Source organism: Solitalea canadensis DSM 3403 (assembly GCF_000242635.2).
GTDB classification, from domain to species: domain Bacteria; phylum Bacteroidota; class Bacteroidia; order Sphingobacteriales; family Sphingobacteriaceae; genus Solitalea; species Solitalea canadensis.
Genome location: NC_017770.1, coordinates 692,060 through 749,730 on the forward strand (window position 1 = coordinate 692,060; position 57,671 = coordinate 749,730).

34 protein-coding genes, 2 tRNA genes, 3 rRNA genes and 1 riboswitch (2 of these 40 running past the window's edge) are annotated in these 57,671 nt (G+C 38.7%); of the genes, 32 read left to right on the forward strand and 7 right to left on the reverse strand.

The genetic code is table 11. From position 1 onward, the window contains the following. From SOLCA_RS02845 to SOLCA_RS02895, 11 genes are all read left to right on the forward strand, one after another. Positions 1 to 599, forward strand: the 3' portion of a protein-coding gene (locus tag SOLCA_RS02845; RefSeq protein ID WP_014678940.1) for a FecR family protein. The gene continues 433 nt to the left of window position 1, outside the view; the window shows 599 of its 1,032 coding nt (coding positions 434-1,032); the start codon falls outside the window, past its left edge; the stop codon is at positions 597 to 599. 35 nt (positions 600 to 634) lie between these two features. Beyond that, positions 635 to 4,252, forward strand: coding sequence for a SusC/RagA family TonB-linked outer membrane protein (locus SOLCA_RS02850; RefSeq protein WP_081479963.1), 3,618 nt, complete (start codon positions 635 to 637; stop codon positions 4,250 to 4,252). Between the two features lie 30 nt (positions 4,253 to 4,282). After that, complete coding sequence (locus SOLCA_RS02855; RefSeq protein WP_014678942.1) at positions 4,283 to 5,683, forward strand: RagB/SusD family nutrient uptake outer membrane protein; 1,401 nt, start codon at positions 4,283 to 4,285, stop codon at positions 5,681 to 5,683. Positions 5,684 to 5,827: 144 nt separating this feature from the next. Next, on the forward strand, positions 5,828 to 6,496 hold the full coding sequence (locus SOLCA_RS22090) for a thioredoxin family protein (RefSeq protein WP_157604502.1): 669 nt from the start codon (positions 5,828 to 5,830) through the stop codon (positions 6,494 to 6,496). Next, positions 6,426 to 7,193: a hypothetical protein gene (locus SOLCA_RS02865; protein ID WP_042479193.1), complete on the forward strand. Its 768-nt coding sequence runs from the start codon at positions 6,426 to 6,428 to the stop codon at positions 7,191 to 7,193. The genes SOLCA_RS22090 and SOLCA_RS02865 overlap by 71 nt, the downstream gene beginning before the upstream one ends. A 112-nt stretch (positions 7,194 to 7,305) precedes the next feature. Continuing rightward, on the forward strand, positions 7,306 to 9,087 hold the full coding sequence (locus tag SOLCA_RS02870; protein ID WP_014678945.1) for an aminopeptidase P family protein: 1,782 nt from the start codon (positions 7,306 to 7,308) through the stop codon (positions 9,085 to 9,087). Between the two features lie 933 nt (positions 9,088 to 10,020). Then, on the forward strand, positions 10,021 to 10,704 hold the full coding sequence (locus SOLCA_RS02875) for a DUF1349 domain-containing protein (RefSeq protein WP_014678946.1): 684 nt from the start codon (positions 10,021 to 10,023) through the stop codon (positions 10,702 to 10,704). Positions 10,705 to 10,764: 60 nt separating this feature from the next. Then, positions 10,765 to 11,085, forward strand: coding sequence for a hypothetical protein (locus SOLCA_RS02880; protein ID WP_014678947.1), 321 nt, complete (start codon positions 10,765 to 10,767; stop codon positions 11,083 to 11,085). Between the two features lie 6 nt (positions 11,086 to 11,091). Continuing rightward, complete coding sequence (locus SOLCA_RS02885; RefSeq protein WP_014678948.1) at positions 11,092 to 11,460, forward strand: hypothetical protein; 369 nt, start codon at positions 11,092 to 11,094, stop codon at positions 11,458 to 11,460. A gap of 70 nt (positions 11,461 to 11,530) precedes the next feature. Then, positions 11,531 to 12,046: a hypothetical protein gene (locus SOLCA_RS02890; RefSeq protein ID WP_014678949.1), complete on the forward strand. Its 516-nt coding sequence runs from the start codon at positions 11,531 to 11,533 to the stop codon at positions 12,044 to 12,046. Further along, positions 12,039 to 12,566, forward strand: a complete 528-nt coding sequence (locus SOLCA_RS02895; RefSeq protein ID WP_014678950.1) for a DinB family protein — start codon at positions 12,039 to 12,041, stop codon at positions 12,564 to 12,566. Before SOLCA_RS02890 ends, SOLCA_RS02895 begins: the two co-directional genes overlap by 8 nt. On the opposite strand, the gene SOLCA_RS02900 is transcribed toward SOLCA_RS02895, so the two are convergent. Next, complete coding sequence (locus tag SOLCA_RS02900) at positions 12,563 to 13,297, reverse strand: LytR/AlgR family response regulator transcription factor (RefSeq protein WP_014678951.1); 735 nt, start codon at positions 13,295 to 13,297, stop codon at positions 12,563 to 12,565. The genes SOLCA_RS02895 and SOLCA_RS02900 overlap by 4 nt on opposite strands. 1 nt (position 13,298) lies before the next feature. Then, complete coding sequence (locus SOLCA_RS22095) at positions 13,299 to 14,837, reverse strand: sensor histidine kinase (RefSeq protein WP_014678952.1); 1,539 nt, start codon at positions 14,835 to 14,837, stop codon at positions 13,299 to 13,301. Positions 14,838 to 14,997: 160 nt separating this feature from the next. Here SOLCA_RS22095 and SOLCA_RS02910 point away from each other — a divergent pair, with 160 nt between their 5' ends. The 4 genes from SOLCA_RS02910 (at position 14,998) to SOLCA_RS02925 (ending at position 20,797) form a co-directional block, all read left to right on the forward strand. Continuing rightward, on the forward strand, positions 14,998 to 15,897 hold the full coding sequence (locus SOLCA_RS02910) for an ABC transporter ATP-binding protein (RefSeq protein WP_042480582.1): 900 nt from the start codon (positions 14,998 to 15,000) through the stop codon (positions 15,895 to 15,897). Next, positions 15,891 to 19,418 carry a M1 family aminopeptidase gene (locus SOLCA_RS02915; RefSeq protein ID WP_014678954.1) on the forward strand — a complete coding sequence of 1,176 codons (3,528 nt, stop codon included), beginning with the start codon at positions 15,891 to 15,893 and terminating at the stop codon, positions 19,416 to 19,418. Before SOLCA_RS02910 ends, SOLCA_RS02915 begins: the two co-directional genes overlap by 7 nt. A gap of 74 nt (positions 19,419 to 19,492) precedes the next feature. Further along, positions 19,493 to 19,975, forward strand: coding sequence for a GNAT family N-acetyltransferase (locus tag SOLCA_RS02920; protein WP_014678955.1), 483 nt, complete (start codon positions 19,493 to 19,495; stop codon positions 19,973 to 19,975). 3 nt (positions 19,976 to 19,978) lie between these two features. Beyond that, complete coding sequence (locus SOLCA_RS02925; RefSeq protein ID WP_014678956.1) at positions 19,979 to 20,797, forward strand: helix-turn-helix transcriptional regulator; 819 nt, start codon at positions 19,979 to 19,981, stop codon at positions 20,795 to 20,797. Positions 20,798 to 21,002: 205 nt separating this feature from the next. On the opposite strand, the gene SOLCA_RS02930 is transcribed toward SOLCA_RS02925, so the two are convergent. Further along, positions 21,003 to 21,626, reverse strand: coding sequence for a hypothetical protein (locus SOLCA_RS02930; RefSeq protein ID WP_014678957.1), 624 nt, complete (start codon positions 21,624 to 21,626; stop codon positions 21,003 to 21,005). 330 nt (positions 21,627 to 21,956) lie between these two features. Between SOLCA_RS02930 and SOLCA_RS02935 the strand changes: the two genes are divergently transcribed. From SOLCA_RS02935 to SOLCA_RS02945, 3 genes are all read left to right on the forward strand, one after another. Continuing rightward, positions 21,957 to 22,337 carry a VOC family protein gene (locus tag SOLCA_RS02935; protein WP_014678958.1) on the forward strand — a complete coding sequence of 127 codons (381 nt, stop codon included), beginning with the start codon at positions 21,957 to 21,959 and terminating at the stop codon, positions 22,335 to 22,337. A gap of 272 nt (positions 22,338 to 22,609) precedes the next feature. Further along, on the forward strand, positions 22,610 to 38,986 hold the full coding sequence (locus SOLCA_RS02940; RefSeq protein WP_014678959.1) for a T9SS C-terminal target domain-containing protein: 16,377 nt from the start codon (positions 22,610 to 22,612) through the stop codon (positions 38,984 to 38,986). Positions 38,987 to 39,057: 71 nt separating this feature from the next. Next, positions 39,058 to 39,528, forward strand: a complete 471-nt coding sequence (locus SOLCA_RS02945) for a GNAT family N-acetyltransferase (protein ID WP_014678960.1) — start codon at positions 39,058 to 39,060, stop codon at positions 39,526 to 39,528. Here SOLCA_RS02945 and SOLCA_RS02950 read toward each other — a convergent pair. Further along, positions 39,525 to 40,415, reverse strand: coding sequence for a ChbG/HpnK family deacetylase (locus SOLCA_RS02950; RefSeq protein ID WP_014678961.1), 891 nt, complete (start codon positions 40,413 to 40,415; stop codon positions 39,525 to 39,527). The two genes, SOLCA_RS02945 and SOLCA_RS02950, sit on opposite strands and share 4 nt — an antisense overlap. 150 nt (positions 40,416 to 40,565) lie before the next feature. Between SOLCA_RS02950 and SOLCA_RS02955 the strand changes: the two genes are divergently transcribed. The 8 genes from SOLCA_RS02955 to rrf all read left to right on the forward strand — a co-directional run bounded on the left by SOLCA_RS02955 (position 40,566) and on the right by rrf (position 49,543). Further along, complete coding sequence (locus tag SOLCA_RS02955) at positions 40,566 to 41,681, forward strand: glycoside hydrolase family 18 protein (protein WP_014678962.1); 1,116 nt, start codon at positions 40,566 to 40,568, stop codon at positions 41,679 to 41,681. Positions 41,682 to 42,100: 419 nt separating this feature from the next. After that, positions 42,101 to 43,093: an alpha/beta fold hydrolase gene (locus SOLCA_RS02960; protein WP_014678963.1), complete on the forward strand. Its 993-nt coding sequence runs from the start codon at positions 42,101 to 42,103 to the stop codon at positions 43,091 to 43,093. 7 nt (positions 43,094 to 43,100) lie between these two features. Then, positions 43,101 to 43,724, forward strand: coding sequence for an FMN-binding negative transcriptional regulator (locus SOLCA_RS02965; protein WP_014678964.1), 624 nt, complete (start codon positions 43,101 to 43,103; stop codon positions 43,722 to 43,724). 804 nt (positions 43,725 to 44,528) lie between these two features. Further along, positions 44,529 to 46,048: ribosomal RNA gene (locus SOLCA_RS02970) — 16S ribosomal RNA — on the forward strand. Between the two features lie 140 nt (positions 46,049 to 46,188). Continuing rightward, a tRNA-Ile gene (locus tag SOLCA_RS02975) sits at positions 46,189 to 46,263 on the forward strand. A 12-nt stretch (positions 46,264 to 46,275) separates the two neighbouring features. After that, a tRNA-Ala gene (locus SOLCA_RS02980) sits at positions 46,276 to 46,352 on the forward strand. Between the two features lie 133 nt (positions 46,353 to 46,485). Beyond that, positions 46,486 to 49,359 (forward strand): 23S ribosomal RNA (locus SOLCA_RS02985). A 72-nt stretch (positions 49,360 to 49,431) separates the two neighbouring features. Then, positions 49,432 to 49,543 (forward strand): 5S ribosomal RNA (rrf, locus tag SOLCA_RS02990). Together the 16S, 23S and 5S rRNA genes with 2 tRNA genes alongside form the textbook arrangement of a ribosomal RNA operon. A 280-nt stretch (positions 49,544 to 49,823) precedes the next feature. On the opposite strand, the gene SOLCA_RS23020 is transcribed toward rrf, so the two are convergent. Next, on the reverse strand, positions 49,824 to 49,961 hold the full coding sequence (locus tag SOLCA_RS23020) for a hypothetical protein (protein ID WP_157604503.1): 138 nt from the start codon (positions 49,959 to 49,961) through the stop codon (positions 49,824 to 49,826). Between the two features lie 157 nt (positions 49,962 to 50,118). On the opposite strand from SOLCA_RS23020, the gene SOLCA_RS23705 reads away from it, so the two are divergent. Then, a complete protein-coding gene (locus SOLCA_RS23705) occupies positions 50,119 to 50,250 on the forward strand; it encodes a hypothetical protein (protein ID WP_281048047.1) in 132 nt (43 codons plus the stop codon). Between the two features lie 462 nt (positions 50,251 to 50,712). Here the strand turns inward: SOLCA_RS23705 and SOLCA_RS02995 are convergent, their stop codons facing one another. Then, on the reverse strand, positions 50,713 to 51,699 hold the full coding sequence (locus SOLCA_RS02995; protein ID WP_014678965.1) for an NAD-dependent epimerase/dehydratase family protein: 987 nt from the start codon (positions 51,697 to 51,699) through the stop codon (positions 50,713 to 50,715). Between the two features lie 74 nt (positions 51,700 to 51,773). Further along, the gene (locus SOLCA_RS03000) at positions 51,774 to 52,346 is read right to left on the reverse strand and encodes a Crp/Fnr family transcriptional regulator (RefSeq protein ID WP_014678966.1); all 573 of its coding nucleotides are present in this window, start codon (positions 52,344 to 52,346) and stop codon (positions 51,774 to 51,776) included. A gap of 249 nt (positions 52,347 to 52,595) precedes the next feature. On the opposite strand from SOLCA_RS03000, the gene SOLCA_RS03005 reads away from it, so the two are divergent. From SOLCA_RS03005 to SOLCA_RS03025, 5 genes are all read left to right on the forward strand, one after another. After that, the gene (locus SOLCA_RS03005) at positions 52,596 to 52,901 is read left to right on the forward strand and encodes an antibiotic biosynthesis monooxygenase family protein (RefSeq protein ID WP_014678967.1); all 306 of its coding nucleotides are present in this window, start codon (positions 52,596 to 52,598) and stop codon (positions 52,899 to 52,901) included. A 47-nt stretch (positions 52,902 to 52,948) separates the two neighbouring features. Further along, positions 52,949 to 53,156: riboswitch (cobalamin riboswitch) on the forward strand. Between the two features lie 112 nt (positions 53,157 to 53,268). Continuing rightward, positions 53,269 to 54,342: a DUF5074 domain-containing protein gene (locus tag SOLCA_RS03010; protein WP_014678968.1), complete on the forward strand. Its 1,074-nt coding sequence runs from the start codon at positions 53,269 to 53,271 to the stop codon at positions 54,340 to 54,342. Between the two features lie 15 nt (positions 54,343 to 54,357). Further along, positions 54,358 to 55,260, forward strand: coding sequence for a hypothetical protein (locus tag SOLCA_RS03015; RefSeq protein WP_014678969.1), 903 nt, complete (start codon positions 54,358 to 54,360; stop codon positions 55,258 to 55,260). 7 nt (positions 55,261 to 55,267) lie between these two features. Further along, positions 55,268 to 57,304: a TonB-dependent receptor plug domain-containing protein gene (locus SOLCA_RS03020; protein WP_014678970.1), complete on the forward strand. Its 2,037-nt coding sequence runs from the start codon at positions 55,268 to 55,270 to the stop codon at positions 57,302 to 57,304. Between the two features lies 1 nt (position 57,305). Next, positions 57,306 to 57,671, forward strand: the start of a protein-coding gene (locus SOLCA_RS03025) for a DUF5074 domain-containing protein (protein ID WP_014678971.1). Its footprint extends 726 nt past the window's final position; only the first 366 of its 1,092 coding nucleotides appear in the window; the start codon lies at positions 57,306 to 57,308; its stop codon lies beyond the right edge, outside the window.

Sequence of the window (57,671 nt, forward strand, 5' to 3'; positions counted from 1 at the left end):
TGAATGCTAACTCTTCAATCAAATACAAAAAGACATGGAATTCCAATGAAATCCGTGAAGTATGGGTAGAGGGAGAAGCGTATTTCGATGTAAAACACTTAAACAAAAACGAAGCCCTTATCAAAGATGCTGAACGCTTCGTTGTGCATACAGACGATCTTGATGTACAAGTTTTAGGAACTTCATTTAACGTAAATAACCGTCGTCATATAACCAAGGTTGTACTTTCTAGCGGTAAAATCAGTGTAGCCATTAAGGAAAAAAACAAAAGCATCTTCCTAACTCCAGGAACAGCACTTGAATACAATCCGCATGAAAACCTGATTGTGAAGAAAACAATAAAAGCGGAAGATGAATCCGCTTGGAAACAGTCGAAGCTGGTGTTTAATAAACTTTCATTAACTGAAGTAGCCAAGATTATCGAAGATAACTATGGTTATAAAGTGTCTATAGAGGGAGAAGAACTGAAAAATAGAAAACTTACCGGAACGCTTTCTATCCAGTCGGAAGAAATTCTATTCGCCGCTATTCAATCCATCCTGAAGGTTGAAATTATAAAAGATAAAGAATCCAAAACTCTCATCATAAGAGATAAATAACCCCTATCCAATAACCTATCCAAAATTAGAAGAAAATGAGAAAACGGCTACTTAAGCTTTTTATGGGATCATTTCCGTTGGCACTAATGCCTTTTGGTGTGTATTCGCAAGCCTATGCAAATACATTTGTTCAGTCGCCTTCAGAAGGGATCCAGGCAATCAGCACACAGCAAAAAAGTTCTGTTGAAGAGGCATTGGCAACGATTAAGAACGTCTACCACGTAAATTTTATTTATGAGGAAGGCGTTTTGAATGATCTTTACACAACAATTGATGCAACCTCTTTTAAAGGCAAAAAGCTGGAATCTGTACTAAGTAATTTGTTATTACCGCTTGGATTAAAGTATAATAAGCTTGATCAGAGTAATTATACCATTATTACCGGTTCTGAGAAATCAGCTCAAAGTGCGGAAAAACGATTTGGAGTTACATCAATTAATTCCATTGCTTCTGCATCAATCAATAATGAAATCGTTGTTAAACAAGTAATCCGTACAATAACCGGTAAAGTTGTTGATGCGAATGACGGTTTACCAATTCCTGGAGTAAGCATCATGATCAAAGGAACTTCACTAGCTGTCCAAACAAATGAAATTGGAGAGTTTGCTTTACAAGTTCCGGAAGGTTCCAAAACCATCGTCTTTAAGTTTATCGGTTATGTTACCAAAGAAATAACACTTTCTTCGACAAATCAATACCTGATTAAGCTTGAAAGTGATACCAAATTACTGCAGGAAGTTGTTGTTACCGGTTACCAAACATTTTCAAAAGAACATGCTACCGGTTCATTCTCAACAATCTCAGCTGATAAATTAGAAACTCGTCGCATGGTTGACCTTAAGCAACTGTTAGAAGGTCAGGCACCCGGATTAGTAAATTATAAAGGTGATGTAAGCGTACGCGGTACAAGTACTTTCAACGCTATTAAAAATCCGTTGTACGTAATAGATGGTTTCCCGGTAGAGAAAACAACAATAGACGGATTTGGTAGAATTGAAGACGGAGTGCCAGATATTAACCCTGAAGATATTGAAAGTATTACAGTATTGAAAGATGCTGCTGCTGCTTCTATTTATGGCGCAAGAGCTGCAAACGGTGTAATTGTAATTACCACTAAAAGAGCAAAAGCAGGTGAAACTAAGGTTAATTTCTCTAGTAGCATTTCAATGAGAGCAAAACCTGATTTATCCTATATGAATACTTCATCGGCAAATACTATGATTGGCCTTGAAGAGGAGTATATCAACAACAACCCTGAACTTAAAACAAATCCTTTAAAAGAGGTGGCTCGTATTCGCGATGCAGGTATTTCTAGTCCGGTGATCAATATTTTATTGAGTAAATATGCTGGTGAAATTTCACCTGATGAGGCAGTACAGCAAATCAATGCATTGAGAAGTAACGGTAATGTTTATCAGGAAGAATTGTCGAAGTATGCAATGCAAAATGTTGTTCAGCAACAATATAACTTATCACTTGCAAAAGCAACGGATAAAAACAGCTTTAACCTTTCAGCAACGTATTGGAACAATCAGAATACCTCTTTAAATGATAAAAATGACCGCTTAGGTATTAACATTACGAATAGTGTGAACATTGCAAAATGGTTAAAAGCTGATGTTGGCGCATACGTAGGTTATGGAAAAGAGGATAACCCGGGATTATATTCTACTTCTTTGTATAATTCATCTTACCCTTATGAACACCTTGTAGATGAGAACGGCAATCCTATCATAAAGCGTAACTCATTATCAAGGCAAATTACGGATAACGTAGCAAAGTATAATCTATATAATATTGATTCTTATACACTTGACGAGCTAAATTATAACATTGGTCATGTAAAAAACTTCACCAATCGTTTGTTCGGTAAATTAAATGCAACAGTTACACCGTGGTTGAAATATGATTTAATGTTTCAATACGAAACGAGCAATACAAACACCAAAACCGTTAATGAGTGGGAAGCATATGATACTCGTTATTTAGTTAACTCATTTGCAGTATTTGATGCTGTTCAAAATAAGGTAGTTTATAAGTTACCGGCAGGAAATATTTTAAACGAGGAGTCTCAGATTTCTAATTCCTATACATTAAGAAATCAATTAAACTTCACAAAAAAATTAGGAACACAACATAATTTGAGCGTTGTTGCTGGTTCTGAAATCCGTCAGGCTAAAAATGAGCGCACTGGAACGAAAGGTTATGGATATAATCCTGAATTGTTGACCACCATGCCAATCAATTTAGAGGAACTATCTAAAACATATGCAGGTTTAATGATCAAAGCGGTTTCACTTGGTCAGAGTTCCTTGTATAATCATCAGGAAGTATTGAACAGATTTGCATCGTTCTACGGAAACGCAACTTATACATTTTCAGACAAGTACAGTGTAACTGGTAGTGCGCGTATGGATCTTTCCAACCTTTTTGGAACAAATCCTAGTTACCAATATCGCCCATTATGGTCGGCTGGTGCAAGCTGGTTAATCAACCGTGAAAAATTCTTCAATGTTTCATGGGTTAATTACTTGAAATTAAGAGCTTCTTACGGTTTAAGTGGTAACATTGCTAAAAACGTTGGTCCGTACTTAGTGGCTTCTTATGGAATAAGTAATTATACAAAAGATACATACGGAACAGTGGTAACTCCTCCAAACCCTAATTTGCGCTGGGAAAAAACTCATACCATTAACATGGGATTGGATTTTGTATTGTTCCACGATGTATTACAAGGTTCAATTGATGTTTACCGCAAAAGAAGTATCGATCTGTTAGCGAATCTTTCACTTGATCCATCATTAGGTTATGATGCAGCTTTGGTTAATAATGGTGAGTTATTAAATCAAGGTATTGAATTAACACTTTCAAGTGATGTAGTTAAGAACAGAAATTTCAGATGGAATTTAAGTGTTAATGCTGGTTACAATCATAATGAAATTGTAAGAGTTGATTATACTCCTAAATCAGCATCAGAATTATTATCAGAAGGATCTTATTTACAAGGAAATCCGCTTCAAGGGTTATATGCGTATAAATATGCAGGCTTAAATGCTGAAGGAAATCCATTGATCTACAATGAAAAAGGAGAAGTGGTTTATGCTCAGGTAACTAATCCAAATGCTGTTTATTACATGGGTTCATTAATTCCATTAGTAAGTGGTTCATTTACCAATAATCTTAACTACAAAGGTTTTGAATTATCAGCAATGTTGATCTACAACATTGGTCAGAAAATGCGAAATGATGTACCAACAATCACCAACTCTTACGGAGGTTTAACCAATGAGCAAATTGCTAATAGATGGCAGAATCCCGGAGATGAGTTAATTACTGATATTCCCCGATACACTTTCCACTACGAAAAAGTTGGAAACAACTTCAGAAATAATAACTATAGATATGGAGATGCACAAATACTGGATGCTTCATACATTAAACTTAGAAACGTTTCTTTAAGCTACAATCTTCCCAAAGCTATGATTAATAAATATGGCTTAAACGCAGCTAAATTACGTTTCATGGTTGAAAATCCTGTTGGCATTGGCTTTAATGGAAACGGAATCGATGTTGAAGCTTATAATCAAGCATCAGGCTCAAGAAGTATTAAACCACAGCCAACATTTGTTGTAGGCCTTAATGTTGGTTTTTAAGAAGTGTTAGTTCTCTTTAATTGAAAAGAAATGAAAAAGATTAATCCAATAATAGTACTTATCCTGTTATCCGGCATTTTGCTTTCATCGTGCGAAAAGTACCTTGATGTAATCCCCAAAGGAAAGAAAATACCTCAAAACATAGCCGACTTTGAAGCTTTTATTCAAAATCCGGATATGCATTTCAACGATATGACAACTCCTGTTCAACTGACCAACGAGTTTTATACCAATAGTGCTGCAATAAATGCTGTTAACCTAACTTCGATTAATTTTAACTGGATCGAGGATAAAAGTCGTGTTGATTTTCTTGAATCTGATGAGGCCTATAACAATGCTTATAAAGGTATTTACTATAGTAATTTAATTATAGATGGAGTGCCTGATGCTATTGACGGAACACCCGAACAAAAAGATGCACTAATTGCACAAGCTAAAACGTTGAGAGCCATGAGTTACTTCTTCCTTGTAAATCGTTATGCAAAGCATTATAACGCTGCAAGTGCTTCAACAGATTTAGCAGTACCATTAAACTTAAAGCCCGACTTTGAACAAGTGCCTCCTCAGGTAACTGTTAAAGAAATTTATGATCTTATTTTAAGTGACTTAAACTCTTCTGTTGCTGCATTACCTGCTAAAAGCAAAAATTCCTATTGTCCAAACAAAGCTACAGGCTATGGAATGTTAGCCAGAACGTATTTGTTTATGAAGGATTTTGACAAAGCATTAATCAATGCAAATCTCGCATTAGGCCAAAGCGATGTATTGTTTGATATGGTAAAATATTATACAGATAATAAGAAAACCATTGATGCAACTGCAAATCCAACGCTTCCGAAGTTTGATTTCCTGAACCCAGAAAATTACATTTTCCGATTTGGTTCTACTTCAAATAAGTTGCAAGGACTTTATATCACAGGTTCTATCCCTGCTAAAGATTCTGTAAGATTTGAACCTGGTGACACTCGTTATCGTATCAATTTTAAACCACGTAAAGTTGGAGCCGATACAATTTGCAATTTTTTCAGAATGGATGATTTCAATGGCGGTGGCATGAGAAGCCCTGAAATGTACCTAACCAAAGCTGAGTGTTTAGCTCGTAAAGGGCAGTTTACTGAGGCAATGACGTTAGTGAATACACTTCGTAAAAAAAGAATTATTCCGGAGTTATATGCTGATCTGAGCGCTACTACAGAAGAGCAGGCGATAACCTACATCAGAAGGGAAAGAAACAATGAGTTTTTTGGAACCGGTATGAATTATTGGGATTTAAGAAGGTTTAACACCGAACCTAAATATGCCAAAACGCTTACTAAGATTTATAATGGTCAAACATTATCATTATCACCAACATCTCATTTGTGGATCATGCCTTTTTCGAGAAAAGCAGTTCAGAATAATGCAACACTAAAACAAATAACAGAGTTGTAGTAAAGTATAAGCCAAACCCCCTTAAGCCTCTGAGAGTAATCTTAGGGGCTTTTTTGCGTCACATTTATTTTACCAGGTTGTTGGGGTAAAAAGGTGCTTATTACTGTATTAATTAAAATGTTAATTAAATTACAATCCATCCAAATGAAGAAAGTAATAGTAAGCTTATTGTTGCTATTGAGTGTAGGCTCTGTAATGGCGCAAGGAATTAATTTTGAGCATACATCATGGAATGAAACACTTAAAAAAGCTCGTGAGTTAAATAAGCCCATTTTTATTGATGTGTACACAACCTGGTGTGGCCCCTGTAAGGCAATGTCAAATCAAATATTTCCAAGGGAAGATGTTGGTGCATTCTTCAATAAAAACTTTATCAATCTTAAAATAGATGCAGAAAAAGGGGAGTGGATTGAATTTTCTAAGAAATATGGGGTAAAAGCATATCCAACATTTTTGTTTATTAACTCACAAAATGAGGAGTTGATTGGAAATGCGGTCGGAGCATATCCGGCAGCAGAATTTCTGGATGTTGGAAATGATATGCTGAAAAAATTAAATGGAGTAAAGGAAGTGAGTTTGGCCGATTTGGAAGCTCAATTCAAAAACGGAGACAGATCTGACGAATTTATCCAACAATATGTTAAGCGGTTAAAAGTTGAAAATCAGCCTGTTGGAGCTGTTTTAGAGGCTTACACTGCGCAGTTTTCAAGTAAAACACCAACTACTGAGCAACTCTTCTTTATTGCAACTAACTTTTTCGGGCGAACCAAGAAAGGTCTACGATTTCCTTATTACCAATTACAAGGCGGTTGAAGTAGCACTAAAGTCTGATGGCTTAGCAGGAGCAGGAGTTGATGGTATACTCGAAAGAAGTAGTAAATCTTTTGGTAATCAGATAATAAAATCGAAGGAGCTTTCTGTTCAGGAAAAACAATCGGCATTAAACGACCTATATGGGACAATGAGAGCATTCTTAAATCAACGTGCCGATAAGAAAATTACTGATTTGCAATTACTGTTCTATAAATCGGTAAATGACTCGGTCAGCTACAAAAAGACCGAACAAAAATATGTAAAGGATTATCTTTTGTCGGAAGATAAAACTTCAACTATCGGTCGGGAGCCAATTATTTTGGATAAAAATGCTCCATATCCGGTACTGACTATTGATTCGTCAACAGTTAATAGCTGGTGCATGTACTATGCAGTAAAGTTAACTCAAAAATCACCTGACAAAAACGATAAACAACTGGCAAAGGAGTTAGTGAAAAAAGCCGAGCGCTATGAGCAATCTAATTATACGGAAAGCATGAAAAATATAATGCAGTATAATTTGGGTGAGGAGAAAAAGGCTACTAAAGCCCAGGAATTACTGGTGAAAATAATGCAGGAAAAAACACCTGCTGATAAATTACTGGCTTCAGTTGAAAAGGCTTTACAACAAATGCAGGATGGTAAAAAGAACATTAATGGGTTTTCAAAACCAATGATTCCTGCTAAAAAGCATTAAGGCTAATTGAATTGGTGATACCTTTCGGTGTCACCAAATTGTTAATGCACATTGGTTTCAAATACCAAATGAGATAAGCTATATTTACAACCTCATTTTATTCCTATCAATAATGACTTATAAAGAGAAATTGAGTGCCATTCGTTCACAAATGGAGCAAAATGGCGTTGATGCTTATATCATTCCTTCTTCTGATCCACATATTAGTGAATATTTACCTGACCATTACAAATGCATGGAATGGACCTCAGGATTTAGCGGTTCTGCCGGTACATTGGTAATCACTGCTGACTTTGCTGGCTTGTGGACAGACGCCCGTTATTTTGTTCAGGCTGTGGATCAATTAAAGGATACAGGTTTTGAGCTGGTTAAATTGAAAATTCAACACACTCCTGAGTATATTGAGTGGCTTGCTGAAAAGTTACAAAAAGGTGCAACAGTTGCTTTTGACGGTAAATTAATCTCAGCTGAATTGGTAAAAATCATGAAGGTCGGTTTTAACCGTTTCGGATTTAACTTAAACACCAAAGCAGATTTTATTACGCCAATTTGGGAAAATCGGCCTGCATTTTTAAATAATCCAGTATTTCTGCTTCCCGAAGATATTACAGGAGAATCTACCGAAAGCAAGATTGCGCGTTTACGTGCTGATATGAAAAAGCAGCAAGTTGATTTTCACCTGATTTCATCAATGGATGATATTGCATGGTTATTAAATGTTCGCGGTAGTGACGTTGATTGTAATCCATTGGTATTAAGTCATGTGTTAGTTTCTCAGAATGAGCTGGTTTGGTTTGTAAATGATACACGAATTACGCCTGCTGATAAAGCTGCTTTAGCAAAATCGGGAGTAGATATTAATTGTTACATGCAGTTTGCTACCTCTGTAAGTGCATTGCCTGCTGGAAATTCAGTGTTGATAGATCCTAAAAAACTTTGTCAAGAGGTAATGGAAGCTATTCCTTCCGGAGTTAGCATAGTTGAAGGAATGAATCCAACAACCATGTTTAAATCTATCAAGAACAAAACAGAGCAACAACATATCCGTCAGACTATGGTTAATGATGGTGTTGCTATGGTCAAGTTCTTAAAATGGTTAGAAGATAATATTGGCAAAACTTACATCGATGAGCTTTCTGCATCTGCTAAACTTTATGAATTCCGGTCTGCTCAACCTGGTTTTGTGGGAGAAAGTTTTGGTACTATATCGGCTTATAAAGGTCATGCTGCTTTGCCTCATTATAAATCAACCCCTGAAAGCAATGTAGAGTTAAAACCTGAGGGTATTTATTTAGTAGACTCAGGTGGGCAATATCGTACAGGAACAACTGATATTACACGTACCATTTCTTTAGGTAACTCTACTGCTGAAGAAAAGAAGGATTATACGCTTGTGTTAAAAGGTATGATTGACTTGAGTATGGCTCGTTTTCCTGAAGGTACCAAGGGCTATCAGTTAGATGCATTTTCGCGCAGATGGTTGTGGCAAGAAGGTTATAATTTCGGACACGGAACAGGGCATGGAGTAGGATTCTTCTTAAATGTTCATGAAGGCCCTCAAAATATTAGTGTTTCAGGTGCAATTAATATTGCATTTCAGCCGGGGATGTTAAATTCCAACGAACCTGGAATTTATCGTCCTGAGAAGCACGGTATTCGCATTGAAAATCTGGTTATTTGTCAGGAAGATGTGAAAACAGAGTTTGGACAGTTCCTAAATTTCGAAACTGTTACTATTTGTCCGATTGCAACTGATTTAATTGATGCTGCTTTATTGAATGAAGCTCAACGTAGCTGGTTTAATGATTACCACAAGTTTGTTTTCGATAAACTATCTCCACTTTTAAATGTTGACGAACAGGCTTGGTTAAAAGAAAAAACCAAAGCAATATAATTTTTGAACCATATAAGACATATAAGGATATTTAAGCTAAATCTTCTATTTTTCTTATATGCCTTACATGGTTTTTAATTTTTGAACCATATAAGACATATAAGGATATTTAAGCTAAATCTTCTATTTTTCTTATATGCCTTACATGGTTTTTAATTTTTGAACCATATAAGACATATAAGGATATTTAAGCTAAATCTTCTATTCTTCTATGCCTTATATGGTTTTAATTTTTGAACCATATAAGACATATAAGGGTATTTAAGTTAAATCTTCTATGTTTCTTCTATGCCTTACATGGTTTTTAATTTTTGAACCATATAAGATATATAAGGATATTTAAGCTAAATCTTCTATTCTTCTATGCCTTACATGGTTTTTAATTTTTGAACCATATAAGATATATAAGGACATTTAAGCTAAATCTTCTATTTTTCTTATATGCCTTATATGGTTTTAATTTTTGAACCATATAAGACATATAAGGATATTTAAGCTAAATCTTCTATTCTTCTATGCCTTACATGGTTTTTAATTTTTGAACCATATAAGATATATAAGGATATTTAAGCTAAATCTTCTATTCTTCTATGCCTTACATGGTTTTTAATTTTTGAACCATATAAGACATATAAGGATATTTAAGCTAAATCTTCTATTTTTCTTATATGCCTTACATGGTTTTTAATTTTTGAACCATATAAGAAATACAAGGACATTTAAGTTAAATCTTCTATGTTTCTTATATGCCTTATATGGTTTTAATTTTTGAACCATATAAGAAGATAATAAGCTAAATCTTCTATACTCTTATATGTCTTATATGGTTTTAATTTTCACAACGTTTAAGGATAATGCTTAAATGTTTTGTATTACTTAGGATGTTTAATTATAATATGTTTATTTTCATAGCGCAAAACAACCTATTGCATTATGAAAAAAACAATTATTAATCTACTTCTGCTATCAACTATTTCATTTTGTACAGCCGCACAAGGAACTCAGGCAAAGTCTGATGAATCAGTAAGGATCTCATCAGTTCCGTATCCTTTAAATTGGGACAATACTCCACAAAAATTTGCCGTAACCGACAAAGGAATCACTATTGAAGCTCAGAAGGGAACAGATCTATTTGTATTTGTAGACGGTAATTACTACAATAACACAGCATCCAAACTTCTTTTTCATCCCGACTCAAACTTCGTGTTTAAAGCCAAAGTATCTCCTGAATTTAATGAAGTGTACGATGGGGGAGCGATTTTAGTTTATAGTGATAAGGAAAATTGGGCCAATTTTTTATTTGAGAAGAATGAAAGAAATACCTACGGTGTAGTATCATCCTTTGTTAAGAATAAAATTAGCGACGGAAATTACCATACAGAACTACCCAGTAAAGAAGTTTACATGAAAGTGGCTAAATCTGGGAAAATATTCAATTTCTACTATTCTTTAGACGGACAAAAATGGGTGTTGACTCGAACATTCCCTTATTCGCAATTAGAAAATATGCGTATTGGCTTTTATGCACAAGCAGCTAAAGGCCCGGGCTGCAAAGTTCATTTCACTGAAATCTCGTATAACGGAAAAGCCTTTAAAGATTTTTTTACTGGCGAATAACTTTCTATATGGTTTCGGAGTTAAATTAATTTGTGTAAATTAATTGTACACTAATTAGTTATGCCTGATACTATTGGAACAACATACGCATCCCCCGATCAGTTGGGGGATGATTTTACCTCTTACGCCATCAATGAACTGTATAAACAGAATCTTGAAATAGATGATTCGGCCGTAAAATCATTGACCACCCTTATTAACAAAGGCACAAAGAGGATTAAATTAAGCAGTACCTCCGAGCCCCTCGTTTATAAGAGTATTGACAGATTAGTTACAGCGATTGTAACAAGAAAAAACGAAGAGATTGAACTAACAACCGTAAGCGATTTAGATATAGAAAAAGTACTAAAATCTATTTGTCCGGTTTGGCCTTTTTGCTGAAAAAGTATGAACAATGCAAAGGAAAAATCATTTGAGTACGCCAATGATGCAATGAAGTTGATACTTACACTTTCAACCGGTGTAGTGGCCTTTTCAATTACATTTCTGAAAGATGTAATAGGGAGCAAACCCATAAACGATAAATGCCTGCTCGAATACAGCTGGTTTGTTTTATTATTTGCAGCATTCGTGAGCATCTGGTCGATGTTTGCAATTGCAGGCTCTTTAAATGCTATCGAAAATTGTTCAACAATAGCAGACCAAAAGAAAATACATATCTATAACCCCAATATTGCATTCCCGGCAGGAGTGGCAATAATTAGTTTTATTGCAGGAGTATTGCTATACATTAATTTTGCCCTTTCTAATTTCTAAAATTGATCAAAATATTGACAAAAGGACTGATTAGTTACTATATTGACTTTAAGAAATCAACAACTTGTCAATGAAACAAATAGATCCTTTTACTTCTGATTTGCGCTCAGGTAATGGTGCTTTAAAAGCAATACTGATAAGTGGTTTTGTTGCAGGCACACTCGATATTCTTTCAGCATTTCTTGTTCACAGCGTTTTCGGTAAGTCGACGGTGGAGAAAATATTACAGTTTATCGCTAGTGGAGTATATGGGATGGATGCATTTAAGGGTGGCATTGCAATGGCCCTCGCCGGATTATTCTTTCATTTTGTAATCGCATATGGCTTCGCTGTATTTTACTATTATGCCAGCAAACATATCGATTACCTTCACAAAAATCCGTTGGTAAGTGGATTGCTATATGGTTTATTTGCTTGGTTAGTAATGAATTATGTAGTATTGCCTTATTCGAGTATACCACAGCCTAAAAAAGCTCCAACTTTTGGAGCACAGTTAATAAGCATTGCATGTGTTATGTTTTTTGTAGGATTGCCAATAGCCTATATTATTAGAAACTTTTACAATAAACAATACAAACATGAATGAGCCTTGGATCTCAAAGCCTTCAGAAGGTGAGTACCCGACATATGCAAAAATGTATATTGATCTGTTGCCGGATGATGATCAGATTCTTAAACACCTGAAAACCAACTTTCAGGAGGTGAAGAACTACATCTCTTCATTGCCTGAAGAAAAGCTAAAGTTCAGATATGCAGCGGAAAAGTGGACAATAAAAGAAATTTTGGTTCACATAATCGACGATGAGCGTATTTATGCTTATCGTGCTTTGCGGATTGCGCGTAACGATAAAACCTCCCTACCAGGATTTGAACAAGATGATTACGTACCTTATTCAAGAGCTAATGAAAGAAGTTTGGAGGATATCTTCGAAGAATATGAATCGGTACGAAATGCAAGCCTGACTTTGTTTAAAAGTTTTAATCAAGAAGATGTTATGCGTTTAGGAATGGCTAACGGAAACCAGGTAAGTGTAAGAGCGTTAATCTATCACATGGCCGGCCATGAGCTTCATCATCTTAATAGTATCAAAGAGCGATATGTTTAATCATCATTGCTCATAAGCTGCTTAAGCGATTGTTTATGACTTTTCCCGATTTGCAGCGGCTTCTTATTTTTGAGAATAACGGTATTTCCTTCCAGGTAAGCAATATATTGTTTGTTGATAATAAACGATTTATGAATTCGTACAAAATCATCAACAGGTAATTGCTCAGCAAAGCTGGTTAATGTACGGGCTGTGAGCAAGAATTCATTTTCCAACCATACCTTAACATAATTGCCAAAACTTTCTAGATAATAAATATCCTTTAAGCTTACTTGTACAAAACGTTTATCCGTTTTGATAAATAGTTGTTGTAAATCAACCGAGTTATTTTCAATCTGATTAAGTGATGTTGGAATATTAGTTTGATTTTTAAGTTGATATAATTCTAACGCTTTATTGGTTGCTTTTAAGAAACGTTCAAAACGGAAAGGTTTAAGTAGGTAATCGCAAACATCCAATTCGAAACTTTCCAATGCATATTCTTGGTAAGCAGAGGTAATGATTACAATCGGACTTTTTTTAAGAATCTTCAAAAAATCCAACCCTTTAAGTTTAGGCATCTGAATATCAAGAAATATCAGATCTATTGAATTTTCATTAACAAAATTAAGCGCCTCAGTTCCCGAATAGCATTGACCCACAATAGAAATAAAGGGAACATCTTTCGCATGTTCCTTGATTACCTCGTGCGCAAGGGGCTCATCGTCAACAATGATTGTTCTTAGTTGCATGCTAATTTAATTCCAATATAATTTTAAAACTATTTTGGCCGTTCTCCATTTTTAACTCGTGTTTTCCTGGGTAAAGTAGCTCCAGGCGTCGTTTTAAATTAAGTAAACCAATGCCCGATTGAGATTTTTTTGTAGTAGGCTCAACAGAATTTTCACAGCTAAGGCTCAATTTACCATTCGCACAGCTAAGATTCATTTTCAAGTAACAGGCATTCTCTGCGGGTTCAATACCATGTTTAAAAGCATTTTCAATAAAAATAATTAATAAAAGAGGTGGCAGTTCAAATTGATTATCTATTGAATGTTTCTCAAAAGTGATATCCAGTTGTTTGTGAATTCTGATCTGCTGTAAGCGCAGATAATCTTCAATATAATTTATTTCGTCGGTTAATAAAACCTTTTCCTTTTGTCCTTCATAAATCACGTAACGCATTAGATCAGAAAGGTGAAGAATAACTTCGGGTGTTTGCTCCGATCTGGTTAAGCTGAGTCCGTATAGATTATTAAGCGTATTAAAGAAAAAATGGGGATTGATTTGTTGTTTTAGCAAATGCAATTCGTTCTCCACTTTCTGTTTCTCAAGCATCGTAATTTGGTTATTTTGCTTAAACCACTGGATCGTCAGGATAATGGGTAAACTAACCAACATAATTGCAAATGCACCCCATCCATTTTCGGCTTTAAAAGGCGGACTTCCAATAATTTCTCCAAAAACGTTATTTATGGGTAGCCAAATGATCAGTTGGGCAATTAATGGATAAAAAAACAAAATGCTTCCGATAGCTGCCAGGCAATAAATGATCATTCCTTTTTGTTTGAGCAAAACAGGGATCAAAAACCGATTATTGATAAAATAGAAAAAGAAACCGGCCATGTAAAGAAGAAAAAACTGTAGTGCAAAGCTGAAAAAAGTAGGAAGCTTTTTTAATAGCACTAACGGTTTAAGGGTTGGGCCTATCAATAAATTGTTTGCTGAATGATAACGGGGATCGGACATACTTGAAACACCCATTGCAGCCAATAGCACGGATAATAGCAATAATGCCAGCAAAATGCTTTTCTCTAGATTGAGTTTTCTGAGCCAGTGAGATCCCGAAAGTTGTGTATTGAAATACTCGGTTAATACCAGTGTCAACTCTATTCCAATGCAAAACAAGCATAACATCCCCACATTATCTTGTGTCAGTTCTACAGGAAACAGAGGAGATAGTATAGGAATCAGGAAAAGAGGCAACACACTTAGGTAAACAACAAAGCAAGCCACCCAAAGTAAAAAATAATTACGAGTGGATGAAGCCTTGCGGATTTTCTCCTGATAGAAAACAAATAAAAGAACCGGTAATAACAGAGCCATCATGATGGCTGTGCAGGATATATGCTCGTTCCAGGTATAAGGTTCTTTTTCAGAAGTTTGAATAAGACTTATCAGCAATACAGGAACTACAAATGTCCATGCGTTATTGGGAAGAAATAGATTCTGAATTCTTTTGAGCACAGTGTTGATGATAATTTCATGCAAAAGAATGATTTCATTGTTCATCCTACAAATTATTATGACGAACGGCGATTTTATAGTGATGAACGTCATCTGAATTTCAACTGTAAGAAAACACACACTTTATCATGAGATTTGATAGGTTCATCATTATTAATTGCATTGGGAAATGCTATAAATGTTCTTTGCCGAAAAAGTAAAGCACATGAATACCCTTGAAATTAGAAATTTAACGAAAACATACCCGAACGATGTTAAAGCCCTCGATAACATTTCACTCACTATTTCCAAAGGAATGTTTGGATTATTAGGTCCAAATGGGGCCGGAAAATCCTCCTTAATGCGAACTATTGCAACGCTGCAGGAACCAGATGAGGGGGAGGTGTTTTTTAAGAATGTTAACATCCATAATGACCAGGATTTTTTGCGTAAGCAATTGGGTTACTTGCCTCAGGATTTTGGAGTATATCCTAAAATATCGGCTTTTCAGTTATTAAACCACCTTGCTGTATTAAAGGGGATGGTTAGTAAAAATGAAAGAGATGAGCAGGTAAATGCTTTATTGCAACAAACCAATTTGTATCATGTGAAGGACAAATCAGTTAGCACATTTTCGGGAGGGATGCGACAACGGTTTGGCATTGCCCAGGCATTATTGGGAAACCCTCAACTGATTATTGTTGATGAACCAACTGCGGGACTGGATCCGGAAGAGCGCAACCGTTTTCATGATTTATTAAGTGAAATTGGTGAACAGGTAGTAGTAATTCTTTCGACACATATTGTCCAGGATGTAAGTGAGCTTTGTCCCCAAATGGCCGTTTTAATGAACGGAAAAGTAGCCTTGCAGGGTGCTCCATCGCAGTTGATTGAAGATTTGTCGGGCAAGGTGTGGAGAAAAGCAATTAATCGGAATGAACTGCACGATTACCAGCAAAATTTTCAGGTAATCTCAAAACGTTTACTGGCAGGCAAAATACAAATTCATGTGTTAGCCGATGATCATCCAGATAAAGGATTTGAATTATTGCAGCCTGAACCGGAAGATGTTTATTTCTCCGTTTTATTTGGTGCTCAATCAACGAAGGAGGTATTGTCATGTTAAAACAGCTACTTCTTTTTGAGCAGAAATACCAGTTTAGGCAATATACTTTTATCGGATCTGCAATCCTGTTTCTGTTGCTTGGTTTAGTATTACCTCGTGGCGGTTACGGAGGAGATGAGGTTTTCAAAAATGCCCCTTATGTGATCAGCGCCGGAATCTCGTTGTTATCCATGTCTTCACTTTTAGCCATTACTTTATTTACTGCTAATATCGTATTGCGCGATAGTGAACACAAAATGGAAGAGTTGATTTTCACTACTCGTATTAACAAGTTTCAATATGTGGCAAGCAGATTTTTAGGATTATTCAGCGCAGGGCTGATGGTCCTATTAGCATCATTATTAGGAATGATGATGGCCACTTTATTATTGGATAAAAGCCAGTTGGGGACATTTGTTTTATGGAATTACCTATGGCCATTTTTGGTTTTTGCAGTTCCCAATGTATTGTTTTGTACCACCTTATTGTACGCAACAGCAGTAATAACACGAAGCACAATGGCAACCTATATTGCCGGAGTTCTTATTTATATTCTCTACCTGGTAGGTTCAATGTTGGGAAATTCGCCTTTAATGGCTAACGCTGATTTTTCAGGTTCTACGCCTGAATTATTACCGGTGTTGTTAGACCCATTTGGTTTAACCTCGTTTTTCGGAGAAACAAAACATTGGTCGGTTATAGATAGAAATACATTACTGCTACCGCTTAAAGGGAGTTTTTTATTAAATCGATTACTGTGGCTATCCATTTCTATGCTAATTTTATTGAGTACTTACCAGTGGTTCTCATTTAGGTTGGTAAGTAAGAATGTCGGTAAAAAGGCAAAAACAACAAGGCCTTCGGTTGCTAATGCTTATAAAACAACCAATACTGATCCGGATCGTAAAGTTGCAAAATGGCAAATGCTGAAATCTGTAGTAATCCTGGAGGTAAAATCTATACTTAAAAGTCCAGCTTTTTATGTTATCCTGCTTTTATGGTTATTTCTGATGGGAACAGAACTGACTGAAACACTTTTTCATCAGTTATTTGGCATTTCATTATATCCGGTTACTGGTTACATTGTGGAGTTTGTCAGAAACAACTCATTGGCAGTTATAATAATCATCTTCTTTAGTGGGGAAATTACCTGGCGTGAACGGACTGCTAAAGTTTATGAATTAATTGATGTTACGCCTGCATCAAATTTTGTCTTTTTTGTGGGTAAATCTATAGCAATCTTAATGCTGATTGGGACCTTTATTAGCTCCTTAGTACTTACTGGAGTTGTAATTCAGGGGTTCAAAGGCTATAACAACTTTGATATCGGCACCTATCTTTCATTGTTTTATTACAGTGGATTACCGCTATTTTTAATGGGTGTTTTGAGCCTATTTATTCAAACAGTTTCTCCCAATAAATACTTGGGACTATTATTTACCTGTATTGTCTTTGGCATAACGCTCTTTAGCGCACGCCTGGGTATAGCGCATTATTTGTTGAGATATGCAGTAACTCCTGAGCTTGAATATGCTGAACTAAATGGATTTTCTTATTTCGCAACAGCTTTTAATTGGTATATGCTGTACTGGACAGCTTTTGCAGCAATGCTTTCAATTCTTTCACTTCAATTATGGAAACGAGGAGTTCAATCAGGTTGGCGAAAAAAACTATCTGTAATTGCTTTCAGAAAGAATACAAGTTTTACAGTTTCAGGTAGTTTGGCCCTTTTTCTTATTAGCGGTGGATTTATTTATTACCAAACAAATATTGTTCATCCTTATATGACTCCAGAACAAAAGACAATATTTAGAGCTGATTATGAAAAAAAATATAAAAGGTATAGTGAATTACCCACACTTACTATTATCGACGTAAAAACCAATGTTGATTTATTTCCGGCCGAACGATATTATAAGGTAAAGGGTTGGTATTCGTTGGAGAATAAAAACAAAATACCAGTTAATAATCTTTTGGTCTGGCTGAACCAGGAGGCGGTATTAAAGAGCTTAGTAGTAGAGCAGGCTGAATCGTTAGAGAAGGACGACCGATTCAATCATTATTGGTTTAAATTAAAGAAACCATTACAACCGGGAGAACGGATTACTATGGAGTTTTCAATTGAGGTTGCTAAACCAGGGTTTGAAAAATTTAATAAGGAAAACTACATAACGAAAGGTGGTTCCTATATAGAATTGGAGAAATACCTGCCTGCCTTTGGCTATGCGACACAACTCGAACTTGAAGATTCACTTGAACGCTCAAAAAATGGATTGGCTCCCCAGGTAAAATCAACTCCGGCTAACGATCAGTATTATAATTGGGTACAGTATGAAAGCACCATCTCAACAGATGAAGACGAGCAAGTTATTTCAATTGGCGACTTACAACAGCAATGGATTGAAAAGGGAAGAAGGCATTATTCCTATAAAACTTCAAAACCAATTCCGTTTATGTTTGCGATTGCTTCTGCTAATTACGAGGTCATGAGTTATAACTATAAAGGTGTATCAGTTGATTTGTATTGTAAGCAAAAACAAAATGCCAACGTAACTGAGATGCTGAAAGCTGTTAATAATTCATTGGATTATTACAGTCAAAGTTTTAGTCCGTATCAATACAAGTATTTGCGTGTTGTAGAAATTCCTCATTATAAAGGGAACGCAACAGCCTATCCGGGAGTGTTGTTTTGTGGCGAAAAATATAACTTCCTGAGCGACTACAGAGATAGCACTAAAATCAACTATGCTTATTGTACAATAACGCATGAAATAGCTCATCAATGGTGGGCCGGACAATTAGCACCTGCAGATGCTCCCGGTGCTAAAGTGCTTACCGAAACACTAGCACAATACTCAGAGACGTTGTTGTTGGAAAAAAAATGTGGTAGGAATGGTCTATCTGATTATTTATCCGCAGAACTTAACTTATACCTTAACCTTCGGGGATACTCAGGAGAAACGGAAGAAGCTTTGGCAAAAGTAGAAGGCCAAAACCATGTGGCTTATCAAAAAGGCGGGTTGGTGATGTATGCACTTAAGGATTTAGTTGGTGAAGAAAAAGTAAATCAGGCTTTACAAAAGCTATTAACAAAATTTTCATCGCCAAATAAAAAGGCTACTGTTACAGATTTGTTGAAGGAGTTATATGCGGTAACACCATCAGAATACAATTACTTAATAAATGAATGGTTTAATAAAATAGTGTTGTATGATCTTAAAATTCACACAGCCACATGTCGTAAATTAGCTAATGGTAAGTTTGAAACCACTGCGAGAGTCGGTACGAAAAAGATAATTGATAATGGAGATGGTAAAATTGTTCCGCTGAGTTTTAAGGAGCCTTTAAAGTTGTTAGTTACGGAAGAAAATAGCAACGAATGGTCAAAATCCATTTATGTAAATACTCTTGCTTTTACAGGTGATGATACGGTAATTAAGATTATTACGGATAAAAAGCCTGGTAGCATTATTATAGATCCGTATATAACCCGGATAGAGCAAGATAAAACAGATAATGAACTTGAGATAACAATGAAATAATGAACAGTTTTGTAGCGATGTAATTAATTGTTAAATTTCCAGAAGACCAATAAAGATATCAAGTAAGCTGATAAATGCTAAAACAGTATGAAAATAGAGACTTTAAACTGTTGCAAAGCTGGGTAACGGATGCAGAACTGTTGTTCCAATTTGCAGGTACTGATTTTCATTACCCGATTACCGAGCAACAACTGACTGTTTATAAAGAAAAAAACCCTGACCGGCATTTTTATATTGGATATTATGATAATCAAGCTGCAGCATTTGGCGAAATAATACCTCAATCAGATGCTGCTTTTCGCTTAGGAAGGTTAATTGTGGGGAATCCTAGTTTAAGAGGACAAGGTTTGGGATATCGATTTGTTAAGGATTTGGTGAATGAGTGTAAAGAAACTTTTCACGCAAAAGTGGTGGATCTATTCGTTTGGGAGGAAAATCACCCTGCAATAAGATGTTACCAAAAAGCAGGTTTTAGTTTTACGGATGAACCGGGATTTTTTCTGCAGTATAATGATAAGCAATTTACGATTCACAAAATGTCTCTCCGTGTAATATAAAGCATGAGTAATGTAAGGTATTATACAGTTGATCCTCCTGCTGCACTTGCAGATTATGTAAGGTCATTTTGGGCTTTTGAAATGGATCTGCCCGAAGAACAACCTTATGTATATCGTTCAATGGCAGATGCATGTACCGAGATGGTTTTTCATTACAAAGGAAGGTTCGATAATGCAGACGGTCCGCAGTTGAAACCGGAGCCGCTTTCTATGATGCATGCTCAAACCCAACGTTACCGAAGATTTATAACCAAAGGTTCATTTGGTATTTTTGGTGTTTATTTATACCCGTTTGCTGTTCCCCGTTTATTATCAGTTTCTTCAGCCGAATTAACGGATCAAATGCCCGATCTACATACATTATTGGGAGCTGAAGGGGCCGAACTGGAAGAACGAATGTTGCATGCTCTTGATAACAGACAACGAATGGTAATTCTGTCCAACTATTTACTAAAGCGATTGCAACAACAAAAGGAGGCCCCTGCTGTGATCCGGACAGCTATAAAAACCGCGATACAAGCCAACGGGTTAATTAATATTCCAAGTTTTACCGAACAATTTTATCTATCAAGCCGCCAGTTCGAACGTCGGTTTAAAGAACAGTCGGGCTTTACCTTAAAAACCTATTGCCGCATTTTAAGGTTTCACTCTGCTTTAAATGAATATGGCAATAAAGCGATTTCACTAACGGATTTAGCCTATCAATGTGGGTATTATGATCAGTCGCATTTTATTAACGATTTTAAGCAGTTTTCGGGATATACGCCTAAGGAGTATTTCAGAGGGAATGCAGAAGGGGCCGAGTATAGGGAGGTGGAATAGATAAGTTACCTAACTTTTGTAATTCACTTAGTACTTGATTCAATGAGGAAGTAAATAGGTTAAAAACAACGAGCTAAATAAACTGCAGAATTCAACTCGTTGTTTAGATATTAGTAGATTCCTGATGCTATTTTTTCAAAATTCACATTAAAGGGTAATAGTAAGTACCCTCCACCAGAAAGTTTAGCAGCTTTATAGTCAAATTTTATTTTTTGTTTGAGTATATAACTTTTGCTTCAAATTCAATGTTGGCAGAACCTGGGTAACCAGGCCTGTATTGATAAGTTCCACCGGGGTAAATTGCGTCCTGAAATGCATGAGTCAGCTCTTCTCTTATTACATCTTTTCTTATTTCATTTTCTGTTCGTAATACGAAGGATTTATAACCATTGTTGTAGACACCAGGTACAGATGCCGGGGTCATAATAACCGTTAGTTTTATTTCAGATTTAAAAGAGAATACAAATTTTCGCCCACTATTCTCAATGTATAAAATCATAGCCTTCATATGACAACTTTCATTTTTAATGCTTTCAATAACATTCTTTACTTTCAGCATTTGATCAGCAGTAAGCATTGAGCCGGGTGCAATAAGCTTATGTGGCGTTACTTGTGCCGGAGCTATTGCTCCACCTCCACTATAGCCTCCATCCACGCCCCCAACAAATGTGATATATTTAGGCCCTAATGATTTTGCCTGAAAAGTCTTTAAATAAATAATTTGTTGATAGGTACTTGTGGTTGTATCGTTTCTAAATCCTTCTTGCAGGAATAAAGAATAGATGTACTTGTCAATAAAATCAATACGATTTTTTTGATCATAACACATAAATTTTCATTGGTTAATAATAGATGAATTGTAGTAGTAAGTTGGGATATAAAAAGTAATATTCGCTATTCGAAAAGACCAGTTTGTAAGTCAGTTTGTTTTCAATTTGTATATAATTGATTCTATAGGAGATGTTTGTTAAATGTATTTCTTTAGTTGTTGAAGGGGAGTAAATAAGTAAATGTATTAATTTACACTATTCGTTTGTGTTGTTTGATTTTTCGAAAAGTGTAAACTGTCAAAAGGAACTGCTTAATTAAAAACGTCGTTTTCTTCCAATTTCTACGAAGAAAAGCCGCATACCTTTAAATCAATAAAATCTATAAGAAAATGAAAAATGTAAAAATTCCTGATGGGTATACGCAGGTAGTGCCCTATCTGATAGTACCCGATGCTGAGGGTCTATTGAAGTTTACTGTTGACGTATTTGGTGCAACAGAAAAGATGAAAGTGTTGAACGACAATGGCTCCATAATGCATGCCGAAGTTTTTATCGGAAACAGCGTCATCATGTTCGCCAATAGCTCTGAACCCTATCCTCCGCAGCCTGCCGGGCTTTTCATTTACGTGGATAATGCTGACACCGTTTACAAAAAAGCATTAGAAGCAGGGGCTACAAGTGTAATGGAATTAACCAATCAGGGCTACGGCCGCACTTCCGGCGTTCTGGATAGCAATGGAAACACCTGGTGGATTACCTCTGCAAATTAAAGATCTTGTAAAAGGTTCTTCTAACTAAATGAAGAACCTTTTGTTTTATGCATTAAACAGTGTTGTTTTTTTTAAATTTCCGCTATTTTCCGTAAATTCCAGTTAATAAGTTTAGGTTATTTTCTTCCATGAATCTGTTTCGATCAACCATTTATTGAAACAAATGATAAACAGGTTTTATTTTTCTTCACCACTTTAGGTTCCTTACTTCCATATTATAGCGATTCTCTGATTAGACATTGTATCTCCATAGATGATGATTTAAAAAGACTATGTTATCGAAAAGAAATTTACTACGGTGCATCTTTCTTTTTGGGAGTATCTGTCTTCAAAATGCATATGCTCAATCACCAGGTGGCGTATCACCAGGCTTGGCGTTGTGGCTTGATGCCAATAACGGCACAGCTACATCTGGTTCAAATTTAGATGGGTGGACTGATCGAACTGCCATTAATACTTTTACAGTTAGTTCCACCAAACCTCAATTCAATTTAAATGCAATAAACTTTAACCCTTCGGTTAGTTTTGCTAATTCAGGAATTAATACTGCTTTACCTAATTCATACATTTCGGGTAATAATGAAATAACCTATACAGATGCTTATGCGGTATTTAAGTGGACTACTTCAACTAATGGTGTTTTATTAGGGAGTACCAGTAGATATGTTAATTATGGCAGAGGGATTTTTGGGGCAAACCGAAGTGGACAATATGCCGGAAATGGAACAACGTCAACTTATTCTTCGTTCCCTTTTACTGATATCACCTCATTTCATATTGTAAACCTCGATCAAAGTCCCGGTCCTCCGGTTAACATGGTTGGACGGCTGGATGGGAAAAATCAATCTATAACTACTACAGGTACTGATTTTACCAGTTTTCTTTTTACTCCGATGATAGGCGGATCCAACAATGGAGGAGGAGGAGGATGGTTTTTTTTTCAGGGACAGGTGGCTGAAATTATTGTTTATAATCAATCGACACAAGGAAGCAGAAATAAAATTGAATCTTACCTCGCAATAAAGTATGGGATTCATAAAGCCGGAAACTACGTTTCATCGGATAATACAGTAGTTTGGGATTCAACAGCGAATGCAATTTATCATCATGATGTATTTGGAATTGGGCGCGACGATACCTCCGGCTTGCAACAAGTGCAATCCAATAGTGTAAATACAGGTAGCGGTACCGGGGCCGGTCAAAATGCCAGGGGTAATATTGTCATTTCATCTCCATCGGCAATGGGCAATAATTCTTATTTACTCATTGGCCATGATTTAAACAATTTAAATGCAGTTGCAACCAATGTACCTGTTGGTATTAACACCCGTTTAAACCGTCTATGGAAAGCTCAGATGACTGGTACGGTTGGAACAGTTGAAATGAAATTTGATGCTTCCGGTTTAGCATTTATTGCTAACCGGCAATTGAATTTTAAACTATTGATAGATAATGACGGAGACGGAAATTTTGCAACGGGTACCATACAAGAAATTGTTGCTTCCGGTCTTACTGGTTCAGTAATTCAATTTAAAGGTGTTGCAATACCTAATGGTGCTGTTTTTACCTTTGGATCGTCAAATATAGCTCCCGGAGGCGTTACGCAAGGACTTACGCTATGGTTGGATTCGCAAAATGGTGCGGTTTTCACTGGCACTGATCTTACCGGATGGCGGGACAAAACAAATGTAAACACATTTACGGTTACTGCCGGAACTCCGGGATTTAATCTTAATGCCATTAATTTTAATTCAGCAGTTTCTTTCGCCAATACAGATTCTAGCACCGTATTACCATCAACTTATCTATCAGGTAATAGTACCATTACTTATGCAGATGCTTATGCAGTGTTTAAATGGGATGCAATTGAAAATGGTACGATTGTCGGAGGAATCGTTCCCGGTGAGAATTACGGAAGAGGTATATTTTTGGGTGATCGCGATGATATGTATGCCGGCATGGGTAAGTACGAGTATCATTCAAGGTTCTCCTTTAATGATACGTCAGGCTATCATATGGTTAATCTGGATCAGAGTCCGGGTATTCCGGTTTACATGATAGGAAGATTAGATGGTGTTAACCAGAGTGTTACACCCGGAGATGCAGATTTTGATTTTACTTCCTTTGATTTTACACCAATGATTGGTGGAACTAACAATAACGGTAATTATTTGGGATGGTACCCGTTTCAGGGAAAGGTGGCCGAAATAATCATCTATAATCAAACTACCGAAGGTAAACGAAATAATATTGAATCGTATTTGGCCCTGAAATATGGGATTCATAAAGTCGGAAACTATGTCTCTTCAGGTAATACAGTAATTTGGGATTCAACCCTAAACGCCGCTTATCATCATGATGTTTTTGGTATTGGTCAGGATGATATTTCCGGATTGCTACAAATAAGTTCAAATAGTATGAACACAGGTTCGGGCAACGGAAAGGGAAAAAATGGAATGGGAAATATGGTGATATCTTCCCCGTCTGCTATAGCTAACGGTACATTTCTCCTGATCGGACATAATACCAATGATCTTTCAGAAATAAGCACGCCATTTTTAGGTGGAACATTAAAACGACTTAATCGTGTGTGGAAGGTACAGCGCACAGGTAATCCCGGCACGGTTACGCTAACCCTGAATATGTCTGGCTTAACAGTAGCGGGAAGAAAGCAAAGTGATTATGTATTAGTAGTTGATCCAACCGGATCGGGTTTATTTACAGGTACTAATGTGATTCAGTATTCGGCCCAATCATTGGTCAGCGATGTACTTTCTTTTGCAAATGTAAATCTGCCTAATAACGCTGTTTTTACACTTAAAACAGGGCCTTTAGTTAATGGGATAGCTCCGGAAGGACGCCTTTGGTTTAGGGCAGACAATGGATTAGTTACCACGGGAAGCAATGTTACTACATGGATTGATGTGCTGAATAACCAAAATGCCGGACAAGCTAATACCACAGCACAACCTACTTTTACTACAAATTCATTGAATTATAATCCTGGTGTCAGCTTTACAAATGTACAATGGTTATCATCTCCTAACCTGAACGTTAATCAGATTTCTTCACCGGATAATACTACTATATATGCTATAGGATTGAAAGCCAGTGCTGCAAATGGAGTTTTAATGGGGTGGGCCGGACTTTCTGCCAAAGTTGATATAGAGTCCTTTGGTGGATTTATTCAGAAAGATAATGCAAACGATACATTTATCCGGAACGATGCCATTAGCACAGTTAACGTACCGGATATTTCTGTTTTGCGTGGAAGTCTTGCTGAAAATAATCGTAGGGGTTACCGGAATGGTGCGTTGATTAATAATTATAGCGGTAACGGCGGGAGTATTTCAACAGCTATACAAACCCCGGTTTTTTTAGGAAGACTAAACGTATCGACTGATCCATTTGCTGGCAATATTGCCGAAGTCATGACTTTCGGAGCAGCTCATTCGGATACAGAAAGGGGCGTGGTTGAAAGCTATCTTGCTGTGAAATATGGAATAACGCTCTCTCATAACTATACTAAAAGTGATGGTGTTGTTACTTATACGCTTACAGGTAATTACATAAAAGACATAATCGGACTTGGTCGTGAAGATTCTATAACCCTGAATCAAAAACAATCGCATACACCTTCAGATAGCTTAAGGGTTTATTTATCCACCCTTGCAGAAAGTAATTCAGTTAACTCAGGTACTGTAACAGCAACCGGGCAATACCTTATAACCGGACACGATGGAACATTATTGCACCATCCATCCATAAATTATAATGAGCAACCGGCAACTGTTATCGCCAGAATACAACGAGAATGGAAAGTTCAGAATACAGGTTTTTCATCAACGTATAGTTTTGATATAAAGTTGGATGCCGCTGCTGCAACTCCGGTAACAGCTTCGCATTTGCGGCTCTTAGTAGATGATGATGGCGATTTTACCAATGCAACCGTATTGGCCAGTGGCGAAAGCGGCATTACAATAAGTTATTCCGGAACAACAGTCACGGTGGCAGGCATAACCGCTACTGTAATTCCGCTTTCATCTGTCAGATACATTACAATTGGTTCAGCTAATTGCGCTACTCCATTGGGTTTACCATCTCCACAAATTACCGCAAATAATCTTGCAGCTGTTTGTCCGGGAAGTACTGTTGACCTTAATTCAGCGGTTTCAACAACCAGTAATGTTCCGGCGGGTGTTTTACCTACATTTTGGTTAGATGCAGGGGCAGCCACACAGCCAATTGCTGATCCGTCAAATGTGATGATAACTAATTCAACCACTTTCTATGCAAAACTCACTAACCCTAACAGTTCTTGTTTTGCTATTGCATCTTTCAATGTACCGGTTAATGCCTTGCCAACATTGATCATCAATCAGGTTGCAGTTAGCTGTGGTGCAGCTTCAGATTTGCCTTATGTAGATTTAACAGATCCGGGAGTAACAACAGGCAGCTCAAGCGGAATATTTACATATTGGAGGGATGCGGCAGCCTCATTTGCATTAGATGATCCTCGGCATGTTACCACAGCAGGCACCTATTACATTAAGTTAACTGATAATAGCAGTTGTTCAGTAATCATGCCTTATGTAATAAATGTAAACTCCTTACTAAAACCAACACTAATCATTACAGATCCTGTTCCAATATGTCAGGGATTAACATTTGATCTTACAGCTGCTTCGATAACAACAGGTAGTACTGCGGGAGTACAATTAAGTTATTTGCAAAGCGACCAGACTACACCGGTAGTAAACCCTGCAGCAGTAGGCGCTGCCGGAACCTATTATATACAAGCACTTGACGCAACCGGCAACGGATGCACCGTTACAAAACCAGTAACATTGATGTTTAAACCACGGCCAACTGCTGCTGATATTAATGCAGGTGATTCCTTGGTTTATGAGGGGTGTGAAGGTGAAAATGTAACGATGTATGTGGAAGCATCTGCAATTACAGATCCGGTATTTAAATGGTATAATGATGCACAACTAACTTCCCCAATAAATGATGTTGTGGGTGATGGAGAATCTTATGTTACAACCATCCCACAGGGACAAACAGAACGGGTCTTTTATGTAACGGTACAAAATGGATCCTTTTGTGAAAATAATGCAGGCACAGCCGCTGTTATAACACTTCGCACCTTACCTAATGCATCAGCAACAACTATTCAAAGTGCAGATACCAGTATCTGTAAAGGACAAGCGGTTACGTTGCTGGTAAGCGCTCCAACCGTTATTAACCCGCAGTTTGCCTGGTATGATAACCCTGATTTGTCGGGTACTCCGGTGTCAAGCTCGGGTACCTATACAACACCGGCTCTGTCATCAACACAACAGTATTATGTAATTGTTTCGGGAACAAATTTTTGTACCAACAATGCTGCGTCAGCTAAAACAATTACTGTTACAGTTAAGCGAAATGCCACAGCTGCCAATATTGATGTGTCGGGAGTAAATATTTGCAGTGGTTCAGCAGTAACACTAACAGCAACCACGAGCATCTCCAACCCGGTAATAACCTGGTACAGTGATGCCGCTTTAACTACATCGGTAGGAACAGGGGCAAGTTTTAATACAGGAAATCTTACCAATTCTGCCACCTATTATGTAACAGTTTCAGGGACTGATGTTTGTGAAAATGAGCCAGGCAGTGCAGAAATAGTAATTGTTAACGTAAAACCGGTTGCAACTGCCACTGATATCATCGTCTCGGATGCAGAAACCTGTATAGGGCAATCAACCAATTTGAGCGCAAGCAGTAGTTTAAGTAACACAACCTTTAATTGGTACAGCGATAGCAACCTTACAACTTTGGTTGCCACAGGAGCTTCCGTAAATATTCCTCCTGTTACGGAATCAACCACATTATACGTTACTGTAAGTAATGCAGCGGTATGTCAGAATTTGCCGGCGACAGGTAAGCCGGTTGTTATTACATTAAATCGTAATGCAACTACAGCTGATATTGAAAGTAGCGATCCGACTATTTGTCGGGGTACGGCAACTAATTTAACGGTTACATCTTCAGTAACTAACCCGGTATTTCACTGGTATACGAATAGTACTCGTAACACATTGTTAGCTACCGGAGACGAATTTACCACACCCGTATTATGGTCAACTCAAACTTATTTTGTAACTGTTAGTGGTGATGGAGTTTGTGAAGGGCCTCCGATGGCAGTAGAAGCTGGAAAGCTAGTCACTGTTACAGTAAATCCGCGAGTTGAGGCAGCGGGCATTACAGCAATCAACCAGTCTGTTTGTGAGGGTTCTTCAGCCACCTTAACAGCTACGGTTTCCGGGATAGCTAACCCGGTTTTTAAGTGGTATGCCGATGCCGGCTTAACACAGTATTTGTCTACTGGCGCTGATTATATTACGCCTTCATTAAATTCACCAAGAATCTATTACGTAACGGTAACCGGAACCGGGATGTGTGAAAATGCTCCTGATTCTGCCAAAGCCGTAACTGTAACGATACTCAGAAATGCCACTGCTGCAGACGTATCGGTAAATGTGCCACGTACCTGCAACGGAACAACAGCCACGCTAACGGCTTCAAGTACCACCATTAGCGGAGCAACCTTCAACTGGTATGCAGATCCCGGCTTAACAACGCTGGTTGGTTCGGGAACTACATTTATAACTCCGGTGTTATCAACAACTATTACTTATTACGTAACGGCAAGCAATTCGACTGTTTGTGCTAATAAACCGAATAATGCCAGGGTAGTAACCGTTAATGTGCTGCCTCGTTATACTGCAGTCACCTTTACTCTTGATAATGCCCCTTTGTGTTCAGGAAATGAAGCGATCATAACAGCTTTGACTCCTGGCGTTATAAATCCGCTAGTGAAATGGTATGCCGATCAGTCGTTAACTCAATTGTTGGCAACAGGAGTAACGTATAAGTCGTTACCATTAGCCTTATCTGCAACATTCTATGCAGTTGTATCAGGAGATAATTATTGTGAACCGACAATTCCATTTACAGTAAATGTTGCGGTAAGCCCATTGGCAACGGCGGCAGACTGGTCGGTAGTGAGTAATCCACCTGCTTGTTATGGCTCGTCCGCAACCGTAAGCCTTGCCAGTTCAACGATCAGTGATCCCGTATTTAAATGGTATAGTGATGCCGGTTATTTATCGCTTATACATACGGGCGCTACTTTTACAACCCCTCCATTAACAAGCAATACTAACTACTATATTACTGTAGCAAGTGCTTCTGGTGCAAAGTGTGAAAATCAGGATGGAACGCAGTTTGTTACCGTGATTGTTAATCCTTTATCCACCGCTGCAGATATCATTACCCAAAGTAACAGCACCTGTGTGGGAGGTACTGCACGGCTTTCTGCTTCGCTCAATCCTGCGAGTACAATTGTTAATCCCGTTTTTAAATGGTATACCCATTCCGGAAATACACTGGTAAATACAGGCCCTGATTTTACACCGCCAATACAGACAATCGCAGGAAGTTTTGTTTCTTATAAAGTAACGGTAAGCGGAGATAACAGATGCGAGAACATTAACTCCTATGCTTTGGCAAGTTTAAACACAAGAAAGTATACCGATTCAACAGACATCAATGTAAGTAATCAGGTTATTTGTTCCGGTACAAATGCTACTTTAACTATTAGCACTCCTGCAATAACAGGGAGTGCTAACCAGATTAAGATATACAATGATGAAGCATTAACAAATTTACTTTCAGAACAACATGGATTGGGAGCTACTTATACGATCACTTTTGCAACTCCGGTACTTACATCTAGCACCAATTATTACATAACTGCGTTAAGTAACACAGATTGCGAAAATTTACCGGGTACTGCTAAAAAGGTAACAGTGGTGGTAAATCCGCTACCAAACCTCGCAATCAATACCATAACTCCAACGTGTGATCCATATAATGATGATGGAGTGTATACAGATCTTACAAATGCTGCCATTACTGTCGGAAGCGGTGCCGGTACATTTACTTACTGGGCAGATGCATCAGCTACCGTACTCTTACCTAATCCACAAAAAGTATATGCAGGAAATACTTATTATATCAAATTGACAGATGTAAATGGATGTTCAGTTGTTAAACCTTATGTATTTAATACAGTTGATAAACCTATACTAACAATAACGAACCCTGTTCCTGTTTGCGAAGGAACTCAGGTAGATCTAACCCTGCCATCAATTACGGCCGGCAGCAGCCCTGGTATCACCTTGAGTTATTATACGGATATAGCTGCAACAGCTGCAGTTGCCGATCCGCAGCATATTAGTGTAAGCGGAACCTATTATATTTCAGCGGTACATTCTTCCGGAGGGTGTAACCGGATAAAAGAAGTAAATGTGGTTATTTATCCCAAAGGTAAGGCATCAGATATTACAGCAACAAATACTACTATCTGCAACGGACAGATTGCAATATTAACCGCAACAGCTACCGCTTTCCCATCAGCGATTATAAATTGGTACAGTGATGCCTCGCTTAACACCTTGGTTGCATCCGGCAATAGCTATACAACGCCAGCCCTAACTTCAACAACTAATTATTACCTCACTGTAAGCAGTGGCGATGAATTATGTCCAAATGATCCTGCTGAAGCAAAAATAGTTACAGTCAATGTAAGCCGTATAGCAACTCCAGCTGATATTGACGTAACAGTAACGCCCACTTGTTCTGGTAGTACAACCGAATTAACTGCTATAAGCGGAATAACAGATGCGCAGTATACATGGTACAGCGATTCTGCACTTACCACTGCTGTGGGAACGGGAGCCAGTTTTAGAACCCCGGCACTTACTTCCTCTGTTAATTATTATGTAACAGTAAGTGGAGTAGGAGTTTGTGCTAATTCAGCAGCAACCGCAAAGGCCGTAACGGTAACAGTATTGCCTAAAGCTACTGCCAATGATATAAATGCTTCGCCGACAGTTACTTGTAATGGAAATACGGCAGCATTGGAAGCGTGGACTACAACTGTTGTGGGTCCGGTATTTAAATGGTATAGCGATGCATCACTTACAAACCTGGTATTTACAGGCGGAGAATTCACTACTCCGGTGCTTTCTGCCAATACCACCTATTATGTTACGGTAAGTGGAAATGGTATTTGTGAGAATGAGGCTGCGGGAGCAAAATCAGTTTTGGTAACAGTAAATAGGAATTCTACAGCTGCAGACATAGAAAGCAGTGACGAGACAATCTGTTCGGGATATTCAGCAGAGTTGCGTGTATCATCATCAGTTGGATCTCCGATATTTAAATGGTATGCTGATGCAACATTAAATACATTGTTGTTCACCGGAGAAAATTTTACAACTCCACCATTAACAAGTACTACGTCTTACTTTGTCACCGTAAGTGGGGATGGCGTTTGTGAAGGTCCGGGTGGAGAGGTTTCTACAGGAAAACAGATAACCGTAACAGTATTACCTAAAGCCGGTGCGTCTGATTTAACCGTTACCGGAGATAATATTTGCGAGAATGAACAAGCTACGCTTACAGCCATAACCTCTTTAACCAATCCGGTTATAAAATGGTATGCTGATGCCGGGCTCACCCGGTTTTTGGCGTCCGGAACTACCTATACTCCAGCCGGACTATCACAAACAACTTCGTTTTATGCAACTGTGCAAGGAGATGGTGTTTGTGAAAGTGAACCTACAGGGGCTAAACAGGCTACTGTTATTGTAAGCAGGCATGCAGTGGCAAATGATATTCAAGGCAGTGGTGCTGAAATATGTGCCGGAGGATCTGTTCAGCTTCAGGTTTCCACATCGCTCACCAATCCTCAGTTTAGTTGGTTTGATAATGCTGCCTTAACCGGAGTTCCAATAACTACAGGGAATGTATTTAATACTCCCGCTCTTTCTGCAACTACAACTTATTATGTTGCGGTAGCAGGCGATGGTGTTTGTTTAAACCGTTCTGACGAAGGAAAAGCGTTAACAGTGAAGGTAAATCGTTTGGCAACTGCTTCTGATGTGTCGGTAACCGGAATAAGTGAGCTGTGCAGCGGATCAACCACCACATTAACAGCTAATAGCACAACAGTTAGCAACCCGATCTTTTCATGGTATGATACAGCCGATTTAAGCGGTAATGCATTATACATTGGCTCATCTTATACTACTTTACCGCTATCTTCAGATAAAACCTATTATGTTACTGTTACAGGTACTGGTGTTTGTGCCAATCAAAGCGTCTCGGCCAAAAGTATAAGCATTAAGGTAAACCGGTATGCAACTGAAATCGATATAACCACAAATGATGTTCAGATTTGCAGCAATGAAGTGGCAAACTTGCAGGCTTCCAGTACTATTGACAACCCTGTATTTAAATGGTATGATAAAGCCAATTTAAGTGGCGTTCCATTAGCTACAGGTAGTAATTTCATTACTCCCACACTTTCGGTTTCAAAAATTTATTATGTTTCAGTTTCGGGTGTTGGCGTATGTGGAAATCAGCCTAATAATGGAAAAGCTGTATTGGTTTCAGTAAGCAGGAGAGCCACAGTAAATGATATTCAGGCTGAGCATGATAGTACCTGTTATAATTCGGGTGCTACATTAATAGCCTCGAGTATAAGCGTTGCCAATGCTCAATTCAAATGGTATACTAATCCTGATCTAACAGGAACGCCTTTAGCTACAGGGGCAACGTATACAACCCCTAACTTAACTCAAACAACCACTTATTATGTATCGGTAAGTGGAAATGGGGTTTGCGAAAATTTACCTCAAGCTGCCAAACCGGTAACATTAACCGTAATCAGAAACGCAACCGCTACTGATATCTCAACTAATAACATTACTGTTTGCAGTGATGAACAAGCAATACTTACAGCATCAAGTACTACTTTAACAAGAGCAGTATTCAAGTGGTATAATAATGCAGATTTGCAAGGCACTCCGCTTCACATCGGAACGAGTTTTACCACTCCGCCATTAACAACAACTACAAGCTATTATGTTTCGGTAATTGGAGATGGGGCTTGTGAAAATTTACCGGGTACCGGAAAGCAGGTAACCGTCACTGTTCAACGCTATGCAGAAAATGCTGATATTGTAGGTGCCGGCACAACTATTTGTTCAGGTTCTTCTGCGTCATTAACTGTTACCAGTGGATCTTTAAGCGCTCCACAATTCAGTTGGTATGATAATGCTGCATTAACAGGGGTTCCTTTGGCTACAGGAGCTAGTTTTACAACACCAATATTAACAACCAGCACTACTTACTATGTTGCCGCAACCGGAATAGGGGTGTGTAAGAATCTGGCAGGAAATGGTCATGCTGTTACAGTTAATGTTAATCGCATTGCAACTGCTACTGATATTAATGCTTTAGATAAAACAATTTGTGAAGGAACTCAGGTAATGCTAACGGCAAGTTCATCTTCCGTTATCAACCCTGTTTTTAGTTGGTATGCTGATGCGGCATTAACACAATTAGCAGGAACAGGCTCATCATACACTACTTTGCCTTTAAATGCAACTACAAGCTATTATATCACTATAACAGGAAACGGGGTTTGCTCCAATACAGCTGCGAGTGCAAAGGTTGTTAATGTAACGGTAACCCGTCATGCCACTGCAAGTGATATTACTATCAGCGGAACACAACAGGTTTGTGAAGGCTCTTCCACTACATTAACCGCCACCAGTTCTGTTGCCAATGCAGTGTTCAGGTGGTTTGATAATGCCGGCTTATCAGGAAATCCAATATCAACCGGAGCTGTTTTTAATACTCCGATGCTAAGTACTACCACTACGTATTATGCTACGGTTTCAGGAGATGGTGTATGCGAAAACCTGAGCGGTACGGCTGCCAGTATCGCAGTTGTGGTAAACAGATATGCCACTGCATTAGATATTGCGGCAGAGGATAAAACATTATGCAGCGGACAATCAATTAATTTAAGTGCATCAACCACAACGTTAACTAATCCAATATTTACCTGGTACGATAATGCAGCACTTAGTGGAACACCGGTGGCAACCACCTCATCTTTTACAACTCCGGCCTTAACAGCTACCACTACTTATTACGTTGTTGTAGCTGGTGATGGAGTGTGCAGAAATAAAGCAGGTACAGCCAAAGAAGTAAGGGTTACTGTTAATCGTAACGCTGTTATTGCTGATGTAACTTCTGCAGATGTAACCGTTTGTAACGGAGCATCAGCATTGTTAAGTGCCGAAAGTACGGTTGCAGGAGCCATTTTTAAATGGTATGCCGAACCATCGCTGACTAACTTACTTACTATTGGCGATGAGTTTACTACACCTCCACTGAGTAGCACAACCACTTATTATGTTACTTTTTCAGCTGCTGGAGTTTGCGAAAGCTCCGGTTCTGCAGCAAGACCGGTAACTGTTACCGTAAATAGAAATGGTACAGTAGCTGATATATTTAGCTCTGATCCATCGATCTGTAGTGGGGAAACCACAACACTTACAGCAAGCTCTTCAGTAGTTAATCCGGTATTCAGGTGGTATACGGATGCGTCATTAACAACACTATTAACAATAGGTGATAGGTTTACCACTCCTGCATTGACAACTTCAACAACGTATTTTGTAACAGTTACAGGAGATGGCGTATGTGAGGGTCCTGCCGGGGTAGTTACCACGGGTAAAGTGGTTACTGTTACAGTGAATCGTCATGCCGTTAATTCAGATATCACTATAAATACACCTGCTGCAATTTGCGAAGGAACTAGCATAACATTAAATGCATCAACATCAACAATAGCTAATGCTGTATTTAACTGGTATGCTGATGCTGCTCTTACTCAGTTTATCACATCTGGTAGTCAGTTTATTACTCCCGCACTTCTTAATAACACCACATATTATGTGACAGTTACAGGTAACGGGGTCTGTGAAAATAATACGGGTACAGCAGCTTCTGTGAGCTTAACGGTTAACAGGAAGGCTGTGGCTGCAGATATTACCGCAGCCGGACAAACAATTTGTTCGGGCGCAACAGCAACCCTTAATGCAACATCTTCATTAACTAATCCTGTTTTTACATGGTATAGTGATGCCGCACTAACAACTGTTGTGGCAACAGGAGTATCATTTACTACTCCGGCATTAAGTCAAACCACTAGTTATTATGTTACAGTTAGTGGTAATGGGGTATGTGAGAATGAAGCCGGAGCTGCAAGAATCATAACAATAAATGTAAATAACAATGCAACAACTGCTGATATTCAGGTCGACAATATAACCGTGTGCAGTGGTTCATCAGCTACATTAAGTGCATCGAGCACTACGATAAGCTCACCACAATTTAGCTGGTATAGTGATGCTGCATTAACACAATTGGTAAACACCGGAACCGACTTTACAACGCCTGCGCTTACTACCACAACTAATTATTTTCTTACCGTATCTGCAGCTGGTATTTGTGCCAATGGTATAACAGATGCCAAACAGGTAACAGTTACTGTTAACCCATTGGCAGATACAATTAGCATTTCGGTAGCTGATCAGGTTGTTTGTCAAGGATCATCGGCCGTTCTGACAGCCAGTGCTTCTTCGATAAATAATCAGGAATTTAACTGGTATAGTGATGCTGCTTTAAATACATTTATTTCAAATGGAGCAACTTTTACTACGCCCGCATTAACTGTAAGCAGCGTTTATTATGTTACTGTAAAGGGTGATAATGTGTGTGAAAGCCGAGCAAAAGCGGTTCATGTTACTGTAAACAGAACTGCGGTGGCTTCTGAGATAACAGTGCCGGATCAGCTGATCTGCATCGGCCAAAGTACTACTATAACTGCTTCTGCGCCGGGAGTAGCAAATCCCTCATTTAACTGGTATAGTGATGCAGCATTAACTAACCTTATTTCAACAGGTGTTACATTAAACACTGGAACTTTAATTACTTCAACCATTTACTATATAACGGTTTCCGGTGATGATGTATGTGCCAACATTGCCGGAAACGCTAAAGCAGTTACCATTGGGGTAACACCACTTCCGGTAATTACTCACTTATTTGTAAAAGCGCCTACGGTGATTTGCAGTGGAGAAAGCACTACTTTGAGTGTAGGCGTGGCCGAAGCAAATCCTTCATTTGTGTGGTACAGTGATGCTGCCTTAACCAACCAGATAGGAACGGGTGCTACTTTTACAACTCCGGTTTTGACTCAAACAACCACGTATTACGTAACAGTTGCTGGTCCAACTATTTGTTCCGGTGCGGTACTAACAGGTTTTCCGGTTACTGTGATCGTAAATCCTCGCCCAGTAGCTGCTGATATCACAATTACAGATGTTTCTATTTGTAAAGGCACTGCTACTCAATTAACAGCAACAAGTTCAACGGTTCCAAACCCGGTATTTAATTGGTATGCTGATGCAGGCTTAATAAACAAAATATTCACAGGAGCCACTTACACAACTCCTGTGCTTTTACAAAATATTACGTTGTATATTACTGTTTCGGGAACTGATGTATGCGAAAATTTAGCTGCAGATGCTAAAACAGTAAATGTAGCCGTTACGCCAAATGCCACAGCTGCAGATATAACTATTTCAGATGTAGTTATTTGCACAGGAAATGGCGCTACCTTAACGGCTGGCAGCACCATTAACAATCCAATATTCAATTGGTATAGCGATGCTTCGTTGACCAATCTTCTTGCTGATAATACAGCTACGTTTACCACACCTGTATTAACCGGAACAACTACCTATTATATAACTGTTCAGGGTGCTGGCATTTGTGAAAATCAGGCAGGAGCAGCAAAAACAGTAAGTGTTTTGGTTCAGCCAACTGTGCCATCTGATGCATTTGTAGTAAATAATGAAACGATTTGTAGTGGTAACTCAGCTCAGTTGTCGGCCTCAACTTCCATTGTTAGTAATCCTGTATTTAATTGGTATAGCGATCCGGCATTAACCAATTTGTTAACAACAGGAACAACCTTTAATACTGGAAATCTTTCTGTAGCTACTAATTATTATGTAACTGTCAGTGGCTCAAATGTGTGTGAAAGTACACCTGATAGGGCAATGGTTGTAACCGTAACAGTAAATAATCCGGCAACAGCAGCTGATATTCAGATAACTGACGCAATAGTTTGCAGTGGCGCCGGAACGATTTTAACGGCCTCTAGCACCCTGGTAAATCCGGTATTTACCTGGTATGAAGATGCCGCCTTAACTACTGTTTTAAAAACTGGCGATACATTTACAGTGCCGGGTATTACGCAAACAACTACCTATTATATTACTGTTAGTGGTGATAATGTTTGCGCTAATAACCCAACCAATGCAAAGGCGGTAACTGTTTCCGTTGAACAAATTCCGGAGGTAACCATTACATCAGTTCCTCTTCCGGAAAACTTATTCATTGGTTCTTCTTTTACATTAACAGCGAATGTAAATGGTTCTTATGCCGGATTAGAGTGGTATAAAGATGGTATGTTAATTCCGGGAGCTTCAAATCAAGCCACTTTAACTTTTGCAAACTTTCAAGCCTCGGATCAGGGATTTTATCAGGTGGAAGTGATCACTGCCAACGGATGCAGAAGCCTGAATAGGGAAAGAGGACTAGCGGTTGTATTGTCTCCTGCAGATTTTGCAACCTGGAAATTGGGTACTGATTCCAATGCCGATGGGGTAGCTCGTGAAAATGAAGAATTAACCTACACTATTCACGTTAAGAATACCGGAAGCAGAATACTGAAGAATATTTTTATAACAGATCCATTGCCTGCAAACACTTCTTATGTAAGCGGTGGTACATTTGACGGCATTAATATCTCCTTAACGGATACAGATTTGGCAATCGATGAAGAACGCACCTATACATTTGTGGTTCGCGCAGCTGATGTTTTAACAGGCATAACAAGTATCAGCAATCAGGCAACAGTAACTGCTGATGGTGAAGATAAACTTACATCCTGTTCAGCTGATGTTTCAATACCGACATGTAAAACTGAAATACCGGCTACGGTTACCGTTAATGATTTTTCTACCTGGAAACTAGTTACAGACGCTTCAGGAGATGGAAAAGTTCAGGCGGGGGAAGAATTAACTTATACTATTCATGTGAAAAACATTGGAAATGTATTGATCTCAAACATTACAATTATGGATTCATTGCCGAAACATACTACCTATGTAAGTGGAGGTAGTTTAGCTGGTAGCGCTGTAATATTTACTGATACTGATCTTGCAGTGGATGAAGAACGTAGTTACGTATTAACGGTTAAAGCCTCAACGGTTCTTAATGGAGTTTCTGTAATAATTAACCAGGCAACTGTTAATGGAAACGGCAAAGTGCATCCTACAAGCTGTTCTTCAACCTCAACTAACTGCACAACAGATATGGTCGTCGACTCCAATATAGCTTTCGTAGTGCCGAATGTATTTACTCCAAATGGAGATGGTATTAATGATGTGTTTAAGATTGAGGGATTGGAAAATTATCCGGGAAGTAAACTGTTGATCTTTAATCGTTGGGGAAATGAGGTTTATCGTAGCAATAATTATCAGAATGATTGGGATGGCAGCCAACTGGAGGAAGGGGTTTATTTCTATATCCTCAGACTGAATAGTTCGGATGTGGCAAAAAATAAATTCTCCGGATATATTGAATTGATTAGAGCATATAAATAGATGATATAAAATTTATTGTATTTCTTATTTCAAGTCAGTCAGGCTTTTATTATTTTGTCTGAAAAAAGGCAATGCAAATAAGAAAAGCTGATCTGAATGATATCTCTCAACTTAAGGAGTTATACTACAATACAATCACCACTATAAATGTCTTCGATTATAACGCTGAGCAAATTGCAGCATGGGCATCCACTGCCGATCGTACCGATTCGTTAGCTAACAGGATAGAATCCCAATATTTTTATATTTGCGAGACGACGGAAGGAATAATTACCGGCTTTTCTTCACTTGAAGAAGATGGTTACCTGGACCTGATGTACGTTCATAAAGATTACCAGCGACAAGGAATTGCGACGCTGTTATTGAATGCAATTATTAGCAAAGCGACTGAATTAAACCTGACCGGGTTAACTACCGAAGCTAGTATAACAGCAAAGTCATTCTTTATTAAAAATGGCTTTGAAGTTACTGAAGAACAAAAAGTCTTTATTAACTATATTGGTCTTACTAATTATAAAATGAGGTTCAACTTTAAGAGCTAATTTGTAAAAGGAGATTTCATGTTTGTTAACCCATTATCCTTGATCAAATCTTTATAAGTTATCAATTTTACTTTCCCTTTTTTAACCATGTCCTGAAATTCCTTAGAAAGCAAAATTTTAAGTTCGGTCGAACGATGAATGGCGACTATTGGTTCGTTATTAACAGCTTGCATATCAGGGCTGTTCATGTCAATTAAAGCCTGCATTTCGGGATCAAACTTTGAAACGTGAAAAATCATTAGTGCAACTCCTTTTGGATCAAGATGTGTCAAGTGATCAAAGAAAACTTCTTGCTTTTTTACAACTGGTATTTCAAACATTGTTTTGTATTGTTCTCCAAAGTAATGTGATATACCTAAGCCGTATTTCTTTGCAAGTTTTTCTACAATAGTCCTCATTTCTGGGGTCGACATGGCTGTTCCCATGTGATAATCAACATAATCAATTTTTAATCCTGAGTTTAAGGCACGTTCAATCTGTGCGGCTAGTTCCTTTTCAACTTCGTCTAATTTGTAATTGCTAGCCAAAAACTGAGCAGTAGATGAATAAAAATAGCCATTTGAATCAACCAGACTAGGTACGGCAGTTCTCCCCGCCACAGGCCCCCAACGATAATATTTCCATTCGGCATTTAATGTAAGGTGAACACCAACCGAGAGATTTGGGTAATTTTTAAGTATCGAAACAGTTTCCTGGTACCACGGACAAGCAAACATAACAGATGTTGAAAAAGGAATGCCTGTTTCGGCTACTTCTTTTATTGCAGTATTTACCGAGTGGTTCATTCCATTATCATCTAACCTTAGCAATAAAGCTGGTGTTTGCGCAATAGCTGAGGATATAAATCCACCGAATAACAAGAATAGGAGGAATAATTGTTTTTTCATGTGACAGAGTAATTAAAAGAAAACGCAAAAAAGCATAACAACTTTATTACAGTAGCACAATGTAAATAGAAATTCTTAAATAATTACATTTACAATGTTTAATGTAGATTAATAAAAAAATAACATCAAAAACTTTTCCCTGTTGAAATTATGATATCACCTAAGATCAAAGTACTCTTTTCTATCCTTGCGTTAGCGTGTTTTTCGCTTCCGGTTTTTGCTCAGCAAAATAATAAGTTCCAGGTAATTGCCTATTTCTTTGGTTCCCCAGAACAAGCTGAAAAAGTTCCTGCTGAAAAGCTCACGCATATAATTTTCAGTTTTTGCCATTTAAAAGGAAATAAACTGAATGTTGATAATGCTGGTGATACCGCTACAATAAAAAGCTTGGTAGGATTGAAAAAACAGAATCCTCAGTTAAAAGTTATTCTGTCATTAGGTGGATGGGGTGGTTGCGAAACCTGTTCAGATGTTTTCTCTTCAGCTGCTGCAAGAACGGAGTTTGCTGAATCGGTAAAGCAATTGAATAATTACTTCGGTACAGACGGTATCGATTTAGATTGGGAGTATCCGGCAATTGAAGGCCTGCCAGGTCATAAGTTTGGTCCTCAGGATAAGCCTAACTTTACCGCATTGGTTACTGAACTTCGTCGTGTTTTAGGAAAAAAGCAGGAAATTAGTTTTGCAACTGGTGGTTTCCAAAAATGTCTTGAAGAATCAATTGATTGGAAAAATGTAATGCCTCAGGTTAATTATGTAAATCTAATGAGTTATGATTTGGTGAATGGTTATTCAATGGTTACCGGTCATCATACCGGATTATATTCTGTACCTCAGTTAAAAGAATCCGCAGATAATGGGGTAAGTTATTTACTGAAACAAGGTGTTCCGGCAGGTAAGATTATTGTCGGATCGGCTTTTTACGGTCGCATGTTTGAAGGAGTAGAAAACGTAAATAATGGTCTGTTCCAATCTGGTAAGTTCAAACAGGGAATTTCTTATGCACAAATTAGGGAACAAATGCCAAATCAAACCGATTTTGTTTATCACTGGGATGACCTGGCTAAAGCGCCTTATTTATACAGCGCCGAGAAAAAGCTGTTTATAACTTATGATGATAAAAGATCCATCGAATACAAAACACAATATGTGATCGATAAAAAATTAGGAGGTATCATGTTCTGGGAGATCGAAGAGGACGCCCCAACAGATGGATTACTGGATGTTATCGTTAACGTAAAAAAGAATGGTAGCTCACTGAAATAAGAACCTGAATACTGATTGTTATAATATCCGGATTAACCTCTTGGATAAAAAATTATATAATTAGTTGTCAGAAAAACTTCCAAGTCTGTAACTCCCGCCTTGTACAGTTGGAAGTGGTGAATTAAGCTCTTGCATTAACTGCAGGAGAATTGTACGCAGTCTCGGCTGAGCCGAGAGCGTTTTTTGCTTACTTTTTTTCGCTGTAGAAAAACATGCGAAGCATTCTTGAATACCTTTAAAATGAGACACTGCATGAAAAAAGTAAGTCTCGCGGAAAGTGACTAACGAAAATATAGCACTGTCTACATATAGTTAATAAGACTAATGTACCAAAAAATAAGCCACAACTTAGTTGTGGCTTATTTTTTGGTACATAATCCTTTTTTTCTGTTCACATAGGAATAACTTAAACCAAGCGAATGAAAAAGTTACTACTAGCTGCTTTAATCTGTATAGCTGCCGCCGCCAGGTCACAAAATGTAGGAGTAACAGCTATAAATCTTGAGAATATTGGTTATCCATATCCGGTAAATTTCCTGGATGTGGCAATTGAGGGTAATACCTATCAAATGGCATATATGGATGTAAAACCGGAAAAACCAAATGGAAAAACGGTGGTATTGCTTCATGGTAAGAATTTTTGTGGTGCCTATTGGGGGCAAACGGCAAAAACCTTAGCAGAGCTTGGGTATCGCATTATTATTCCTGATCAAATCGGGTTTGGTAAATCATCTAAACCAGAGCATTTGCAATATTCTTTTCAAATGCTTGCCAACAACACCCGTTTAATTTTGGATGAACTTGGAATTATGAAAGCAACCATCGTGGGACATTCAATGGGCGGAATGTTGGCAACTCGCTTTGCCCTAATGTTTCCCGAGGCAACAGAAAAATTGGTACTCGAAAACCCAATTGGTTTAGAAGACTGGCAGCAAAAGGTACCTTATAAGCCAATCGATTGGTGGTATGAAAATGAAATGGCCGCTACATATGAAAGTATAAAGGATTATCAACTGACAAATTATTATGGCGGAAATTGGAAACCAGAGTATGATCAATGGCTGGATATTCAGGCAGGGTGGACGAAGAATCAGAATTATAAAATCATTGCATGGAATTCTGCATTGACTTATGATATGATCTTTACTCAACCAGTATGTTATGAGTTTTATCAATTGCAGGTTTCTACATTATTAATCATAGGTCAAAGAGATAGAACGGCATTAGGAAAAAACCTGGTGTCTCCTGACATTGCATCCACTATGGGTGATTATCCTGAATTGGGAAAGAAAACAGCATCGTTAATTCCTGGTTCAACATTGGTAGAACTTGATAATGTCGGACATTTGCCACATATTGAAGATTTTAATAAATTTATTGCTCCTTTAAAAGAGTTCCTAAAGAAACCATAACCCTTATATGCATACACCAAAAAATTATCGCAACGAAAATATTGATGAGATTCATGACTTTATTAAACATAACAGCTTTGGCATTTTAATAAATCAGGTGGACGGAAAACCTTGGGCTACACATATCCCTTTGGTGTTAGATAAAAATGAAGAGGGAAGTAGTGTTTTGGTAGGGCATATCTCTAGGGCAAATCCTCAGTGGAAAGAATTTCAAAACAATGAACAAGTGATGGTGATATTTTCAGGACCTCATACTTATATATCCCCTTCCTGGTACGATCATGAAAATGTTCCGACCTGGAATTATTTAGCTGTACATGTCTATGGCACGATTAAGATAATGGAAGGTGAATCTTTGTATAATGCGCTTGCAAAATTAGTGGACAAATATGAAGTACATTCAGAACGGCCTGTTTCTGTGCATACAATGTCGCAAGAGATGGTAAGAAAAGAAATGAAAGGTGTAGTTGGATTTGAGATTAGTATGGATGAAGTACAAGCTACCTACAAACTTTCGCAGAACAGAGATAAACATAACCACACCTTGATTATTGAGGAGTTAGAAAAGAAAGGTGAAGCGAATGCTACTGAAATAGCGAATGAAATGAGAAAAAGAGTACCTGAGAAATAATGTTTTTGCTTTATCTTTACAATACATATATAATAATAGGAAAGATAACTGATAAATAGCTAACCGATGCACTCTTTTCATTTGTTTAACCATTAACCCCGAAAAAGAACTAATTGACCCAGGGGTGCTCCCTTCTCCTTTCGGAGCAGGGTCGGGGAATCGGTGGGATTAAACTTTTTAGTACAGTTTATCAGGCAGTTAGTAAAAGGTGGTAAAAATAGTTTAGAAATAGTTTGGCGGGAGGATGAATTTTTCTACTTTTGCACTCCCGAAACGGATGGTACGGGGCAAGGTTGAAAGGGTGTAAGGGGCGGAAGTTTCGCAAGAAACGGAGCCTGGACAAAGGGAAAGAGAGGGAGGAGAAAAAGTTAAAAAACTTTTTGGAGAAGTGAAAAAGAGTGTTACCTTTGCAGCCCGCTAGAGAGGGAGAGAAAACATTGAAAAGAGGGTAAAGGAGCTTGAAAAGGCAAAAAAAATAAAAAAAATATTTTTTTGAAAATTAAAAAAGATGTTTACCTTTGCAACCCCAAACAGACGGAAGGTCGGTTTGAAAACTGAAAAAAAGAAAGCGGGATAAAAGGAAAACGGTCGCAAGACTGGACAGGTTCGACTCCTGGGATATCCACGAAAGTTAACCAAAAGGGTTAACAACAAGTTCTTTGAAGAGATGAGAAATAGCGCAGCGCGAGCAGGTAGCAATACCTGGTCAAGCTAAGAATAACTGTCAATCCAAGAGACAATCCCGAAATTAAAAATCGGGACCTTTTCCGTAGCGATACGGAAATAGGAACAAACTTAAAGTATACAACGGAGAGTTTGATCCTGGCTCAGGATGAACGCTAGCGGCAGGCCTAATACATGCAAGTCGAACGAGATTAGAGACTTCGGTTTCTATGAAAGTGGCGCACGGGTGCGTAACACGTATGCAACCTACCTTCAATTGGGGGATAGCCTTCCGAAAGGGAGATTAATACCGCATAAGATATCAGAATGGCATCATTTAGATATTAAAACTTTGGTGATTGAAGATGGGCATGCGTTGCATTAGCTAGTTGGTAAGGTAACGGCTTACCAAGGCTACGATGCATAGGGGATCTGAGAGGATGGTCCCCCACACTGGTACTGAGATACGGACCAGACTCCTACGGGAGGCAGCAGTAAGGAATATTGGTCAATGGACGGAAGTCTGAACCAGCCATGCCGCGTGCAGGAAGACGGCCCTATGGGTTGTAAACTGCTTTTGTCGGGGAATAAACCTAGATACGTGTATTTAGTTGAAGGTACCCGAAGAATAAGGATCGGCTAACTCCGTGCCAGCAGCCGCGGTAATACGGAGGATCCAAGCGTTATCCGGATTTATTGGGTTTAAAGGGTGCGTAGGCGGTAAATTAAGTCAGAGGTGAAAGCCTGCAGCTCAACTGTAGAACTGCCTTTGATACTGGTTTACTTGAGTACAGATGAAGTGGGCGGAATGTGACAAGTAGCGGTGAAATGCATAGATATGTCACAGAACACCGATTGCGAAGGCAGCTCACTAAAGTGTAACTGACGCTGAGGCACGAAAGCGTGGGGATCAAACAGGATTAGATACCCTGGTAGTCCACGCCCTAAACGATGATTACTCGCTGTCGGCGATATACAGTCGGCGGCTAAGCGAAAGCGTTAAGTAATCCACCTGGGGAGTACGGTCGCAAGATTGAAACTCAAAGGAATTGACGGGGGCCCGCACAAGCGGAGGAGCATGTGGTTTAATTCGATGATACGCGAGGAACCTTACCCGGGCTTGAAAGTTAGTGAATGATTTAGAAATAGATCAGTCAGCAATGACACGAAACTAGGTGCTGCATGGCTGTCGTCAGCTCGTGCCGTGAGGTGTTGGGTTAAGTCCCGCAACGAGCGCAACCCCTATGATTAGTTGCCAGCATTAAGATGGGGACTCTAATCAGACTGCCTACGCAAGTAGAGAGGAAGGCGGGGACGACGTCAAGTCATCATGGCCCTTACGTCCGGGGCTACACACGTGCTACAATGGATGGTACAGAGGGCTGCGACCTAGTAATAGGAAGCCAATCTCAAAAAGCCATTCACAGTTCGGATTGAGGTCTGCAACTCGACCTCATGAAGTTGGATTCGCTAGTAATCGCGTATCAGCAATGACGCGGTGAATACGTTCCCGGGCCTTGTACACACCGCCCGTCAAGCCATGAAAGCCGGGGGTGCCTAAAGACTGTAGCCGCAAGGAGCGGTTTAGGGCAAAACTGGTAATTAGGGCTAAGTCGTAACAAGGTAGCCGTACCGGAAGGTGCGGCTGGAATACCTCCTTTCTAGAGAAGGATAGCAGTTAAAAAAATAGCTGCTGCGCTATGAAAATCTCATTTCAAAAATAATCACAAGAGAAAAACCCAAGTACCGGTAGGAAGGGTAGATTGATCAGCAAAGCCTACTGCCTACAGGAACAAGAAAGAGTCCCGTAGCTCAGTTTGGTTAGAGCACTACACTGATAATGTAGGGGTCAGCAGTTCAAGTCTGCTCGGGACTACAAAACGATCTTGGGGAATTAGCTCAGCTGGCTAGAGCACCTGCCTTGCACGCAGGGGGTCAACGGTTCGAATCCGTTATTCTCCACCAAGACCGTCATTCAAAGGAATGACAAACGGTCAAGAAGTTCTTTGACATATTGAAAGAAGTTACCTGTAAGAAGGTAAACGAGCAACAGATAGAATTAATTCTATAATGTAAGCATAAGACGCAAGTCTTAGTAAAGAAAGTTACTAAGGGCGCACGGGGGATGCCTTGGCTCTCAGAGGCGAAGAAGGACGTGATAAGCTGCGATAAGCATCGGGGATTGGCAAATACGAATTGATCCGGTGATTTCCGAATGGGGAAACCTGATTATCTGAAGGATAATCGTAAAAAACGCAAACGCGCTGAACTGAAACATCTAAGTAGGCGTAGGAAGAGAAAACAATAGTGATTTCGTAAGTAGTGGCGAGCGAACGCGAAAGAGCCCAAACCAGTAATGTTACGGCATTACTGGGGTTGTAGGACAGTGCTGTGGACTATAAGATTGAACTGGAATGCTTTGGGAAGAGCAACCATAGGACGTGACAGTCGTGTACAGGCAAGATCTTATTACCTAACTGTATCCTGAGTACCGCGAGGTCGGAGACGCCTTGTGGGAATCTGCCAGCACCATCTGGTAAGGCTAAATACTACTGAGAGACCGATAGTGAACAAGTACTGTGAAGGAAAGGTGAAAAGAACCCCGAACAGGGGAGTGCAATAGAACCTGAAACCGTGCGCTTACAAGCGGTCGGAGCATCGAAAGGTGTGACGGCGTGCCTTTTGCATAATGAGCCTACGAGTTACTTCTCACTGGCAAGGTTAAGTTATTAAGTAACGGAGCCGAAGCGAAAGCGAGTCTGAATAGGGCGCATAGTCAGTGGGAGTAGACGCGAAACCTTGTGATCTACCCTTGAGCAGGATGAAGTTGCAGTAACATGTAATGGAGGTCCGAACCGGTTTACGTTGAAAAGTATTCGGATGACTTGAGGGTAGGGGTGAAAGGCTAATCAAACTGGGAAATAGCTCGTACTCTCCGAAATGTTTTTAGGAACAGCCTGGCGGTTGAGTGTGCTAGAGGTAGAGCTACTAATTGGATGCGGGGGAGTCAAATCCTACCAAATCCAGATAAACTCCGAATGCTAGACACATATACGCTGGAGTGAGGCTTTGGGTGCTAAGGTCCAAGGCCGAGAGGGAAAGAACCCAGACCATCAGCTAAGGTCCCCAAATTTACACTAAGTTGAACTAACGGGGTCCGATTGCACAGACAGCTAGGATGTTGGCTTGGAAGCAGCCATTCATTTAAAGAGTGCGTAACAGCTCACTAGTCGAGCGATCGGGCATGGATAATAATCGGGCATCAAGTGTAATACCGAAGCTATGGATAATACTCTGTATTATGGTAGGAGAGCATTCTAACAACGGCGAAGGTGTACCGTAAGGTATGCTGGAGTGGTTAGAAAAGCAAATGTAGGCATAAGTAACGATAAAGCAGGCGAGAAACCTGCTCACCGAAAGACTAAGGTTTCCTGATCAACGCTAATCGGATCAGGGTTAGTCGGGGCCTAAGGTGTAGCCGAAAGGCGAAGCCGATGGACAATTGGTTAATATTCCAATACTATCTTGTATTGTGACGGGGAGACGCAGTGGTGAAAGATCCGCGAACTGACGGAATAGTTCGTTAAAGGGCGTAACTATAGGGCTGGTAGGCAAATCCGCCGGCTTTGGTGAAACCTGAAAGTACCGCAAGCCTACGGGTGCGTGGATAGTGATCCTAAAGGCTGCCGAGAAAATCCTCTAAACTTCAGATACAAGATACCCGTACCGTAAACCGACACAGGTAGTCGAGGAGAGAATCCTAAGGTGCTCGAGTGAATCATGGCTAAGGAACTCGGCAAAATGGCCCTGTAACTTCGGGAGAAGGGGCGCCCCTTAACGGGGGCCGCAGTGAAAAGGCCCAGGCGACTGTTTAACAAAAACACATGGCTTTGCAAAATCGCAAGATGAAGTATAAGGCCTGACACCTGCCCGGTGCTGGAAGGTTAAGAGGGGATGTTAGTCGCAAGGCGAAGCATTGAATCGAAGCCCCAGTAAACGGCGGCCGTAACTATAACGGTCCTAAGGTAGCGAAATTCCTTGTCGGGTAAGTTCCGACCTGCACGAATGGTGTAACGATCTGGGCGCTGTCTCAGCCATGAGCTCGGTGAAATTGTGGTATCGGTGAAGACGCCGGTTACCCGCAACGGGACGGAAAGACCCCATGCACCTTCACTACAACTTAACATTGATATCGGATACAGGATGTGTAGGATAGGTGGGAGACTGTGAGCCGGATTCGCTAGGATTCGGGGAGTCAACGTTGAAATACCACCCTTTCTGTATTTGGTGTCTAACCCTGCTGAAGCGGGGGACATTGTTTGGTGGGTAGTTTGACTGGGGTGGTCGCCTCCAAAAGAGTAACGGAGGCTTTCAAAGGTATGCTCAGTACGCTTGGTAACCGTACGTGGAGTGCAATAGCAAAAGCATGCTTGACTGTGAGGCCCACAAGCCGATCAGGTACGAAAGTAGGATATAGTGATCCGGTGGTTCTGCATGGAAGGGCCATCGCTCAAAGGATAAAAGGTACGCTGGGGATAACAGGCTGATCTCCCCCAAGAGCTCATATCGACGGGGAGGTTTGGCACCTCGATGTCGGCTCGTCACATCCTGGGGCTGGAGAAGGTCCCAAGGGTTCGGCTGTTCGCCGATTAAAGTGGCACGCGAGCTGGGTTCAGAACGTCGCGAGACAGTTCGGTCCCTATCTGTTGTGGGCGTAGGATATTTGAGTGGACCTGACCTTAGTACGAGAGGACCGGGTTGGACGAACCGCTAGTGAATCAGTTATGACGCCAGTTGTACAGCTGAGTAGCTACGTTCGGTCGAGATAAGCGCTGAAAGCATCTAAGTGCGAAACTCACCACAAGATGAGATATCCATACAGGATCGTGGAAGATGACCACGTTGATAGGCTACAGATGTAAAGGTGGTAACATCAAAGTCGAGTAGTACTAATCATCCGAAACTTTCTGCAAAGAAAGCCTCGTTTACTTTCTGCGGTAGTAACTTCTTTCAAAAATATGTCTAAAAGAGATTCAAAAGATATTCAGGTGCCTATATCGGCGGTGTCCACCTCTTCCCATTCCGAACAGAGAAGTTAAGCCCGCCAGAGCCGATGGTACTGCCGTAACAGGTGGGAGAGTAGGTCGGTGCCGATTTTTATACAAGCCCGTTGGTGAATAACCAATGGGCTTTGTTTGTTTACAGCCCAACCAATTTTGGCAGTAAACTACACGGTGGATCGGTTTTATCCTAAGAAAGAATGCTCCAGCGGAGCAAAATATCGGTAGCCATGACATGTCTGAAAGGTCGATTGTGCCGTTACCGGCTCGGTAAGCGATGCAAATTGTGGGGATGGTTGTTTTTATTTGACAGATCCTTCAGTCATGTCTAAGGATGACACACGGTTGTTCAATTTCCTTTGTATTTATTCTCCTACTACTTTTCTGAATACGCAATTGGTTTTGTACCTAACCGCACAATAATGCTGAATAAATGACTATACCTACCGTGCTGTTGCACCTGACGGCGCAATACCTGAATGGCTTTGTATTTCCCATTGCGAAACGATGTCATGCCATTAGGTACAAGGTAGTAACCTGTTCGGAAATGAACTGTACAGCCATTCGCATTTAGTCAACAGCTCCTTCGTGCCTCAGGATGACACACGGTTGGTTCCATTGTGCTATTTAATAGTTAAGTAGAACATCAGCCTAAACGAAAGAATGCTCCAATGGAGAAAAACATCGGTGCAATGACACATCCCAAAAACAATTGTGCCGTTAGGTACAAAACAGTAGCCGGTTCGGTAAGCGATGGAAATTGTGGGATGATCGTGTCTATTAGACAGATATTACAATCTTAGGATGACACACATCGTTGATAGGCTTTCTTTTGTGTTTATTCTCCTACCACTCTTCTGAATACGTAATTGACAGGCGGTTGTTCAATTTCCTTTGTATTTATTCTCCTACTACTTTTCTGAATACGCAATTGGTTTTATACCTAACCGCACAATAATGCTGAATAAATGACTATACCTACCGAGCTGTTGCACCTGATGGCGCAATACCTGAAACGATGTAAGACCGTCAGGTATAAAAGGTATCCTGTCCGGAAATGAATTGTCCAGGCTCGCATTTAACCAACAGATCCTTCGTGCCTCAGGATAACAACGGATTGCTTGTTGGTGCAGGCTAAAAGCTAATCCGCTTCAGACAATTGCTTCATTGCAGTTGACTTCAGTAAACGGATGAGGAATGATAACAAAACTGATCGTTGATGCAGGCTAATAGCTAATAGCCAAAAGCTAGTCAAATACAAAAATCTAACGCAAAGCAGGATTTAAAAACTTAAATGTTTCGAGCATACCTGCCTCAACAGCTGATGCTTCGAATCCAAGTTCTCTCTTAGCTTTTGAAACATTTACCTGAGGCGATGCATTCCATAACTCATTAAGATCTTCAACAGTCAATAGAGGTTCCTTTCCTGTAATCTTACTTATATTCTCTCCCAGACATGCCATAAAATACAACATTGGCTTTGGAGCAATGGAAGGCTTTTTCAGTTTCAACTGTGGAAAACTACGCTGTGCCAGCTCAAACACTTGTTCAATGCTATACTTACAAGTATCCGAAATAATATATCGCTCACCATCTCTAGCATATTCAATTGCCAAAAAAGCTGCCCTTGCAACATCCTTCACATTGATAAACAAGAAATTAAAGTGGGGTATCATAGGGAGTTTATTATTAACTATGTCAGCAAATATCTTAAGAGTGGGAGTTAATCCATTGAAATTTTCGCCAATGATAGCAGAAGGCAATAAAGTAGAAATGGTCAAGCCGCGTTCTTTAGCAATTTGTATGGCTTTTTGTTCAGAGAGTGATTTTGAATACGAATAAGGCCGTTGCTTAAGTTGATTCCAACTGGTTTCGTCCATTGGCTGTTGTGTGTCATCTAATGCGGCTAAACTGCTAATGTAAATAAGTTTTTTGATGCCCGCATCAGCAGCGGCATTCACAATATTTTCTGATAAGTTTACATTTTGGTCAATTATCTCTTTCTGTGCATTTCTGGCCCAACGCTTAAATACCGCGGCGGTATGAATAACTACATCGCCCTGACTGAATATCTCTGATAATTGTTTTACCGATTTATAATCAAGCGTTACAATTTCTGTAGATAGAGTGGTAAGCATCGAGACGTCGGCGCCAGCTCGCACACCTGAAAACACCTGAATATTCTCATTTAGCAAATACCTTACAATGTTGTTGCCTAAATGGCCATTTGCGCCTGTTACTAATATTTTCATATTGATTTCTGTTTTATTTACCACAAAACTTGAAAAATAGAAACAGGCTTCAATTACCAAATGGTAAAAAAGTCCTAGCGAACTTGTTTTCTTATACGGCTAAGTGATTGAGGAGTAATACCTAAATAAGAGGCAATTATTGACTGGGGAACACGTAATGCAATATCACCCTGCTCTTCAATAAATTTTAAATAACGGGAAGTAGCATCCACTCCTAAATAGGCATTACGTGTGTATATCTTCTCCATTAATGATTTTTGAGCAATTTGCAACATGGTTTCCTGCCATTGAGTGATGGTTGAAAGAAGGAAATCAATACCCTTTCTCGATAGGATTATTAAATCTGAATCACAAATCGCCTGTATACTTTCCGTTGCCGGAGTAAGGCTGTTAAAACTTTCAATATCAGCAATAAACTGATTCTCTTTAATAAAATAATGTGTTAATTCTTCTCCATCATTATTATTAATATAGGTGCGAAGCACTCCATGATTAACAAAAATTATCTCTCTGCAAATTGCTCCCCTTTCCAGCAAAATTTCATTCTCCTTTACAGTTCGAAACACTAACTGCGATTGGATAAGCTTCAACTCTTGTTCACTGAACTTTCTAAATTGACTCAAAATATTGAATAAGCTTATATGCATTGTTATTTTATAATTTTTTAAGAAACAATAGATAAAAACAATGTTCTGATTCCTAAAAATGTAAGTTCAGACCAAGCGGCGAATAATAATTTCTCATCCGACTTATTAAACTGAATGTTCAGGTGATTTACTGGATACTGATATGCATAGCAATTCGACGCTTTTTACAACTTTTTTCTTATCTCTAACTCTCGTTACTTATTTTTAATTTCTCCAAGCCAATTCAATGTTATTGAGTTAAAAAAGTATATGATTTTAGAAAAAGCCATCTTAGATGTAATCCCCGATAAAGTTGAACAGTTTGAAGAAAACTTTCTGGTCGCTCAGCAAATAATCAGTTCTATGAATGGTTACAGGTGGCATCAACTTCAAAAATGTATTGAAAAACCTAGCCGCTATTTATTACTGGTAGAATGGGAAACTTTGGAAGATCATACAATAGGATTCAGAAACTCAGTGGAGTATCAGCGTTGGAAAGAACTGCTACACAAATTCTATGATCCATTTCCTACTGTTGAACACTATGAATTAGTAGTTTCTCAAAACAATCGATAATAATAGTTAAAGTTTACATTTTTATCTATCTATTAACTAATCAATACTTATATTTGCCACGCTTTGGTTTAATAACTATTACTCAATGGTTATTAATTAAAAGGGAATCAGGTGTAAATCCTGAACAGTACCCGCTGCTGTAAATCCCATTCAAAAGCTTAAGAATAAAACTCATGCCACTGTTCCGTTCCGGAATGGGAAGGTGTTTCTTAAGCCGGGATAAGTCAGAAGACCTGCCAAGTATACAGCCTGCAAGCTTTCGGGAGTTAGAGCTTTGAGATACTTGTTATTCTCTATTTGTACTTCATTGTTTTTTTAGCTGTACGGCTGTTTTTGTTGTTACTAATTTTTTAATCTAATAAAAACAATGAAAAAGTACCTCTTTTATTTACCCCTTTTAGTATCGCTTTTCTTTACTGCATGTAGCAAAGATGATCAGAAGGATATCATTGAGCCAATAACGCCTGGAAAGTATGCCGATGGATTCTTTATTATTAACGAAGGCTGGTTCGGACATGAAAATGGCAGTGTAAACTTCTATAAATATGGTGAAGATACCATCAGAACGAATGTATTTAAAAAAGAAAATACTGGTAAAGAACTTGGTGTTAGTACTGAATATGGTTCTGTTTTCAATGGCAAGCTATATATTGTCTCAAAACAAGGTCCGTTTGTAGTTGCTGATGCTGGTTCTTTAAAGGAAACCGGAAGGATTACTGAATTACCTGCAAATGGTCGTGCTTTTTGTGGTATTAATGCTACTACAGGTTTAATTACTACTGCCGATGGTGTTTATCCTATTAATCTATCAACATTTGCTATTGGTACAAAGATCAATGGTATTGCCGGAGAAACAGGCGCTATTTGGGCTAACGATAAATATGCATTCGTAATTAGCCAAGCCAATGGGATTTATGTTATTAATAGTGCAACATTGGCTGTAGTTAAAAATTATGCTAAAGGTGCAATTGGTTTTGCTTTGTCAAAAGACGGAAGCTTATGGGCAGCAACTGAAAACTCATTAATTGAAATCAATCCACAAACATTAACATTTAAAGAAATTAATGTTCCGAAAGCCCCTTTTGCATCATGGTATGCTTGGGAACCTGGTAGCTTGACTGCTTCAACTTCTGAAAACGCCATCTACTTTGTATCAGGAAGCTCAAGTTGGTCACCTACTCAAATCTATAAATATGTAATCGGCGACGAAGCCTCGTTAAGCAAGCCACTTGTTACGCTGCCTGAAAACAAAGTATTTTATGGTAGCGGTTTAAGATTCGACCCTGTTAAAAAACAACTAATTGCATATACAGTGCAATCAGGATGGGGTGAAAACTATAAATACAATTCTCTTTATTTCTTTAATGCCAGCAACGGGGAAAAAGTAAAGGAAATTAATTTCGAAGGTTTCTATTTCCCTGCAGTTGCCGTATTTCAATAAGAAGATCCTCCAATCATGAGAAAACTACTATTTCTAACCTTACTGGCCTTGGGAACATTAAGTGCTTGTAAAAATGACGACGATATAAATCCGGATAACGAAGGACCTGTTTATGTGCCTCGTCCGATTATTACAACAAGTAGTGCATATATCTCAAAAGTATTTGAGTTTTTACCAGCTCCAGGACAGTTTGTTAATCAAGACGGATTAGGCACTCCTGATGGTGCACAAAAACTTATTGGAAAGTCAGGAAATGGAACGATTTCATTAGGTGGCTTCGGGGGATATGTAATCTTCGGATTTGACCATTCCATTGTGAATGGGAATGGAGATGATATTGCCGTGTATGCTAATGCTTTTGAGGGAAGTTCAGAGCCTGGAATTGTAATGGTAATGCAAGACCTCAACGGTAACGGATTGCCTGACGATACCTGGTATGAATTAGCAGGAAGTGAGTCCACTAATGTTGCTACAGCTAAAAATTACAAGATCATTTACTATAACCCTAAAAAGGTTGGAACAGATGTGCAATGGAAAGACAGTAAGGGTAATAAAGGTGCTGTGCTGGCCAACGAATATCATACCCAAAATAACTATTACCCAACATTTGCCAAGAATCAGGATTCGCTGATTTTTGAAGGAACACTGCTTCCAAACAATAAATCAATCAATAATATGGGATGGGTTATTCTTTCTGCTTATAAGTATGGTTATGTCGATAACTATTCGGATGAATACAAAGCGAAGAAATATAACTCATTTGACATTTCATGGGCAATTGATAGCAAAGGGAATAAAGTACAACTATCAGCAATTGATTTTGTAAAGGTTTACAATGGAATGAACCAGGATGGTGGCTGGTTAGGAGAAGCTTCAACTGAAGTTTCCGGAGCCGCCAATATTTCTTTATTGAAATAAGAACTGCATGAAATATTTCCGACTAAAGACTGAAAGTAACCAGAATAGTGCAAAAATGGAGGTTAGGAGTGCGATTGCACTCCTGCCTTTTTTGTTGTTTTCGGTTACTTTATGGGGACAGGATTCTTCAAGTGTAAAAAGGCTAAAGACGGTTACGGTTACAGCGAAATCTAAATATGAAGTTAAGGGAGCCTCACAAACCCGAATCGATACGTTGATTCTACAGCGAAACGTAAACAGCAGTTTGGCTGAATTACTAAGTGAAAATACCCCTGTTTTTATTAAATCTTATGGTCGTGGATCACTGGCTACTGCATCATTTAGAGGAACTGCTCCTTCACATACTCAGGTAACCTGGAATGGAATCAATATTAATTCACCAATGTTGGGAATGGTTGATTTTTCATTAATACCCGTTTATTTTCTGGACGATGTGAATTTAAGTCATGGAGGAGCTTCTGTTTCCAATACGAGTGGGAGTATAGGCGGTAGTATTCAGCTAGATAATAAACCGCTTACCCAAAAAGGTTGGAGTGGTCAGTTTGTGCAGGGACTCGGAAGTTATTCAACTTATGATGAATTCGGGCAGCTAAACTATGTGGCAAATAAATGGCAAACTAAAACGCGATTATATTACGGCTATTCGGCTAATGACTTTTCATTTAAAAACAAAGAAATAAAAGATCTTGAAAATCCATTAGCTCCATATCCAATACAGGTTAATAAAGAAGCAGAGTATCATAAAGCAGGGATATTACAAGAGGTTTATTTCAGGCCCACGTTAAAAGACCAGCTCTCTTTTAATATATGGTCGATGTATACGGATCGTAAATTACCAAGATTAACAACCAGTGAAGCCGATGAAAACGCCAATATAAACAGCCAATTTGATGAAACACTCAAAGCTGTTGTTTCATGGAATAGATATGAACATTCAGCTAATTATTTTCTTAGGTTAGGTTATGATCACCAGGACCTTGATTTTTGGCTTAAAAATCAGATCAGTGGAGGAGATATTGTTAAAGCTATTAATTCAACAGCAACCTCAAACTCATTTTATTTTCAATCAGAACTGAATAAAAGCTTCATTGAGGATAAATTGAAATTGAAGGGAAGATTGGATTACACCCTAAGTAAAGTCATCTCAGCAGAAGAAGTTAAAATGACTGGTTATGAAGAAAATAGAAGCGATTTATCCTTTCTTTTATCGGCAGAGGCCAATCTGACTAAACGCTTATTCTTAACAGCTTTAGTTCGACAAGGAATTATTGATGGAGATTATTATGCCTCTCCTTTTTTAGGCACAGAGTTTCTTATCAATGAAAATTACGACTGGAAACTAAAGTTGAATATTAGTCAGACCTTCCATTATCCAACACTCAACGATTTATATTACTTACCCGGAGGAAATCCAAATCTTTTACCGGAGCGTTCTAATGCTATTGAAATAGGAACATCTATTTCAAAAAAGTTAAATGATACGTTTAATTTTTGGGTAGATATCAATGCCTATTCATCAACGGTAAAAAACTGGATTATTTGGTTGCCTTCCTATAATCAATTTTGGGTTCCGGAAAATATGCGTGAAGTAAAATCCAAAGGTGTGGAAAGTAAGATTGGAATTTCCGGAGGTCGTCGATTTACGTTTAAATCACATGTTAATTTTGCATGGACACACTCCGTAAATAATGACGACCCACGTAATTGGGCTGATGAATCGGTTGGTAAGCAATTAGTATATATTCCGGAATATTCTGGCAACCTGTTCAGTAATATTGCTTATAAAGGTTATTACATTTCCTATTTTTTCAATTATTACAGTACGCGATACACTACTACCAGTAACGAGAAGGAAACTAAACGCGATTTTCTTTACCCTTATTTGATGAGTGATATGGCTATAGGGAAAGACTTCAAGCTTCGTAAAACATATGTTGGACTTCAGGTTAAGGTGTTAAATCTCTTTAATGAAGAATATAGAACTATTCTGCGCCGTCCAATGCCTGGTCGAAATTATTATTTAACTATTAAAGCAAGTTTTTAAAGTGAAAAGATTCATTGCTTTTGTGTTCATGCTATTCCTTTTTCAGTCGTGCATGAAAGACGATTATCCTGTAGGAGAAAATGTTTTTTATGATGATGCTGACGGTGTATTTATAACTAATGAAGGAAACTTTATGTACGGTAATGCGTCGTTATCGTATTACTCACCGGAAAAAAAAACGATTATTAATGATGCCTTTTTTACTGCCAATGGAATTCCATTAGGGGATGTAGCTCAATCAATGGAGATTAGAAATGGGTTGGGGTACGTTGTTGTAAATAATTCAGGAAAGATATATGTGATCGATATAAAAACGTTTAAGCTAGTGGGTAAGATCACTGGCTTAACATCTCCCCGTTACATCTAT

What these genes read in the sequence shown, in the direction of transcription:
- SOLCA_RS02930 (WP_014678957.1), bottom strand. Translation starts at nt 21,626, where the DNA reads ATGTGTTATGATCAAAAAAATCGTATTGATTTTATTGACAAGTACATC.
- SOLCA_RS02900 (WP_014678951.1), bottom strand. Translation starts at nt 13,297, where the DNA reads ATGCAACTAAGAACAATCATTGTTGACGATGAGCCCCTTGCGCACGAG.
- SOLCA_RS03020 (WP_014678970.1), top strand. Translation starts at nt 55,268, where the DNA reads ATGAAATATTTCCGACTAAAGACTGAAAGTAACCAGAATAGTGCAAAA.
- SOLCA_RS02960 (WP_014678963.1), top strand. Translation starts at nt 42,101, where the DNA reads ATGAAAAAGTTACTACTAGCTGCTTTAATCTGTATAGCTGCCGCCGCC.
- SOLCA_RS02855 (WP_014678942.1), top strand. Translation starts at nt 4,283, where the DNA reads ATGAAAAAGATTAATCCAATAATAGTACTTATCCTGTTATCCGGCATT.
- SOLCA_RS02925 (WP_014678956.1), top strand. Translation starts at nt 19,979, where the DNA reads ATGAGTAATGTAAGGTATTATACAGTTGATCCTCCTGCTGCACTTGCA.
- SOLCA_RS02920 (WP_014678955.1), top strand. Translation starts at nt 19,493, where the DNA reads ATGCTAAAACAGTATGAAAATAGAGACTTTAAACTGTTGCAAAGCTGG.
- SOLCA_RS22090 (WP_157604502.1), top strand. Translation starts at nt 5,828, where the DNA reads ATGAAGAAAGTAATAGTAAGCTTATTGTTGCTATTGAGTGTAGGCTCT.
- SOLCA_RS02940 (WP_014678959.1), top strand. Translation starts at nt 22,610, where the DNA reads ATGTTATCGAAAAGAAATTTACTACGGTGCATCTTTCTTTTTGGGAGT.
- SOLCA_RS02895 (WP_014678950.1), top strand. Translation starts at nt 12,039, where the DNA reads ATGAATGAGCCTTGGATCTCAAAGCCTTCAGAAGGTGAGTACCCGACA.
- SOLCA_RS02935 (WP_014678958.1), top strand. Translation starts at nt 21,957, where the DNA reads ATGAAAAATGTAAAAATTCCTGATGGGTATACGCAGGTAGTGCCCTAT.
- SOLCA_RS02945 (WP_014678960.1), top strand. Translation starts at nt 39,058, where the DNA reads ATGCAAATAAGAAAAGCTGATCTGAATGATATCTCTCAACTTAAGGAG.
- SOLCA_RS22095 (WP_014678952.1), bottom strand. Translation starts at nt 14,837, where the DNA reads ATGAACAATGAAATCATTCTTTTGCATGAAATTATCATCAACACTGTG.
- SOLCA_RS02915 (WP_014678954.1), top strand. Translation starts at nt 15,891, where the DNA reads ATGTTAAAACAGCTACTTCTTTTTGAGCAGAAATACCAGTTTAGGCAA.
- SOLCA_RS03015 (WP_014678969.1), top strand. Translation starts at nt 54,358, where the DNA reads ATGAGAAAACTACTATTTCTAACCTTACTGGCCTTGGGAACATTAAGT.
- SOLCA_RS02885 (WP_014678948.1), top strand. Translation starts at nt 11,092, where the DNA reads ATGAACAATGCAAAGGAAAAATCATTTGAGTACGCCAATGATGCAATG.
- SOLCA_RS02880 (WP_014678947.1), top strand. Translation starts at nt 10,765, where the DNA reads ATGCCTGATACTATTGGAACAACATACGCATCCCCCGATCAGTTGGGG.
- SOLCA_RS02850 (WP_081479963.1), top strand. Translation starts at nt 635, where the DNA reads ATGAGAAAACGGCTACTTAAGCTTTTTATGGGATCATTTCCGTTGGCA.
- SOLCA_RS03005 (WP_014678967.1), top strand. Translation starts at nt 52,596, where the DNA reads ATGATTTTAGAAAAAGCCATCTTAGATGTAATCCCCGATAAAGTTGAA.
- SOLCA_RS02910 (WP_042480582.1), top strand. Translation starts at nt 14,998, where the DNA reads ATGAATACCCTTGAAATTAGAAATTTAACGAAAACATACCCGAACGAT.
- SOLCA_RS02950 (WP_014678961.1), bottom strand. Translation starts at nt 40,415, where the DNA reads ATGAAAAAACAATTATTCCTCCTATTCTTGTTATTCGGTGGATTTATA.
- SOLCA_RS23020 (WP_157604503.1), bottom strand. Translation starts at nt 49,961, where the DNA reads ATGACATCGTTTCGCAATGGGAAATACAAAGCCATTCAGGTATTGCGC.
- SOLCA_RS02995 (WP_014678965.1), bottom strand. Translation starts at nt 51,699, where the DNA reads ATGAAAATATTAGTAACAGGCGCAAATGGCCATTTAGGCAACAACATT.
- SOLCA_RS02890 (WP_014678949.1), top strand. Translation starts at nt 11,531, where the DNA reads ATGAAACAAATAGATCCTTTTACTTCTGATTTGCGCTCAGGTAATGGT.
- SOLCA_RS03000 (WP_014678966.1), bottom strand. Translation starts at nt 52,346, where the DNA reads ATGCATATAAGCTTATTCAATATTTTGAGTCAATTTAGAAAGTTCAGT.
- SOLCA_RS02955 (WP_014678962.1), top strand. Translation starts at nt 40,566, where the DNA reads ATGATATCACCTAAGATCAAAGTACTCTTTTCTATCCTTGCGTTAGCG.
- SOLCA_RS02875 (WP_014678946.1), top strand. Translation starts at nt 10,021, where the DNA reads ATGAAAAAAACAATTATTAATCTACTTCTGCTATCAACTATTTCATTT.
- SOLCA_RS02870 (WP_014678945.1), top strand. Translation starts at nt 7,306, where the DNA reads ATGACTTATAAAGAGAAATTGAGTGCCATTCGTTCACAAATGGAGCAA.
- SOLCA_RS02965 (WP_014678964.1), top strand. Translation starts at nt 43,101, where the DNA reads ATGCATACACCAAAAAATTATCGCAACGAAAATATTGATGAGATTCAT.
- SOLCA_RS03010 (WP_014678968.1), top strand. Translation starts at nt 53,269, where the DNA reads ATGAAAAAGTACCTCTTTTATTTACCCCTTTTAGTATCGCTTTTCTTT.
- SOLCA_RS23705 (WP_281048047.1), top strand. Translation starts at nt 50,119, where the DNA reads ATGGAGAAAAACATCGGTGCAATGACACATCCCAAAAACAATTGTGCC.